The 57671-nt window shown below is 66.5% G+C and carries 51 protein-coding genes (1 of these 51 running past the window's edge); 21 read left to right on the forward strand and 30 right to left on the reverse strand.

Features of this window, described 5'->3' with window-relative positions:
- The 3 genes from istB to CHB77_RS16120 all read left to right on the forward strand — a co-directional run.
- Positions 1 to 552: IS21-like element helper ATPase IstB (gene istB / locus CHB77_RS16110; protein ID WP_089389209.1), on the forward strand; the 552-nt coding region annotated here is incomplete at its 5' end.
- A 213-nt stretch (positions 553 to 765) separates the two neighbouring features.
- Positions 766 to 1386 (forward strand): cation efflux transmembrane domain-containing protein, encoded by a 621-nt coding sequence (locus tag CHB77_RS16115; protein WP_089389210.1) that lies wholly within the window; start codon positions 766 to 768, stop codon positions 1384 to 1386.
- Between the two features lie 11 nt (positions 1387 to 1397).
- Positions 1398 to 2330 (forward strand): cation diffusion facilitator family transporter, encoded by a 933-nt coding sequence (locus CHB77_RS16120; protein WP_089389211.1) that lies wholly within the window; start codon positions 1398 to 1400, stop codon positions 2328 to 2330.
- A 162-nt stretch (positions 2331 to 2492) separates the two neighbouring features.
- Here the strand turns inward: CHB77_RS16120 and CHB77_RS16125 are convergent, their stop codons facing one another.
- On the reverse strand, positions 2493 to 3902 hold the full coding sequence (locus CHB77_RS16125; protein WP_089389212.1) for a class II 3-deoxy-7-phosphoheptulonate synthase: 1410 nt from the start codon (positions 3900 to 3902) through the stop codon (positions 2493 to 2495).
- Between the two features lie 132 nt (positions 3903 to 4034).
- Between CHB77_RS16125 and CHB77_RS16130 the strand changes: the two genes are divergently transcribed.
- Entirely contained in the window at positions 4035 to 5012 is a 978-nt protein-coding gene (locus tag CHB77_RS16130) for a GlxA family transcriptional regulator (protein ID WP_089389213.1), read from the forward strand.
- A gap of 48 nt (positions 5013 to 5060) precedes the next feature.
- On the opposite strand, the gene CHB77_RS16135 is transcribed toward CHB77_RS16130, so the two are convergent.
- The 6 genes from CHB77_RS16135 to CHB77_RS16160 all read right to left on the reverse strand — a co-directional run bounded on the left by CHB77_RS16135 (position 5061) and on the right by CHB77_RS16160 (position 11257).
- The gene (locus tag CHB77_RS16135) at positions 5061 to 5510 is read right to left on the reverse strand and encodes a F0F1 ATP synthase subunit epsilon (RefSeq protein WP_089389214.1); all 450 of its coding nucleotides are present in this window, start codon (positions 5508 to 5510) and stop codon (positions 5061 to 5063) included.
- A gap of 9 nt (positions 5511 to 5519) precedes the next feature.
- Positions 5520 to 6944, reverse strand: coding sequence for a F0F1 ATP synthase subunit beta (atpD, locus tag CHB77_RS16140; protein WP_089389215.1), 1425 nt, complete (start codon positions 6942 to 6944; stop codon positions 5520 to 5522).
- Positions 6945 to 6961: 17 nt separating this feature from the next.
- Positions 6962 to 7840 carry a F0F1 ATP synthase subunit gamma gene (locus CHB77_RS16145; RefSeq protein WP_089389216.1) on the reverse strand — a complete coding sequence of 293 codons (879 nt, stop codon included), beginning with the start codon at positions 7838 to 7840 and terminating at the stop codon, positions 6962 to 6964.
- Positions 7841 to 7852: 12 nt separating this feature from the next.
- Positions 7853 to 9388, reverse strand: a complete 1536-nt coding sequence (atpA, locus tag CHB77_RS16150) for a F0F1 ATP synthase subunit alpha (protein WP_089389217.1) — start codon at positions 9386 to 9388, stop codon at positions 7853 to 7855.
- Positions 9388 to 9948, reverse strand: a complete 561-nt coding sequence (locus CHB77_RS16155) for a F0F1 ATP synthase subunit delta (RefSeq protein ID WP_176430362.1) — start codon at positions 9946 to 9948, stop codon at positions 9388 to 9390. Before CHB77_RS16155 ends, atpA begins: the two co-directional genes overlap by 1 nt.
- Positions 9949 to 10435: 487 nt before the next feature.
- Positions 10436 to 11257: a class I SAM-dependent methyltransferase gene (locus CHB77_RS16160; protein ID WP_089389219.1), complete on the reverse strand. Its 822-nt coding sequence runs from the start codon at positions 11255 to 11257 to the stop codon at positions 10436 to 10438.
- Positions 11258 to 11316: 59 nt separating this feature from the next.
- On the opposite strand from CHB77_RS16160, the gene gloB reads away from it, so the two are divergent.
- On the forward strand, positions 11317 to 12063 hold the full coding sequence (gloB, locus tag CHB77_RS16165; protein WP_089389220.1) for a hydroxyacylglutathione hydrolase: 747 nt from the start codon (positions 11317 to 11319) through the stop codon (positions 12061 to 12063).
- Between the two features lie 206 nt (positions 12064 to 12269).
- Positions 12270 to 14591, forward strand: coding sequence for an ATP-dependent Clp protease ATP-binding subunit ClpA (gene clpA / locus CHB77_RS16170; protein ID WP_089389221.1), 2322 nt, complete (start codon positions 12270 to 12272; stop codon positions 14589 to 14591).
- A gap of 113 nt (positions 14592 to 14704) precedes the next feature.
- On the opposite strand, the gene CHB77_RS16175 is transcribed toward clpA, so the two are convergent.
- The 4 genes from CHB77_RS16175 to CHB77_RS16190 are packed head-to-tail and all read right to left on the reverse strand — an operon-like array spanning position 14705 to position 20500.
- A complete protein-coding gene (locus CHB77_RS16175; protein ID WP_242626684.1) occupies positions 14705 to 15307 on the reverse strand; it encodes an aminotransferase class IV in 603 nt (200 codons plus the stop codon).
- A gap of 2 nt (positions 15308 to 15309) precedes the next feature.
- Positions 15310 to 16434 (reverse strand): aminodeoxychorismate synthase component I, encoded by a 1125-nt coding sequence (locus CHB77_RS16180; protein WP_242626683.1) that lies wholly within the window; start codon positions 16432 to 16434, stop codon positions 15310 to 15312.
- Complete coding sequence (gene mfd, locus CHB77_RS16185; protein WP_089389222.1) at positions 16431 to 19889, reverse strand: transcription-repair coupling factor; 3459 nt, start codon at positions 19887 to 19889, stop codon at positions 16431 to 16433. Before mfd ends, CHB77_RS16180 begins: the two co-directional genes overlap by 4 nt.
- Positions 19890 to 19927: 38 nt before the next feature.
- Entirely contained in the window at positions 19928 to 20500 is a 573-nt protein-coding gene (locus CHB77_RS16190) for a hypothetical protein (protein WP_089389223.1), read from the reverse strand.
- 77 nt (positions 20501 to 20577) lie between these two features.
- Here CHB77_RS16190 and hemB point away from each other — a divergent pair, with 77 nt between their 5' ends.
- Both hemB and CHB77_RS16200 read left to right on the forward strand, forming a co-directional pair.
- Complete coding sequence (gene hemB / locus CHB77_RS16195; RefSeq protein WP_176430363.1) at positions 20578 to 21588, forward strand: porphobilinogen synthase; 1011 nt, start codon at positions 20578 to 20580, stop codon at positions 21586 to 21588.
- A 111-nt stretch (positions 21589 to 21699) separates the two neighbouring features.
- A complete protein-coding gene (locus CHB77_RS16200) occupies positions 21700 to 22338 on the forward strand; it encodes a lipid-binding SYLF domain-containing protein (RefSeq protein WP_089389263.1) in 639 nt (212 codons plus the stop codon).
- On the opposite strand, the gene CHB77_RS16205 is transcribed toward CHB77_RS16200, so the two are convergent.
- Both CHB77_RS16205 and CHB77_RS16210 read right to left on the reverse strand, forming a co-directional pair.
- A complete protein-coding gene (locus CHB77_RS16205) occupies positions 22335 to 22982 on the reverse strand; it encodes a GntR family transcriptional regulator (protein ID WP_089389224.1) in 648 nt (215 codons plus the stop codon). The genes CHB77_RS16200 and CHB77_RS16205 overlap by 4 nt on opposite strands.
- A gap of 30 nt (positions 22983 to 23012) precedes the next feature.
- Positions 23013 to 23723 (reverse strand): M48 family metallopeptidase, encoded by a 711-nt coding sequence (locus tag CHB77_RS16210; protein ID WP_242626682.1) that lies wholly within the window; start codon positions 23721 to 23723, stop codon positions 23013 to 23015.
- 98 nt (positions 23724 to 23821) lie between these two features.
- Between CHB77_RS16210 and CHB77_RS16215 the strand changes: the two genes are divergently transcribed.
- Positions 23822 to 24136, forward strand: a complete 315-nt coding sequence (locus tag CHB77_RS16215) for an FYDLN acid domain-containing protein (RefSeq protein WP_089389225.1) — start codon at positions 23822 to 23824, stop codon at positions 24134 to 24136.
- A 64-nt stretch (positions 24137 to 24200) separates the two neighbouring features.
- On the opposite strand, the gene CHB77_RS16220 is transcribed toward CHB77_RS16215, so the two are convergent.
- Complete coding sequence (locus tag CHB77_RS16220) at positions 24201 to 25490, reverse strand: PQQ-dependent sugar dehydrogenase (RefSeq protein WP_089389265.1); 1290 nt, start codon at positions 25488 to 25490, stop codon at positions 24201 to 24203.
- Positions 25491 to 25634: 144 nt separating this feature from the next.
- On the opposite strand from CHB77_RS16220, the gene ltaE reads away from it, so the two are divergent.
- Positions 25635 to 26675, forward strand: a complete 1041-nt coding sequence (ltaE, locus tag CHB77_RS16225; RefSeq protein ID WP_089389226.1) for a low-specificity L-threonine aldolase — start codon at positions 25635 to 25637, stop codon at positions 26673 to 26675.
- Positions 26676 to 26710: 35 nt separating this feature from the next.
- Here the strand turns inward: ltaE and CHB77_RS16230 are convergent, their stop codons facing one another.
- The gene (locus tag CHB77_RS16230) at positions 26711 to 28780 is read right to left on the reverse strand and encodes a catalase (RefSeq protein ID WP_089389227.1); all 2070 of its coding nucleotides are present in this window, start codon (positions 28778 to 28780) and stop codon (positions 26711 to 26713) included.
- A 273-nt stretch (positions 28781 to 29053) separates the two neighbouring features.
- Here CHB77_RS16230 and CHB77_RS16235 point away from each other — a divergent pair, with 273 nt between their 5' ends.
- The 8 genes from CHB77_RS16235 to CHB77_RS16265 all read left to right on the forward strand — a co-directional run bounded on the left by CHB77_RS16235 (position 29054) and on the right by CHB77_RS16265 (position 36388).
- A complete protein-coding gene (locus CHB77_RS16235) occupies positions 29054 to 30403 on the forward strand; it encodes a PQQ-dependent sugar dehydrogenase (RefSeq protein ID WP_089389228.1) in 1350 nt (449 codons plus the stop codon).
- A gap of 58 nt (positions 30404 to 30461) precedes the next feature.
- Positions 30462 to 30788: a c-type cytochrome gene (locus tag CHB77_RS16240; protein WP_089389229.1), complete on the forward strand. Its 327-nt coding sequence runs from the start codon at positions 30462 to 30464 to the stop codon at positions 30786 to 30788.
- A gap of 346 nt (positions 30789 to 31134) precedes the next feature.
- Complete coding sequence (locus CHB77_RS16245) at positions 31135 to 32271, forward strand: TRAP transporter substrate-binding protein (RefSeq protein ID WP_089389230.1); 1137 nt, start codon at positions 31135 to 31137, stop codon at positions 32269 to 32271.
- Between the two features lie 64 nt (positions 32272 to 32335).
- Positions 32336 to 32920 carry a TRAP transporter small permease subunit gene (locus tag CHB77_RS16250; protein WP_089389231.1) on the forward strand — a complete coding sequence of 195 codons (585 nt, stop codon included), beginning with the start codon at positions 32336 to 32338 and terminating at the stop codon, positions 32918 to 32920.
- A gap of 42 nt (positions 32921 to 32962) precedes the next feature.
- The gene (locus CHB77_RS16255) at positions 32963 to 34387 is read left to right on the forward strand and encodes a TRAP transporter large permease (RefSeq protein WP_089389266.1); all 1425 of its coding nucleotides are present in this window, start codon (positions 32963 to 32965) and stop codon (positions 34385 to 34387) included.
- The gene (locus CHB77_RS16260) at positions 34371 to 35729 is read left to right on the forward strand and encodes an amidase (protein WP_089389232.1); all 1359 of its coding nucleotides are present in this window, start codon (positions 34371 to 34373) and stop codon (positions 35727 to 35729) included. The genes CHB77_RS16255 and CHB77_RS16260 overlap by 17 nt, the downstream gene beginning before the upstream one ends.
- A 4-nt stretch (positions 35730 to 35733) precedes the next feature.
- Positions 35734 to 35901: a hypothetical protein gene (locus CHB77_RS18415; RefSeq protein ID WP_165456307.1), complete on the forward strand. Its 168-nt coding sequence runs from the start codon at positions 35734 to 35736 to the stop codon at positions 35899 to 35901.
- Positions 35902 to 35992: 91 nt separating this feature from the next.
- On the forward strand, positions 35993 to 36388 hold the full coding sequence (locus tag CHB77_RS16265; RefSeq protein WP_089389233.1) for a VOC family protein: 396 nt from the start codon (positions 35993 to 35995) through the stop codon (positions 36386 to 36388).
- Between the two features lie 19 nt (positions 36389 to 36407).
- On the opposite strand, the gene CHB77_RS16270 is transcribed toward CHB77_RS16265, so the two are convergent.
- Positions 36408 to 36974 (reverse strand): Pycsar system effector family protein, encoded by a 567-nt coding sequence (locus tag CHB77_RS16270; RefSeq protein ID WP_207303061.1) that lies wholly within the window; start codon positions 36972 to 36974, stop codon positions 36408 to 36410.
- Between the two features lie 157 nt (positions 36975 to 37131).
- Here CHB77_RS16270 and CHB77_RS16275 point away from each other — a divergent pair, with 157 nt between their 5' ends.
- Positions 37132 to 40803 (forward strand): TonB-dependent receptor domain-containing protein, encoded by a 3672-nt coding sequence (locus tag CHB77_RS16275; protein WP_165456306.1) that lies wholly within the window; start codon positions 37132 to 37134, stop codon positions 40801 to 40803.
- 10 nt (positions 40804 to 40813) lie between these two features.
- A complete protein-coding gene (locus CHB77_RS16280) occupies positions 40814 to 42619 on the forward strand; it encodes a CHASE2 domain-containing protein (RefSeq protein ID WP_089389236.1) in 1806 nt (601 codons plus the stop codon).
- A 54-nt stretch (positions 42620 to 42673) separates the two neighbouring features.
- On the opposite strand, the gene CHB77_RS16285 is transcribed toward CHB77_RS16280, so the two are convergent.
- From CHB77_RS16285 to CHB77_RS16340, 12 genes are all read right to left on the reverse strand, one after another.
- The gene (locus tag CHB77_RS16285; protein ID WP_089389237.1) at positions 42674 to 43366 is read right to left on the reverse strand and encodes an RraA family protein; all 693 of its coding nucleotides are present in this window, start codon (positions 43364 to 43366) and stop codon (positions 42674 to 42676) included.
- A complete protein-coding gene (locus CHB77_RS16290; protein WP_089389238.1) occupies positions 43363 to 44049 on the reverse strand; it encodes an alpha/beta fold hydrolase in 687 nt (228 codons plus the stop codon). The genes CHB77_RS16285 and CHB77_RS16290 overlap by 4 nt, the downstream gene beginning before the upstream one ends.
- Before the next feature lie 13 nt (positions 44050 to 44062).
- On the reverse strand, positions 44063 to 45031 hold the full coding sequence (locus CHB77_RS16295; protein WP_089389239.1) for a cupin domain-containing protein: 969 nt from the start codon (positions 45029 to 45031) through the stop codon (positions 44063 to 44065).
- Between the two features lie 36 nt (positions 45032 to 45067).
- Complete coding sequence (locus CHB77_RS16300) at positions 45068 to 46057, reverse strand: nuclear transport factor 2 family protein (RefSeq protein ID WP_089389240.1); 990 nt, start codon at positions 46055 to 46057, stop codon at positions 45068 to 45070.
- Positions 46054 to 47124 (reverse strand): LacI family DNA-binding transcriptional regulator, encoded by a 1071-nt coding sequence (locus CHB77_RS16305; RefSeq protein WP_089389241.1) that lies wholly within the window; start codon positions 47122 to 47124, stop codon positions 46054 to 46056. Before CHB77_RS16305 ends, CHB77_RS16300 begins: the two co-directional genes overlap by 4 nt.
- 4 nt (positions 47125 to 47128) lie before the next feature.
- Entirely contained in the window at positions 47129 to 47893 is a 765-nt protein-coding gene (locus CHB77_RS16310) for an SDR family NAD(P)-dependent oxidoreductase (RefSeq protein WP_089389242.1), read from the reverse strand.
- Complete coding sequence (hisD, locus tag CHB77_RS16315) at positions 47893 to 49203, reverse strand: histidinol dehydrogenase (protein ID WP_089389243.1); 1311 nt, start codon at positions 49201 to 49203, stop codon at positions 47893 to 47895. The genes CHB77_RS16310 and hisD overlap by 1 nt, the downstream gene beginning before the upstream one ends.
- 33 nt (positions 49204 to 49236) lie before the next feature.
- The gene (locus CHB77_RS16320) at positions 49237 to 49761 is read right to left on the reverse strand and encodes an ester cyclase (protein WP_089389244.1); all 525 of its coding nucleotides are present in this window, start codon (positions 49759 to 49761) and stop codon (positions 49237 to 49239) included.
- Positions 49762 to 49871: 110 nt separating this feature from the next.
- Positions 49872 to 51026, reverse strand: coding sequence for a carbohydrate ABC transporter permease (locus CHB77_RS16325; protein ID WP_089389245.1), 1155 nt, complete (start codon positions 51024 to 51026; stop codon positions 49872 to 49874).
- Entirely contained in the window at positions 51026 to 52048 is a 1023-nt protein-coding gene (locus CHB77_RS16330; protein WP_089389246.1) for a carbohydrate ABC transporter permease, read from the reverse strand. The genes CHB77_RS16325 and CHB77_RS16330 overlap by 1 nt, the downstream gene beginning before the upstream one ends.
- Positions 52049 to 52107: 59 nt before the next feature.
- Positions 52108 to 53328, reverse strand: a complete 1221-nt coding sequence (locus CHB77_RS16335; protein WP_089389247.1) for an ABC transporter substrate-binding protein — start codon at positions 53326 to 53328, stop codon at positions 52108 to 52110.
- 48 nt (positions 53329 to 53376) lie between these two features.
- Positions 53377 to 54423, reverse strand: coding sequence for an ABC transporter ATP-binding protein (locus CHB77_RS16340; protein ID WP_089389248.1), 1047 nt, complete (start codon positions 54421 to 54423; stop codon positions 53377 to 53379).
- Positions 54424 to 54539: 116 nt separating this feature from the next.
- Here CHB77_RS16340 and CHB77_RS16345 point away from each other — a divergent pair, with 116 nt between their 5' ends.
- The gene (locus tag CHB77_RS16345; protein WP_089389249.1) at positions 54540 to 55505 is read left to right on the forward strand and encodes an ester cyclase; all 966 of its coding nucleotides are present in this window, start codon (positions 54540 to 54542) and stop codon (positions 55503 to 55505) included.
- 255 nt (positions 55506 to 55760) lie between these two features.
- On the opposite strand, the gene CHB77_RS16350 is transcribed toward CHB77_RS16345, so the two are convergent.
- Entirely contained in the window at positions 55761 to 57269 is a 1509-nt protein-coding gene (locus CHB77_RS16350) for a tripartite tricarboxylate transporter permease (protein ID WP_089389250.1), read from the reverse strand.
- Positions 57270 to 57297: 28 nt separating this feature from the next.
- Positions 57298 to 57671, reverse strand: the 3' portion of a protein-coding gene (locus CHB77_RS16355; protein WP_089389251.1) for a tripartite tricarboxylate transporter TctB family protein. 88 nt of this gene lie beyond the right edge of the window; 374 of the gene's 462 nt are visible here — the last part of the coding sequence; the start codon falls outside the window, past its right edge; the stop codon is at positions 57298 to 57300.

Raw genomic sequence — 57671 nt, forward strand, 5'->3', positions numbered from 1 at the left:
GCCAGCGAGATCAACGAAGCCACAGTCCGGCAACTCCACCGCTGCGAGTTCATGGACGGGGCCCAGAACATCGTCCTGATCGGCGGCCCGGGCACGGGGAAGACCCACATCGCAACCGCCCTCGGCGTCCAGGCCATCGAGCACCACCGCCGCAAGGTCCGCTTCTTCTCCACCATTGAACTGGTCAACGCCCTCGAACAGGAGAAGGCCAAGGGCAAGGCCGGGCAGATCGCCGAAAGCCTGACCCGCCTCGATCTCGTGATCCTCGATGAGCTGGGATACCTGCCCTTCAGCGCCTCGGGCGGGGCGCTGCTCTTCCATCTGCTGAGCAAGCTCTATGAGCGGACCAGCGTCATCATCACCACCAACCTCAGCTTCAGCGAATGGGCCACAGTGTTCGGCGATGCCAAGATGACCACCGCATTGCTCGACCGGCTCACCCATCGCTGCCACATCCTGGAGACCGGAAACGACAGCTTCCGCTTCAAAGCCAGTTCAGCCGCCGCAGCGCGCCAAAAGAAGGAGAACAATCACGCCTTGACCTCTGAATGACCCAAAAACCATAATCAAAGGTGGGTCAGTTCTCGATGGAAAACCTGGGTCACTTCTGGGTGGAAATTAACAGACTAGAGGAACTAGAACTGCCTCTCGGCCGATTCTTGGGCAGCAAGCTGCCTCTTTTCTGGCGGGGATCGAGTGGCTTGCGCATGCAGGGCAAATGAGGCCGCCTTGATCCGACGGCCAGCACGAACGGAGGCGAACCTGATGACCAAAGAACTGCCAAAGGATCCGGATGAACGTCAGCGCCGTACGCTCTGGACGGTTCTGCTGCTGAATGCGGCCATCGCCATCGGCTTTTTTGCGACAGGTGCATTGGGCGACTCCAGTGCGCTGATCGCCAACGGTCTGGACAACACCTCCGACAGCTTCGTGTACGCCATCAGCCTTTTCGCCCTGTCTCGTTCGGACAAATGGAAGCGTGCGGCCGCTAACGTGTCGGGGGGGCTGCTGCTGATCTTCGCGGCCGGTATCCTGATTGATGCCGTCCGCCGTTTCTACACCGGTTCCGAACCACTCGGCCCGCTCATGATCTCCATGGCGCTCATTGCCGCGGTCGTTAATGGCATCTGCATCTGGCTCCTTGGTCGGCTCGAGGATCCCGACGTGAACGTCCGAGCGGCTAACACATTTAGTCTCAATGACTTCATTTCGAACGGCGGGATTCTCGTCGCAGGCGGTCTGGTCTGGTTGCTGGGCAGCAATTGGCCCGATCTGGTGGTCGGTATCGCGGTCGCCGGCGTCGCCGCCTGGGGCGGTATCGAAATCCTGCGCGACGCGCATGGCGAGCACCACAAGGCGGTCCATCAAGATGACGGCAAGACTTAAGCGAGAACACGATGTCTCACGACCATGGCCACGCACATATCGACCCCAAGTCCGGCGACCGACGGGTTTCCATTGCGATCTGGGCGAACGCGCTTTTGACGGTCGCCCAGATCGTCGGTGGCATCCTGTCCGGCAGCCTCGCCCTGATCGCCGATGCGCTGCACAACTTCTCCGACATGGCGTCCCTCGTGATCGCCTTCGCTGCGCGCAAGATCGCGCGGCGGCCCGCTGACGAGAGGATGACCTTCGGTTACGGCCGCATCGAAATCGTCGCCGCTCTGATCAACTACACCACGCTGATCCTCGTTGGCTTCTATCTCATCTACGAGGGCGGCATGCGGATGATCGACCCGCCCCAGGTCGCTGGCTGGACTGTGGTCATCCTCGGCGGTGTCGCGCTGGTGGTGGACACGCTGACGGCGCTGCTCACCTATTCGATGCAGAAGGGCAGCGTGAACATCCGTGCCCTTTTCCTGCACAACCTGTCGGACGCCCTGGCATCGGTCGCCGTGATCGTGGGTGGCGCGCTGATCATCCTTTACGACATGCGGTGGGTCGATCCGGCGATCACCATCGGCATCGCGCTCTATATCCTCTACTTGGCTTTGACCGAGATCGGTGGGCCGATCCGGACCCTGATGCTCGGCAGCCCGCCGGACATCGACAACGACGCGGTTGTCGCCGCGATGCGTGGCATCGACGGGGTGGCTGACATCCACCACGCCCATTTCTGGCAGATGGAAGAGCATGCTGCTGCGCTCGACACACATGTGGTGGTCGAGGTGAATGCATGGGATCGCCTCGAGGACATCAAGCACGCGATAAAGCGGGCGCTTGAGAGCGAATTTGGCATCACGCACTCGACGCTCGAGTTCGAGCGACAAGATCGGGCCCACCAGAATGCTAGCCTCTATGGACATGGAGGAAAGGAGGATGCGGACTGATGCGAGCTGCAGTGTGGTAACGATCCCAAGATCGCTATAACGGAAACAATGACTTAGGGTGGAGAAGGTTGCATATCAGACCCATCACCTCCGCCACGATCCTGCACAAGCCCAAACCGAAAAGCCGCCGTATTCATCGGCGGCTTTGGCTCTTTGCGATTTCTACCCCGCCAATGCGCTTGCGTGTTTTGGCCTTGCGGCTTCGCGGCGGTTGCGCAGTTCCTCGGCCACCAGGAACGCCAGTTCCAGCGACTGGCTGGCGTTCAGGCGCGGGTCGCAGGCGGTGTGATAGCGGTCCGACAGATCCTCGTCGGTGACGGCGCGGACGCCGCCCGTGCATTCGGTCACGTCCTTGCCGGTCATCTCGAAATGCACGCCGCCGGGGATCGTGCCCTCGGCCTTGTGGACGGCGAAGAATTCGCACACCTCGCGCAGGATCGAATCGAAGGCCCGCGTCTTGTAGCCGGTCGAGGACTTGATGACGTTGCCATGCATCGGATCGCAGGACCAGACGACATTCGCCCCCTCGGCCTGAACGCACCGGATCAGGCGCGGCAGGTGATCGCCGACCTTGCCCGCGCCGAACCGGGCGATCAGGGTTAGCCTGCCCGGTTCATTGTCTGGGTTCAGTTTTTCCATCAGTACCTTGAGGTCGTCCGCCGTGGTGGTCGGGCCGCATTTCAGGCCGATCGGGTTCTGAACGCCGCGGCAGAATTCCACATGCGCGCCGTCGGGCTGGCGCGTGCGGTCGCCGATCCAGATCATGTGACCCGATCCGGCCACCGGCAGGCCGGTCGTACTGTCGATGCGGGCCAAGGCCTCCTCGTATTCCAGCAGCAGTGCCTCGTGGCTGGTGTAGAAATCAACCTTGGACAGCTGGTGCGCGGTGTCGGAATTCACGCCCGCCGCCTGCATGAAGGCCATCGCGTCGCCGATGCGGTTCGCGATGTCGCGATACTTGGCAGCCTCGGGACCGCCCACGAAATCGGCGATCCAGCTTTGCACGCGATGCATGTCCGCAAAGCCGCCGGTGGAAAACGCGCGCAGCAGGTTCAGCGAGGCCGCCGCCTGGGTATAGGCCGCCAGCATCCGCTGCGGATCGGGGATCCGTGCTTCGGGGGTAAAATCGAAGCCGTTGATGATGTCGCCGCGATAGCTGGGCAGTTCGACCCCGTTCATCACCTCGGTCGGGGCGCTGCGGGGCTTGGCGAACTGGCCCGCCATGCGGCCGACCTTGATGACCGGCATCTGCGCGCCCCAGGTCAGCACCACGGCCATCTGCAACAGCACCTTGAAGGTATCGCGGATGTTGTCGGCGCTGAATTCGGCGAAACTCTCGGCGCAGTCTCCGCCTTGCAGCAGGAACGCGCGCCCTTGGGCGGCCTGGGCCAGTTCCGCCCTGAGGCGGCGCGCCTCTCCGGCAAAGACCAGGGGCGGATAGCGGCGCAACTGCTCCTCGGCCGCCTGGAGGGCCGTCGGATCGGTATAGTCCGGCATCTGGACGCGAGGATAGGCGCGCCAGCCGGCCTTGTCCCAGGTTTGGGTGGCGGTCTTGCGGTTCTCCTGCGTCATGGCGCGCTCCTTGGAAGAATGGTCGTGCCGATATAAACGGGAACGGCGCAAAGGGAAAGCGGCCCGCACAGCTTCTTGCGGCAGCGTCCAATCCCTGATGATGTGGCGCGATTACGCGCAGAGACCGCCCTCATGCCATCCGACAAACCGCGCCGTTTCACGTTCCTTCTGTTGGATCGTTTCACCATGCTGCCCTTTACTGCCGCGATCGAGCCGCTGCGCTTGGCCAACCGGGCTGCGGGCAAGGCCCTTTACAGCTGGCGGCTGGTCGGACCGGGCAAGGATCACGCCACCTGTTCGAACGGGACGCGTGTGGTTCTGGACGGTTCGCTGGATGGCGAAGGCCTGCCGGAACGCGATGACGTCATCATCGTCTGCGGCGGCACCGATATCGCGCGTGCGGCGACGCGTCCGGTCCTGAACTGGCTGCGCAAGCAGGCGCGGGGCGGGCCGACGATGGGCGCGGTCTGCACCGGCGCCTGGATCCTGGCCGAGGCCGGGCTGCTGGACGGGCGCAAGTCTACGATTCATTGGGAAAACCACGACGGTTTCGCGGAAGCCTTTCCCGAGGTCGATCTGTATCGGTCGGTCTTTGTCAACGACGGCAACCGGCTGACGGCGGCGGGCGGAACCAGCTCCATCGATCTGATGCTGCACCTGATCGCCGAGGCGCATGGCGACGCCCTGGCGACCGAGGTGGCCGACCAGATGCTGCACACCGCGATCCGCACCGACCAGGACCGCCAGCGGCTGTCGATCCCCACGCGGATCGGCGTGCGCCATCCGCGCCTGGCCGCGGTCATCGCCCGGATGGAAGCCAATCTGGAAGAACCGATCAGCCCTGCCCGCCTGGCGGCTGACGCGGGCATGTCCACCCGCCAGCTGGAACGGCTGTTCCGCCGTTACCTGAACCGCAGCCCGAAACGGTATTACATGGAAACCCGGCTGGCCCGTGCCCGGAACCTGTTGATGCAGACGGAACTGTCGATCATCGAGGTTGCCTTGGCCTCGGGTTTTTCCAGCCCGTCGCATTTTTCCAAATGCTATCGCGCCCAATACGGCAGCACGCCCTATCGGGAACGCGGCACCGGGGCGACCCTTTCGGCATGAAGAACCCGGCGCGGTGGTGCCGCGCCGGGTTTCCTGAATCGCATCCGATCAGCTTGGAACGGTGGACTGGTTCGGATCCAGGCCGATATGGGTGCCCATGGCCTCCATGTCGGCCAGCAGCTTGACGGCGGCGGTCACGACATCCTCGCCCGCCGTGTCGCGGCGGGATTCGGCGGCACGGCGGCCGCGATGCGCCTCGGCCATCATCTCGTTAAAGATGTCCTGCGTCATTTCGGATCGCGCATGACCCCGTTCGGCCAGCAGGCTGACCGACGTTCCGCTGATTTCGGCGAAACCGCCGGTCACGGCGAATTCGGTCGCCGCCCCGTCGGCGCCGATCACCGTGACCAGGCCGGGCCGCAGCGTGACGATGGTGGGCGCGTGGCCGGGCATGGCGGTCAGGTCGCCGTCCGTGCCGGGCAGGCGCACCTCGCGCACCGGGACGGACACAAGGCTCCGTTCCGGGGACACGAGGTCGAACTGCATGGTGTCGGCCATGTTTCCTCCTTACGCGGCTTCGGCCGCAAGACGCTGGGCTTTCGCCTTTACGTCCTCGATGTCGCCGACCATGTAGAAGGCCGATTCCGGCAGGTGGTCGTATTCACCGGCCACGACCGCCTTGAAAGACGCGATGGTCTTTTCCAGCGGCACCTGAACGCCGTCGGACCCGGTGAAGACCTTGGCCACGTCAAAGGGCTGCGACAGGAACCGCTGGATCTTTCGGGCGCGGGCCACGGTCAGCTTGTCCTCCTCGGACAGTTCGTCCATGCCCAGGATGGCGATGATGTCTTGCAACGACTTGTATTTCTGCAAGATGCCCTGCACGTCGCGGGCCACCTGGTAATGTTCCTCGCCGACGACGGCGGGGTCCAGGATGCGCGAGTTCGAATCGAGCGGGTCCACGGCCGGGTAGATGCCCAGTTCCGAAATCGCGCGCGACAGAACGGTGGTGGCGTCCAGGTGGGCAAAGGTCGTGGCGGGCGCCGGGTCGGTCAGGTCGTCGGCCGGAACATAAACGGCCTGGATCGAGGTGATCGAGCCGTTCTTGGTCGAGGTGATGCGTTCCTGCATCGCGCCCATGTCGGTGGCCAGCGTCGGCTGGTATCCCACGGCGGACGGGATGCGGCCCAGCAAGGCCGACACTTCCGAACCGGCCTGCGTAAAGCGGAAGATGTTGTCCACGAAGAACAGAACGTCGGTGCCGGTGGCGTCGCGGAACTGTTCGGCCACGGTCAGGCCGGTCAGGGCCACACGCATCCGCGCCCCCGGAGGCTCGTTCATCTGGCCATAGACTAGGGCCACCTGGCTTTCGGCCAGGTTGTCCGGCTTGATGACGCCCGATTCCACCATCTCGTGATACAGGTCGTTGCCTTCGCGGGTCCGTTCGCCCACGCCCGCGAACACGGAATAACCCGAATGCACCTTGGCGATGTTGTTGATGAGTTCCATAATCAGAACCGTCTTGCCGACGCCCGCGCCGCCGAACAGGCCGATCTTGCCGCCCTTGGAATAGGGCGCCAGCAGGTCGATGACCTTGATGCCCGTCACCAGGATTTCCGAACTGGTCGCCTGCGCCGCGAATTCCGGCGCCGGCTGGTGGATGGCGCGGCGTTCGGTCACGTTGATCGGCGCGCCCTCGTCGACCGGCTCGCCCACCACGTTCAGGATGCGTCCCAGCGTGACGTCGCCCACCGGCACCATGATCGGGCCGCCGGTGTCGGACACCGGCTCGCCACGGACCAGACCTTCGGTCGCGTCCATCGCGATGGTGCGGACCGTGTTTTCGCCAAGATGCTGGGCGACTTCCAGGATCAGCTTCTTGCCGTTGTTGTGGGTTTCCAGCGCGTTCAGGATCGCCGGAAGATGATTGTCGAACTGCACGTCAACGACGGCGCCGATCACCTGCGTGATTTTACCAGTGGCCTCTGCCATGTCTCTACCCCTACGTGTCAGAGCGCCTCGGCGCCCGCAATGATTTCGATCAGCTCGGTGGTGATCGCCGCCTGACGCGAACGGTTGTATTGCGTCGTCAGCCGATCGATCATGTCGCCCGCGTTGCGCGTGGCATTGTCCATGGCCGTCATCCGCGCCCCCTGTTCGGAGGCCGCATTTTCCAGAAGCGCCGCGAAAATCTGCGTCGCGACCGAACGCGGCAGAAGGTCGCCCAGAATGGCGTCCTCGCCGGGCTCATAGTCATACAGCGCCGACGCCCCGCCCGTCGCATCGCCTTCGGGCATTTCGGCCGGAATGATCTGGCGCGCGGTCGGCACCTGGCTGATGACCGATTCAAAACGGTTATAGAACAGCGTCGCCACGTCGAAATCGCCGGATTCGAAGCGGTTCAGCACGTCCTGGGCAATCGCGCGGGCGTTGTCATAGCCCACCCGCTTGACCTCGGACATGTCGACATGGCTGACGAACAGGCTGCCGTATTCACGCTTCAGCTGTTCGCGGCCCTTCTTGCCGACGGTCAGAATGGCGACCTCCTTGCCTTCGCCCCGCAGCCGGTCGGCATGTTGCCGGGCCAGCTTGACGATGGTGCTGTTGAAGCCGCCCGCCAGGCCGCGCTCCGACGTCATCACGACAAGCAGATGCTTGCGATCGGCCCCCGTCCCGGCCAGCAGGCGCGGCGCCGAGGACGAACCGGCCGCGTTCGCGGTCAGCCCGGCCATCACTGCCGCCATCCGGTCGGCATAGGGACGCGCGGCTTCTGCCGCCTCTTGCGCGCGGCGCAGTTTGGCGGCGGCGACCATCTGCATCGCCTTGGTGATCTTCCGCGTGTTCTTGACGCTTCCGATCCGGTTCTTGAGATCCTTGAGACTGGGCATCTACTCCCCCTCTCAGGCGCGGGTCTTGTTGTACGAATCCAGAGCCGCCTTGATCGCCTCCTCCAGATCGCCCCCGACCTTGCGGTCGTTGCGGGTCATGTCATCCAGCAGATCGGATTTCTGGTTGCGCAGGAACTGGATCAGCCCGTCTTCCCAGGCCACGACGTCGCGCACCGGCACGTTGTCGATATATCCCTTGGTGCCGGCATAGATCACGATCACGATTTCCGCGTTCGTCAGCGGGCGATACTGCGGCTGCTTCATCAGTTCGGTCAGGCGCGAACCACGGTTCAGCAGGCGCTGCGTCGCTGCGTCCAGATCGGACCCGAACTGCGCGAAAGCCGCCATCTCGCGGTACTGGGCCAGTTCCAGCTTGACCGGACCGGCGACGGATTTCATCGCCTTGGTCTGGGCGGCCGATCCAACGCGGCTGACCGACAGACCGGTGTTCACGGCGGGGCGGATGCCCTGGAAGAACAGTTCGGTTTCCAGGAAGATCTGGCCGTCGGTGATCGAGATCACGTTCGTCGGGATATAGGCCGACACGTCGCCCGCCTGCGTCTCGATGATCGGCAGCGCGGTCAGCGACCCTGCGCCATTGGCCTCGTTCAGCTTGGCCGAACGCTCCAGCAGGCGCGAATGCAGATAGAACACGTCGCCCGGATAGGCTTCGCGTCCGGGCGGGCGGCGCAGCAGCAGGGACATCTGGCGATAGGCCACGGCCTGCTTGGACAGGTCGTCATAGATGATGAGCGCGTCCATGCCGTTGTCGCGGAAGTATTCGCCGATGGCCGTGCCCGAATAGGGCGCCAGGAACTGCATCGGCGCAGGGTCCGACGCGGTTGCGGCCACCACGGTGGTATAGGCCATGGCGCCGGTTTCTTCCAGCTTCTTGACCAGCTGGGCCACGGTCGAACGCTTCTGCCCCACGGCGACGTAAACGCAATGCAGCGTCTTCATCCCGTCGGCCTCGCGGCCGTTATAGTTCAACTGGTTCAGGATCGTGTCCAGCGCGATGGCGGTCTTGCCGGTCTGGCGGTCGCCGATAATCAGTTCGCGCTGGCCGCGGCCCACGGGAATCATGGCGTCCACGGCCTTGAGACCGGTCGCCATCGGTTCATGCACCGACTTGCGCGGCATGATGCCCGGCGCCTTGACGTCGGCGATGCGGCGTTCGGTCGCTTCGATCGGGCCCTTGCCGTCGATGGGATTGCCCAGGCCGTCCACGACGCGGCCCAGAAGGCCCTTTCCGACCGGCACGTCCACGATGGACCGCGTGCGCTTGACGGTGTCGCCTTCCTTGATGTCGCGGTCGTCGCCAAAGATCACGATCCCGACGTTGTCGGTTTCCAGGTTCAGCACCATGCCCCGGACGCCGCCCGGAAATTCGACCATCTCGCCGGCCTGCACCTTGTCCAGCCCATAGACGCGGGCGATGCCGTCACCGACGGACAGCACCTGGCCAACCTCGGCCACCTCGGCCTCCTGGCCGAAATTCCTGATCTGATCCTTGAGGATGGCCGAAATCTCGGCTGCCTGGATTCCCATTATCCGACCTCTTTCATAGCATTCTGGAGGGAGGCGAGCTTCGAGCGGACCGACGAATCGATCATCTGCGAGCCCAGCTTGACAATCATGCCGCCGATAAGAGAGTCATCGACGCGCGTGTTCAGTTTGACGTTCTTGCCCGATTTCTGCGCCAGCGTGTCGCGCAGCCGCGCCTGCTGCTCGTCGGTCAGCGCGACCGCGCTTGTCACGTCGGCCGTGACCTCGCCGCGCTCGTCGGCGATCAGCGCCTGCAACTGGCGCACCAGTTGCGGCAGCACGAACAGGCGGCGGTTGCGGGCCATCAGTTGCAGCGTGTTGGCCAGCACCGTCGAAAAGCCCATCTTGCGCGCCAGGGCGGCGATGGCACGGGCCTGATCGTCGCGGGTATAAAGGGGCGAACTGATAAGGCTGCGCAGATCGGCGCTGTCCGACAGCGCCGCACCCAGATCGTCGGTCTGGCGGGCCAGGTCGTCCAGACCCCCGTCGTCCCTGACGATATCGAAGACGGCCTGCGCATAGCGTCCGGCGATGCTCTGGGACATGGAAACAGAGTTGGCCACGGTCATCCTTTACGGTTTGCGCAAACCCCGCTGGCGGGCCGGGGTTGAGCCGGTCTGTCGCGGGGTGCGGGTCGCAGTCGAACGGCGTTTGGAGGGCCGTCCGCAAATCTGCGGCGTCTCTAGCAGGTGAGAACGGGTCGGGCAACCGGCTAGAACGCGGAAATGAGACGGATTGCACGGTTCGGATCGCAAGACGGGCGCGCCGGGAATGGAAAGCGCGTCCAATCGTCCGAAACCCCGTGCCAAGCAGCCCGCAGCGGGCTGCCGCCGTCGCGGGAACAGGGTCAAAGACGCAATCTGCGGGCTGCGGAACAACCCGGCGTGAAAGGCCGGTCTTGCGACGGGCACCCCACGCCGGGCGTCACTGGCAACAGGACGGTACGGGCATCCCGCTTCGCGAGGTCGGGCTGGCGAAACGGACGGACTTTTTACAGCAGGCTACCTGTTACAAGCCTTGCTATAGGGGATTTCGCTGCGCTGCGGCAGTTCACCTTATGGACAGGTCGGACCTGATTCTGTCACGACGCGCCCTGTCCTGCGCAACCTGACGGCCCAACGGCGCCCGCGCCGGTCGCGGCCCGACCACGCCGTCCAGAATGTCCAGCGGGCTTGGGACGTGGACCCGGATTTCGGGGCCGAGGGGCGCGCGGACCTGCTTGGACAACTCGATCAGAACGACGCCCGCGATCAGAACCCGGCTGATCCGCGTGCCGGTTCGTTCCCACATCTGCGCGCTGCCCAACCAGAACCGGCGGTCCGAGGGCGGGATATAGACGGCCGAACCGTGCCATTCCGGCACAAAGCCCGCGCGGCGGGCCTGCGTCTCGATCTGGCCGGTGGTATAGCTGCGGCCCAGGCCAAAGGGCGTCCGGTCGGACGCGGCCCACAGGCCCGCGCGGTTCGGCACCATGACCATCACCCGCCCGCCCGGCCCCAGCACGCGCCACACTTCGGCCAGAAGGGCTGCCGGATCGTCGCTGGTCTCAAGCCCGTGCAGGATCACCAGCCGATCCACGCTGCCGGTTTCCAGCGGCCAGCCGGTTTCGTCGCATAACACGCTATGGTTGGCCATCCCGGCGGGCCAGGCCATCACCCCCTGCGGCCCCGGCATCAGCGCCGTCACCCGCCGCGCCGTTTCCAGATAAGGCCGCAGCATCGGCGCCGCAAAGCCGAACCCCGCCACGGTCATGCCCGTGCAGCCCTCCGGCCGCCAGCGCGTCACCAGCCGGTCGCGCAGGATGCGTTGTACCACGCGCCCCAGCGCCCGCTGGTAATAGAACTGGCGAAGGTCGGCGATATCGTGGTGCATTGCGCCCCGGTCCGGCTTTTGTCAAGGTTCGACCACATCACACGCAAGGGGATTTGCCAATGCCGCTGGAACTGGTCACGCTGCGCTGTCTTCAGGACAACTATGCCTATCTGCTGCATGGCGACAAAGGCACCGCGCTGATCGACGCCCCGGAATCCGCACCGGTCCTGCGTGAACTGAAAGACCGCGGCTGGACCCTGTCGTCGATCCTTCTGACCCATCACCACGGCGATCACGTCGATGGCGTGGCCGACATCGTGCGCGCCACCGGCGCCATGGTGATCGGCGCGGCGGCGGACGCCCACCGCCTGCCGCCGCTGGATCTGCGCGTCACCCCCGGCGAACGGGTCGAGGTGCTGGGAGAGCCGGTCGCGATCATCGACGTGTCCGGCCATACCGTCGGCCATGTCGCCTTTCATTTCCCGCGATCCGGTCATGCCTTCACTGCCGACAGCCTGATGGCGCTCGGCTGCGGCCGCCTGTTCGAGGGCACGCCCGCGATGATGTGGGACAGCCTGTCGCGCCTGAATGCGTTGCCCGCCGACACCCTGATCTGCTCGGGCCATGATTACTGCGCGGGAAACGGCGCGTTCGCCTTGTCCGTGGACCCCGACAATGCTGCGCTGAAGGATCGGCTGCGGGCCGTTTCCCAAGGACAGCAGCCTTGCGCACCGGCAACCCTGGCGGTCGAACGCGCGACGAACCCGTTCCTGCGGGTCGCCGATCTGCGGGCATCCCTGGGCATGGAAGATGCCCCGGAAACAGAGGTGTTCGCCCGACTGCGCGGCATGAAGGATCGGTTCTGACGGCCAGGCGAAATCCGACCCGGCAGGCGGCCTGCTTGAAATTCGCACGGCTGCGCATCACATCTGCCTCAACCGTGGGAAATTCGTGGCATCCTCATGAGAAAGCTCTTGATGCCGGTCGAAATCCACCAAATCTTAAATCTATCGTGACAGTCTGGGCAGGTGGGTCCAAGCCCATACCGCCAGCCGACTGACAGGAGACGACCGTGCCAAGTTTCTCGACCTCTCTGGAACAGGCCATTCACCAGGCGCTTGCGCTGGCGAACGAACATCGACACGAGCTTGCGACGCTGGAACACCTGCTGCTGGCCCTGACCGAGGAACCTGATGCGGTCAAGGTCATGCGGGCCTGCAACGTGGATCTGGACGAGTTGCGCAAGCTGCTGGTCGATTTCATCGAGGATGACCTGTCCACCCTGATTACCGATGTGGAGGGATCCGAAGCCGTCCCGACCGCCGCCTTCCAGCGTGTGATCCAGCGCGCCGCGATCCACGTCCAAAGTTCCGGCCGGCAGGAGGTCACGGGCGCCAATGTCCTGGTCGCGATCTTTGCCGAACGCGAATCGAACGCTGCCTTCTTTCTGCAAGAAATGGACATGACCCGGTACGATGCGGTGAATTTCATCGCGCATGGCGTGGCCAAGAATCCGTCCTTCAACGAATCCCGCAAGGTGGTCGGCTCGGACGAGGCCGAACCCAAGCAGGCCGAGGCGGCCCCCGAGGCCAAGGACGAAACCGCACTTGGCAAATATTGCGTCGATCTGAACGCCAAGTCGAAAAAGGGCGACGTCGATCCCCTGATCGGACGCGAGGCCGAGGTCGAGCGCGCGATTCAGGTCCTGTGCCGGCGCCGCAAGAACAACCCGCTGCTGGTGGGCGATCCCGGCGTGGGCAAGACCGCCATCGCCGAGGGTCTGGCGCTCAAGATCACGCGCGGGGAAACCCCGGACGTGCTGGCGGGCGCCACGATCTTTTCGCTGGACATGGGCGCACTGCTGGCGGGCACCCGCTATCGCGGCGATTTCGAGGAACGGCTGAAAGCGGTTGTCAAGGAACTGGAAAACCACCCCGACGCGATCCTGTTCATCGACGAGATCCACACCGTCATCGGCGCGGGCGCGACTTCGGGCGGGGCCATGGACGCCTCGAACCTGCTGAAGCCCGCGCTTGCGGGCGGCAAGCTGCGCTGCATGGGGTCCACCACCTACAAGGAATACCGCCAGCACTTCGAAAAGGACCGCGCCCTGTCGCGCCGGTTCCAGAAGATCGACGTGAACGAGCCGACCGTGGCCGACACGATCAAGATCCTGATGGGGTTGAAACCCAGTTTCGAAAAGCACCACGACCTGCGCTATACCAACGAGGCGATCAAGTCTGCGGTGGAACTGGCCAGCCGGTACATCAACGACCGCAAGCTGCCCGACAGCGCCATCGACGTGATCGACGAGGCGGGGGCAGCGCAGCATCTGGTCAGCGAAAGCAAGCGCCGCAAGACGATTTCCCCCAAGGAGATCGAGGCCGTGGTGGCCAAGATCGCCCGCATCCCGCCCAAGAACGTCAGCAAGGACGATGCCGAGGTTCTGCGGGATCTGGAATCCACGCTGAAACGCGTAGTGTTCGGCCAGGACGCGGCGATCACCGCCCTGTCGTCGGCCATCAAGCTGGCGCGGGCGGGCCTGCGAGAGCCGGAAAAGCCCATCGGCAACTATCTGTTCGCCGGACCCACGGGCGTCGGCAAGACCGAGGTCGCCAAGCAGCTTGCCTCCAGCCTCGGGGTGGAACTGCTGCGTTTCGACATGTCGGAATATATGGAGAAACATGCGGTCAGCCGCCTGATCGGCGCGCCTCCGGGCTATGTGGGCTTTGACCAGGGCGGGATGCTGACCGACGGCGTGGACCAGCACCCGCATTGCGTGCTGCTGCTGGACGAGATCGAGAAGGCGCATCCGGATGTCTACAACATCCTGTTGCAGGTGATGGACCACGGCAAGCTGACCGACCACAACGGTCGCCAGGTCGATTTCCGCAACGTGATCCTTATCATGACCTCGAATGCCGGGGCATCCGACATGCAGAAGGCCGCGATCGGGTTCGGCCGCGACAAGCGCGAGGGCGAGGATACGGCCGCGATCGAGCGGACGTTCACCCCTGAATTCCGCAACCGCCTGGATGCGATCATCAGCTTTGCGGCGCTGTCGCGGGATGTCGTGGTCCATGTGGTCGAGAAGTTCGTGCTGCAACTGGAGGCGCAGCTGATGGACCGCAACGTTCATATCGAACTGACCCCCGAGGCCGCCGACTGGCTGGCCGAAAAGGGCTATGACGACAAGATGGGCGCCCGTCCCCTGGGCCGCGTGATCCAGGAGCACATCAAGAAGCCCTTGGCCGAGGAATTGCTGTTCGGCCGGCTGACCAAGGGCGGCGTGGTCCGCGTGAAGATCGAGGACGACAAGCCCGCCTTCGACATCACCGGTCCCGACGCCCCACGCATCGGCAAGGCCAAGACGCCGCTTTTGACGGCGGACTGATCGGCCGCACATGAACGCAACGGCCCCGCCCCGGATGACCGCGGCGGGGCCGTTTCATGTCGAAGATCAGCGCAGGTCGCCGCCTCGGCGACGCGACCCGAGGTTGCGGTGCGTCATCCGTCGGACACAAGCATCGCCGGGATCAGCCCGCGCAGGGCATTGCCCATGACAATCTGTCCTGTGGTCAGATCGTCGGGCCGCAGCAACGCTTCCTCGGCCTGGCCCGACTCCAGCAGGGACCGCCGCAGCACACCGGGCAGCAGGCCGCATTCCAGGGGAGGAGTGAGCAGGCGGTTCCCCCGGCGCAGGAACAGGCTGGTGATCGTTCCCTCGCACATCTCGCCGCGTTCGTTCAGCAGGATCGCCTCGTCAACGTTCCGGGGCAGGGACGACCGGACCCTGTCATAGACGGGGCGATACGAGGTCTTGATCCTCAGCCACGGATCCCTGCTGTCCAGTCGTTCGGCGGACAGGCAGACCCGCCATGCATCCGGGTTCGGCAGCAACGGCTGATGGGTCATCGCGATGCCCCCGCCGCCGTCGATGGCCAGCCTGACCCGCAGCATCCGTCCGCGCGGCAGACTATCCAACGCCCCCAACGCCTGCGACTCGTCAAGATGAAAGCCAAGCGCCGCGCAACCTGCACGAAGCCGGTCCAGATGCAGCGTCCATAAGGCGATGCGCCCATCCGCCCCGGCGCGCATGGTTTCGAACACCGCTATGTTGGCCGGGACACACCCAGGAAAGCCGCTTTGCATATCGCCTCCTCCCATTCCGATCCGGCGCGGCTGTCATGGGTGATGCCGCCGCCGACATTCAGCCGCAACCGGCAGGGCGCGATCATCACCGGGGTGCGGATCGCCACCGAAAAGCGCATCGGTCCCGCCGGGTCGATCCAGCCGATCGCGCCGCAATAGACGCCGCGCGGGGCCTGTTCCAGTTCGGCGATGATTTCCATAGCGCGGATCTTGGGCGCCCCGGTGATCGAACCGCAGGGGAACAGCGCGCGCAGGATATCGGCGAACCCTGCCCCCGGAGCCAGCTGCCCTTCCACGGTCGAGGTCATCTGATGAACGGTCGCATAATGTTCGACCTGAAACAGATGCGGCACACGAACCGTACCGGGTCGGCATATCCGTGATAGGTCGTTGCGCAGCAGATCGACGATCATCAGGTTCTCGGCGCGATCCTTGGCCGACACTGCCAGTTCCGCCGCCGCCCTTGCATCGCCGTCCGGGGTGGATCCGCGCGAGGCCGTTCCCTTCATCGGCCGCGTGGTGATCCGGCGCGCGTCATCGACCGCAAAGAACAGTTCCGGGCTGCGCGACAGGATCGGGGGTCCGCCCAGATCGACAAAAGCCCCCTCGCCCACCGGCTGACGCACGGCAAGGGCCGCATAAAGCGCAAGAGGGCCGCCCGCGCAGTCGGCCTCGGCCGGGAAGGTAAGGTTGATCTGATAGGTGTCGCCTGCCTCGATATAGCGATGGACCCGCGCAATGGCGCCGTCATACCGGTCCCGCTGCCACAACGGACGGACCGGCCCGATGACAGCCGCTGCCGGATCCGGCAGCGGAGGCGCGGGACTCGGGGCGTCGAACACCCCCATCAGGATCAGCGGCATGTCCCGGTCGTCGAGCGTCAGCCGGTGCAATCTGGACGTCAGGACATAGCCAAGCTCGTAGGAAAGATACCCCGCGACCCAATGACCTGCCGCCTGCGCCGCCGCAATCGCGGCAAGTGCGCCTGGAACCTGGAACGGATCATCGGCCCGGATCAGATCCAGCGGGCTGTCGAACTGCGTTCCGTCTTTGAACGGTCCACGGTCGAAGCGGATTAGCGTCACGTGGCGGCCTTGGCCTTGGCGGCCAGGTCGCGCGCGATGGCGAAGGCGCCCTTAATGCGGTCGGCGTCCGATTTCCAGTCGCGCGCCAGGAAGATCCTGTTGTCGGTGATCCTGGCCTGACCATGCTGTTCCGACAGGAATTCCACCAGCCCGGCGGGATTGGGGAATTTATCCAGGTGAAATTGCACCGTCGCGCCCTTGGGTCCGGCATCCAGGCGCGCGATATTGGCCCGCTTGGCCATCGCCTTGATGCGGATGACCAGCAACAGGGTGTTCACCTCGCGCGGCAGCGGGCCGAAGCGGTCGATCAGTTCGGCGGCAAACCCCTCCAGTTCGACCTTGGTGGTCAGCCCGGACAGGCGGCGGTAAAGACCCAGCCGCACGTCCAGATCGGGGATGAAACTTTCCGGGATCGTGACCGGCACGCCCAGGTTCAATTGCGGTGCCCAGTCATCCTCGGGCGTGCCCTCGATCTCGCCGGATTTCAGCTTGGCGATCGTCTCCTCCAGCATCTGCTGGTACAGTTCGAAGCCGACCTCCTTGATATGGCCCGACTGTTCCTCGCCCAGCAGGTTGCCGGCGCCGCGCAGGTCCAGATCCTGCGAGGCAAGGTTGAAGCCCGCGCCAAGCCCGTCGATGGATCCCAGGAACTTCAGCCGCCGCATGGCCTGCGGGGTCAGCGGCTGGCGCGGCTTGGTGGTCAGATAGCAATAGGCGCGGGTCTTGGACCGGCCCACCCTGCCCCGGATCTGATACAGCTGCGCCAGACCGAACATGTCCGCGCGCCAGACGATCATGGTGTTCGCGGTCGGAATATCCAGTCCCGATTCGACGATGGTCGTCGCCAGAAGCACGTCGTGGCTGCCGTCGTAAAAAGCGTTCATCCGCCCGTCCAGATCGCCCGCCGCCAATTGGCCATGGGCGACAAGATAGTTGATTTCGGGCATGTTCTCCTGCAACCAGTGTTCCACGTCTGGCAGGTCGGACAGGCGAGGGACCACGAAGAAGCTTTGCCCGCCGCGATATTTCTCGCGCAGCAGGGCCTCGCGGATGGTCACGCTGTCGAATTCGCTGACATAGGTGCGGATCGACAGGCGGTCCACGGGCGGCGTGCCGATCACCGACAGGTCGCGCACACCGGTCAGCGACAGTTGCAGCGTGCGGGGAATGGGCGTCGCCGTCAGGGTCAGGACGTGGATGTCGCTGCGCAGATCCTTGAGCCGTTCCTTGTGCGCGACGCCGAAATGCTGTTCCTCGTCGATGATGAGCAGGCCCACGTTCCTGAATCGGACCCCCTTGGCCAGAACGGCGTGGGTTCCCACCACGACATCCACGCTGCCGTCGGACAGGCCGGTCCGCGTCGCCGCCGCGTCCTTGGCGCCAACGAAGCGCGACAACGGGCGAACGACGATGGCCGTGCCGCGAAAGCGTTCGGCGAAGGTCCGAAAATGCTGCCGCGCCAGCAGCGTGGTCGGCGCCACGACCGCGACCTGCATCCCCTGTGACGCGGCGATGAAGGCCGCGCGCATCGCCACCTCGGTCTTGCCAAAGCCCACGTCGCCCACGATCAGCCGGTCCATGGGGCGGCCCGCGGCCAGATCCTCGGCCACGTCGTCGATGGCGGACAACTGGTCCTCGGTTTCGGTATAAGGAAAGCGGGCGGCAAAGGCCTGCCAGTCGTGATCCTCGGGTTCCAGCACGGGGGCGGGGCGCAACAGGCGTTCGGCGGCCACCCGCATCAGCTTGTCGGCGATCAGCTTGATGCGTTCTTTCAGCTTGGCCTTGCGGGCCTGCCAGGCCCCGCCGCCCAGCCGGTCCAGCAAGCCTTCCTCGTGCCCGTAACGCGACAGCAGCTCGATATTCTCGACCGGCAGATACAGGCGGTCGCCGCCCGCATATTCCAGGGCCACGCAATCGTGCGGCACGCCCATGGCCTTGATCGTTTCCAGCCCGGTGTAACGCCCGATGCCGTGTTCCACATGCACGACCAGATCGCCCGGCGTCAGGCTGGTCGTGTCGCGCAGGAAATTGTCGGCCTTGCGGCGTTTCTTTGCCCCCCGGATCAGCCGGTCGCCCAGAACGTCCTGTTCGGAAATCACCGCCAAACGACCCAACGCCTGCCCGTCGGCGACAAAGCCTTCGTCCAGCGGCCAGACCGCCAGACCCACGGCGCCAGCGTTGCCCGGCAGGTCGCGGACATCAGTGATGGGCTTGGCCCCGGCCATCCCTTCGTCGGCCAACAACCCTGCCAGCCGTTCCCGCGCCCCGTCCGAAAAGCTGGCGACGATGACCCGGTGATCCTTGGAAAGCGTCTTTACATGATCGGCCAGGGCCTTGAACAGGTTCACGCTTTCGGCCTGGCGTTCGGGCGCGAAATTGCGGCCCGCGCGCCCGCCCGCGTCCAGCACCCCCGGTCCCGGCGGCTGCGGCAGCACCGACAGGCGCAGAACCCGGTGACGGGCCAGCCAGTCGTTCCATTCCGCATCGGATGGAAACATCGCGTCCGGCGGCACGGGCTTGTAGACCGTATCGCTGCGGCCCTTGGCAGCCATCGCGGCCTTTCGCGCCTCGAACTGTTCGCGGATCATGCCGCGCCGGGCATCCACCACCTGACCGACATGATCGTCCAGAACCACCGAGGCGCGGGGAAGATAGTCGAACAGGCTTTCCATGCGGTCGTGAAACCAGGGCAGCCAATGCTCCATGCCCGCTGTCTTGCGCCCCGCGCTGACGCTTTCGTACAACGGGTCGCTGGTTCCCCCGCCGTATTCGGTGCGATAGTTCTGGCGGAACCGGGTGATCGCGTCGGAATCAAGAATGACCTCGGACATGGGCGCCAATTCGATCCGGGACAGCTTTTCCGTCGACCGCTGCGTTTCCACGTCGAATCGGCGGGCGCCGTCCAGCACGTCCCCGAACAGGTCCAGCCGCACCGGGCCGGATTCGCCAGGCGGAAAGATGTCGATGATACCGCCGCGCACGGCATAGTCGCCAGGTTCGGTCACAGTGGGCGATTGCGCAAATCCCATGCGGGCCAGGAAATCGCGCAAGGCGCCGTCGTCCATGCGGTCGCCCACGCGCGCCACGAAGCTGGCGCCGCGCAACGCATCGCGGCCGGGCACCCGTTGCAGCACCGCGTTCAGGGTCGTCAGCAGGACGAACGGCCCCTTGACCGCCCCCTGCGCCAGACCGGCCAGCGTCGCCATCCGCGCGGCCTGGATATCGGCCGAAGGGGACACCCGGTCATAGGGCGTCGTGTCCCAGGCGGGGAAATCCAGCACCGGAAGATCTGGCGCCAGGAACGCCAGGGCAGCACGCATCGCGGCCATCCGGCGGTCGTCGCGGGCGATGTGGATGACGGGCGCGCCTTGGTTTTCGGGCCGTCCGGCCTCGCGCGCGATCAGCGCGGCGTCATAGCCTTCGGGCGCGCCGGAAAGGATCAGGTGTTCGGCCATGGGGTTCAGGTAAAGCGCCGCGCGGCGGAGTCAAGCCGTCAGAAGCCATAGGGATGCATCGCCGCCCACAAGGCCCCCAGCACCGCCGTCACCGCCACTGCGGCCATCGACAGGGCCGTCACCCACCGGCGATGGACCACCATCCGGCGCACGGCCTCGGCCGCGGCATCGGAAACGGGCCGGGCGCCCTGTTCGGCGGCCTCCAGCAGGGGCATCAGGCGGCGGGCCAGGGCGATCCGCAGCCAGAACAGCAACGCCAGCGGAAACAGCAGCAGGAACGTCGCCAGCGCCAGTTCCAGGCCATAGCCAAGACCCATGATCGCCAACGAGGTGAGAACGAATCCCGTCACGCCCAGGAAAACGGCCCCTTCCTGCCCGCCAAGGCGCCAGCGCGGCAGCATCAGGGACAGCCAGTCCAGCAGGTGCAGCACGACCGGCGCCTCGGACTGGCCTTCCGCCAGGGCCGCGCGGGCGCGGCTGACGATTTCGGCGGGAACGCCGATCACGCTGCGGCCGGTCAGCGACCAGATGCCGATGACCACCAGCCAGTACCAGATCGTGCCGAAGGACCGGCTGTCCAGCAGGCCGATCAGGCTGTCGAATGGGGGCACGCGGGCTTCCTTGTCCTTGGTCGCGCGCGACCTTAGAACGGCTGTTGCCGAAGGAAAAGCCGCCTCGCCACAGGAACATGACCATGCCCGCACCGATCATCGCCCCCTTTCCCGCCTCGCGCCTGCGCCGGTTGCGCCGGACGCCCGCGATCCGCGCGATGGTGTCCGAATGCGACGTGACGCCCGCCAACCTGATCTGGCCGATCTTCGTGACCGAGGTTCCGGGGGCCGAGGGAGAGGTGCCGTCCATGCCCGGCGTCGAACGGCTGACGCTGGACGGGGCGCGGCGTGCGGCGGAACGGGCGGCGCGGCTGAACATCCCGGCCATCTGCATCTTTCCGCATTCCGATGGGGATCTTAAGACGGAAACCTGCGAACGCGCCTGGGATCCCGACAACATCGGCAACCGCGCCATCCGCGCGGTCAAGGAAACCGTGCCTGACCTTGCGGTGATGACCGACATCGCGCTCGATCCCTATAACGCCAACGGCCATGACGGCATCGTCGCGAACGGCGAGATCCTGAACGATGAAACCATCGCGGCCCTGGTCCGCATGGCTCTGGTCCAGGCCGAAGCGGGCGCCGACATCCTGGGGCCGTCGGACATGATGGACGGGCGCATCGGCGCGCTGCGCGGCGCCCTGGAAGGCGCGGGGCACAAGCATGTGGCGATCCTGTCCTATGCCGCGAAATTTGCCAGCGCCTTCTATGGTCCCTTCCGGGATGCGGTTGGTGCGTCTGGGCGGCTGGTGGGCGACAAGAAGACCTATCAGGTCAATCCCGCCAACCGGGGCGAGGCGATCCGCTGCGTGGCCCGCGACCTGGCCGAAGGCGCGGACATGGTGATGGTGAAACCCGGCCTGCCCTATCTAGACATCTGCCGGGCGGTCAAGGACCAGTTCGGCGCGCCCACATTCGCCTATCAGGTCAGCGGCGAATACGCGATGCTGGAAGGCGCGATCCGCAACGGCTGGCTGTCGCGCGATTCGATGTTCGAAAGCCTGCTGTGCTTCCGCCGCGCGGGCTGCGACGGCATCCTGACCTATTTCGCGCCCCTTGTGGCCGAGGCGATCGCCGCGCGGGCGTGATCCCCAGGCGATCGGTCGCCCGCGCGGATGGCGGCGGGTGACAGGGTGGCGGAAATCCCGTAACATCCCGCCAAAATGCCGGCCGTCCGGCGCGATAATGTGGGGCATGTGATGAGCAACGATTTTCAGATCAGACTGGGCCGCCGGGCCGTGCTGAAAGGCGCGGCGGGCACCGCCGCCCTGGCCTTGGCCGGGTGCAGCAATGCGGTCGGCACCAATGCCGGGGCCGAACTGGACGCGCGGGTCGATGCGACGCATCAGTATCTGATCGGAAACTATCCCTCGGCCCAGGCGCTTGTGCAGAATGCGCGCGGCGTCCTGTACATGCCGCTGATGACCGAGGCCGCCCTGGGCGTCGGCGGCGCCTATGGCCAGGGCGCGCTGCGGATCGGCGGGGCGACGGTCGATTACTATTCCGCCACCCGCGCGACCGTGGGATTCCAAGCGGGCGCCCAGCAGTATGCGCATGTGCTGATCTTTCAGACGGACGGCGCGCTGTCGTCGTTCCGCGCCTCGCCCGGCTGGCTGGCGGGGGCCAATGCGTTCTACGCAATCCCGCAGGGCGGCATGGCCCTGGGCGCCGACACGATCACCGCGCAGTTGCCGGTCGTGGCCATGATCTTTGGCCAGGCGGGATTGATGGCCGGAGCCTCGATTGAGGGCACCAAATACACCCGCATCATTCCGTCCGAGATCCCGACCCTGGGCTTTGGCGGACTTGGCCTGCCGCAAATGATGCAGCGCGGCTAGACTTGAGTCAGGTGCCGCAGACCGTGCGTGACATCGGCGCGCACGGCCAGCCGCAGCGCCGGTTCGTCCCCCGCCCGCAGCGCGGCCAGGATCATGCGGTGGTGGCGCGGCGGTTCGTTGCGCTTTACGCGGCCATACAGCGCCCGCATCGTCGGACCCAGTTGCAGCCAGATGGTTTCCAGCATCGCCAGCATGGCAGGCGCCTGGGCGCGCAGATACAGCATTCGGTGAAAATCCAGGTTGCAGCGGATGTACCCGACCGCATCGTGGTTTTCCACCGCGTCGGCGATGCGCGCGTTCATCTGCGACAGCCGGTCGATCAGCGCGAAATGCGCGCGCGGCAGGGCGCGGGCGGCAAGTTCCGGTTCGATCAGGGCGCGCAGGGCGGCCAGTTCCTCGATCCGGTCATCCGACAGCGCGGGGGTGGCGACCCGCCCCGATGCCGACAGCGTCAGCGCACCTTCGGCGACCAGGCGGCGCACGGCCTCGCGCGCGGGGGTCATGGACAGGTGGTATTCGCGCGCCAGACCGCGCAGGGTCAGCGCCTTGCCGGGCGGCAATTCGCCCAGCATGATCCGGCTGCGCAGGTTGCGATACAGCTTTTCATGGGCCGACGGATCGGTCAGGCGTGCGGGCGCGTTCATGCCGCCTTGTGATCACAATTTTCCAGGTCGTCAATCCCCCGCGGGATCGCGGAACCGCCACGCCATCAGATCCGGCCCGTGCTGCCGCAGCCAGGCGCGATGCGCGGCGTGATCGGGCATCAGGCGCCGCACTGTTTCCCAGAAGCGGGGCGAATGATCCATGTGGCGCAGATGCGCGACCTCGTGCGCGGCGACGTAATCCAGCACCGGGGACGGCGCCATGGACAGCCGCCAAGAGAACATCAGCCGCCCGTCGGACGTGCAGCTGCCCCAGCGCGACCGCGTGTCGCGCAGCACGATCGCGCGATAATCCCGTCCGAGCGCGTCGGCATGGCGGTCGCAGGCCTTTCGCAGATCCAGCATCGCGCGGTGCTTCAGAAACGCCTGGACCACCGGGCCGGCCGGGCGTCCGGCCGGGACCAGAAGCGAATCGGCGGCGATCCGGGCCGTGCGAACAGCAGCCGGGGTCAGCGCGACCGGCACGCCCGCCACCGGCAGGACCGCCCCCTGCCGCACGATGCGAAGCGCGGGCTGACGCTCGGTCGCCTGCAACAGCCAGCGGGATTTCGATTCGGCAAAGGCCGCCCCGTCGGACAGCGCGACATGCGCGGGCAGCGTCAGCATCACCGGCCCGCCGTCGCGCGGCACCCGCAGCGTCATGCGCCGCGCCCGCGCGGACCGGCGCCATGCGATCCGCAGCCCGTTGGTGATGGTGAACGCCTCGGCCATCCGCCCGCCCATGCCCTGCCCGTCCGTCGTGGCACAAAAGCCTTTGACACCCCCCGACGCCTGTGGCAGGGGACCACCGATTTCCCTAACCGCGGCAGAAGGAGAATGCCATGCCCAAAGAGGAATGGGGCACGAAACGCCTGTGCCCGCACTGCGCCACGCGTTTTTACGACCTGCGCGCCAATCCCATGACCTGTCCCGCCTGCGGCAACACCTTTTCGCTGGAAAGTCTGACCGACTCTCGCGGCAAGACGCTTGTGACCGAAAAGACCGCGGCGCGCGACGACGACGATCTGGTCGAGGATGACGAAGATCTGGGCGACGACACCGGCGAACTGGACGATGACCTGCTGGAGGAAGACGATGACGACGGCGACGTGTCGCTGGACGACATAGCCGATGTCGCCGAGCCAGACGAGGATTGAACGAAAAGGCCGGTCAAGGGACCGGCCTTTTTTCTTGCAGGGTCATCCGTCCGATCGGCCGATCTCAGGCCCCCGACACGCGCCAGATCACGTCGCCCACATCGTCCGCCATCAGGAGGGACCGCCTGTCCGGGCCGATCGCGACGCCCACGGGCCGGCCATAGGCGATCCGTTCGTCGTCCGACAGGAACCCCGTCAGGATGTCGCGCGGCGGGCCGCTGGGCGCGCCATCGGCAAAAGGCACGAAGATCAGCTTGTAACCGCTCAGCCTGGCCCGGTTCCACGATCCGTGCTGGCCGATGACCATGCCGTCGCCGAAACCGGGCAGGGTTCCCGCAGGCATCCAGCACAGCCCAAGCGAGGCCGTGTGCCCGCCCAAGGCGTAATCGGGGGTGATCGCGCGGGCCACCAGGGCGGGATCCTGGGCAACCCGGTCATCCACGACCTTTCCCCAGTACGAATAGGGCCAGCCATAGAATCCGCCGTCCCGAACCTGCGTCAGGTAATCGGGCGGCGTCTCGTCGCCCAGCCCGTCGCGTTCGTTCACCACGGTCCACAAGGTTCCGCGGACCGGCTCCCACGCCATGCCGACGGCGTTGCGCAGCCCGGATGCGAAGATGCGGGCCTTGCCCGTCGCGATGTCCAGTTCCCAGATCGCCGCGCGGCCTTCCTCGGCCTCCATGCCCTGATCGGCGATGTTGGTCAGCGATCCGACCCCGGCATAGAGCCTGGCCCCGTCCGGGGACGCGATCAGGCTGCGGGTCCAGTGCCCATGGGGCTTGAAGCCGATTAGCCCTTGCCCCTGCCCCGCCAGCGAGGTGGCACCGGCTTCGTAACGGAATGCCACGATGCCGTCGGTGTTTCCCAGAAAGAACCGGTCTCCGATCAGCGCCATGCCGAAGGGCTGGTTCTGGTCCTGCACGAAGACCGTGCGGATTTCGGCCACGCCGTCGCCATCGGCATCCCGCAACAGGGTCACGCGGTTGGCGCTGTCGCCGATGGCCTTGACCCGGCGCATCGTCGCCTGCGCCGCGCGGTCCATCAGCGTCCTGGGCGGTGCCGGCCGTTCCTTGGATTCCGCCACCAGAACATCGCCGTTCGGCAGAACCTCGATCCAGCGGGGATGATCCAGGTCCGCAGCAAAGGCCGCGACGCGCAGGCCGGGCGCGCAGATGGGCAGGCGACCGTCCGTCCAGCCTTGGGCCACGGGCATCTTCAGCGTCATGATGCCTTGCGGCCTGGCCTGGGGGATCTGCGGGTTGGCCCCTATGGCCTGCCGTGCAGGCGTTCCGATGCGTCGAAGACGCGCGACGGCGCCGCCCACCACCCCCGTTGCCCTTGCCAAGAATTCCATATCCGACCTCCGATCCAGTTCACGCGCCACGGTAACGGGGGCGCGGCGCGCGCGACAGGGGTTTTGCGGCCCATGGCGGCGGTCGGATGTCTGGTCCTGCCGGGACAATTCCGTCATGGTGCCCGGAACAGGGAAAGGACACCCATGGACGATTTCCGTTCCGACACCGTGACGCGGCCCGATGCCGCGATGCGTGCCGCCATGGCCGAGGCCCCGGTCGGGGACGCGGTTTACGACGACTGCCCCACCACCCGCAGGCTAGAGGCGATGGCGGCCGAGCGTCTGGGACAGCAAGCGTCGCTGTTCTTTCCGACCGGCACACAGTCGAACCTGGCCGGGCTGATGGCCCATTGCGGACGGGGCGACGAATATCTGGTCGGGCAGATGGCCCATGCCTATCGTTACGAAGGCGGGGGCGCGGCGGTGCTGGGATCGATCCAGCCGCAGCCGCTTGCCAACGAACCGGATGGAACCATCGCCCTTTCGTCCATCGAACAGGCGATCAAGCCCGACGATTTCCACCATGCCCGGACCCGGCTGCTGGCCTTGGAAAACACCTTTGGCGGCCTGGTGCTGGACGAGGCATATGTGGCCGAGGCAACCGGGCTGGCGCGTCGGCACGGTCTGGCCACCCATCTGGACGGAGCGCGGCTGATGAATGCCGCCGTCGCCACGGGCCGGGACGCCGAAACGATTTCGCGGCCCTTCGACACCGTGTCGCTGTGCCTGTCCAAGGGCCTGGGGGCGCCCGTGGGGTCGGTTCTGGCGGGGTCCGCGGATCTGATCGAGGCGGCCCGGCGGATCCGCAAGATGCTGGGCGGGGGGATGCGGCAGACGGGCATTCTGGCCGCGGCGGGCATCCATGCGCTTGAACGCAACGTGGCGCGGCTGGCCGACGATCACGCCCGCGCCGCGCGACTGGCGGATGTCCTGTCGGGCTTTGCGGAACTGGGCGCAGGGCCTGCCCGGACGAACATGGTCTTCATGACGCCCGCGGCCATCGACGTGGATGCCTTCGGCCGCTTCATGGCCGAACGCGGCATTCTGGTGGGCGGTCGTCATGGCACCCTGCGATGGGTCACGCATCTTGATGTCGACGACGGGTCCATCGACCGCGTCAGGGCCGCGTGCGAGGCGTTTTTCGCAAGCGCCCCATCCCGCATCCGTCAACACCGGCTCGGGTGACCGGAACGGGGCGCCTGGACGCCCCATTCCACGGTTCAGGCCGCGTCCTGCCGGTCCCAGAACCGCAGGCCGCGGCAGGCGGCGACAAAGCCCGTTGCGTCCGATGCGGGCAGAAAGCCCTTGTCCAACCCCTTGGGCAGGCCCGCCTTGGCAAACAGGGTCTGCGCCGCGTCGTTATAGGCTGCGAACTTGTAATGCGCCCAGGCGGTCGCCGCAAAGTCGCGGGCGGCGGGCATCATGGCCAGCATCTTGACCCCATCGGCCGAAGGCAGGATCGCGACCGCGTCAAAGACAGCCGACGGGGCGCCGTCCACCTTTTCGTCCAGGTCCAGTTCGGAACCGTCCGACAGTGTGACGCTTCCCACAATGGGACCGACGAACATGACCATCGCGCCCTCCGCCTTGGCGGCATCCACGATGCCCTTGACCTCTCCGGCGTCGGACCCGTCCGTCACCAGGATGCCGATCTTGCGGCCCGCAAAGCTGTCGGGACCGTTCTTCAGGATCGACAGCGCCGGGCTTTCGGGCAGGTCGTTGCGCGGCGGAACCGCGGCCTTCGCCGGCTGCGGCAGGTCGGCTATGCCCAGCCCCTGTGCCACGGCCTGCGCCAGATCGTCGTGGATGTTCAGCAGATGGGACAGCATCCGCAGGCGGATCGCCACCGTCTTGACCTTGGACAGCTCAAAGATCAGGGCGTCGGCCATGTGCTTTCGTTCCACCGGGGTCTGGCTGACATAGAACTGCCGGGCCTGGGAATAATGATCGGCAAAGGTTTCCGACCGGATCCGCGCCTTTTCCCCGCCATAGGACACCGGAACCGCCCGGATGCCGCCCTGCGCGACCTCTCGGGGACCGCCCTGCGCGCCGCCCCATCCGTTCGGTTCGTAATTCGCCCGTCCGCGCGGATTGTGCATGGCCATGTGGCCGTCCTGCTGGAAATGGTGGAACGGACAGCGCGGCGCGTTGATGGGAATGTGGTTGAAATTCGGGCTGCCCAGCCGTTTCAGCTGCGTGTCCAGATAGCTGAAGTTGCGCCCTTGCAGCAGCGGATCCTCGGAAAAGTCGATGCCCGGAACGATGTTGCCGGTCTGAAAGGCCACCTGTTCGGTTTCCAGGAAAAAGTTGTCGGGCATCCGGTTCAGGACCATCCGGCCGATCGGGCGCACGGGCAGGATCTCCTCGGGGATGATCTTGGTGGCGTCCAGGATGTCGAAGTCGAAGGATTCGGCAAAGGCGTCGTCGAACACCTGAACGCCCAGTTCCCATTCCGGGTGATCGCCCGCGTTGATCGCGTCCCACAGGTCGCGGCGGTGGAAATCGGGATCGGCGCCGTTGATGCGCAGCGCCTCGTCCCAGATCACCGATTGCAGGCCCGCCTTGGGCTTCCAATGGAACTTGACGAACCGGGCGTCGCCCTCGGCATTCACAAAGCGGAAGGAATGGACGCCGAACCCTTCCATGAAGCGGAACGACCGGGGAATCGCGCGGTCGGACATCGTCCACATAATCATGTGCATCGATTCCGGCATCAGCGAGATGAAGTCCCAGAAATTGTCATGCGCCGTCTGGGCCTGCGGAAAGCCGCTGTCGGGTTCCGGCTTGGCGGCATGGACCAGGTCGGGAAACTTGATCGCGTCCTGGATGAAGAACACGGGAATGTTGTTGCCGACCAGATCCCAGTTGCCCTCCTTGGTATAGAACTTGACGGCAAAGCCGCGCACGTCGCGGGCCAGATCGAACGAGCCCTTGCTGCCCGCCACGGTCGAAAAGCGCACGAAAACCTCGGTCCTTTCGCCCGCGCGCTGAAAGATGTCGGCGGCGGTGATGTCGGACAGGCTGTCATAGGTTTCGAAAAATCCGTGCGCGCCATAGCCGCGCGCATGGACCACGCGTTCCGGGATGCGTTCGTGATCGAAATGGAAGATCTTCTCGCGGAACGCCTGATCCTCGATCAGGGTCGGGCCGCGGCGTCCCACCCGCAGGCTGTTCTGGTCGTCCGACACGGGGGCGCCGACCTGGGTGGTCAGCGGCGGCACGTCGCCCCCGGCCTGCTGGTGCAGTTCTCCGCCGTTGCCGGTCGGCGAGGCGTGATCGTTGGCTGACATGCTGCGTCCTCACATGAATTGGCTGGGTCATTGTCATGGTCAACGCGCTTCCGGCGGCATCGTTCTTGGCCACGCGGACATTTTTGCGCGGGGCTGACATCATTTGGTCTGATGTGCCAACAAAGCTGTTGAAAAGACGGCGAAAGCATAGATCATCCCGTTTGGGCACAGGCGGGGCGCGTTGCACAGGCCCCACCGACCGGACCGCGCATCCCTTTGGAGGAAGGGTCGCCCGATCCTGCCCGCAACGGACTGCACCAGGGAGGAGAGACAATGAAACGCGTCAGACTCTGCGGATTGCTTCTAACGACGGCGGCCATGGCCATGCCGGCCCTTGCTCAGGAAGACCTGGACGCGCTGCAAGGGATGCAGCGCAGCGATGCCACCTTCACGCGCATCGAACAGACCGGCCCGACCGCCGATGCGCTGAAGTCGATCGTGCCCCACATCAACGTCCCGGACGGATTCGAGGCCACCCTGTACGCCGTGGTCCCCGATGCCCGGTCCATGGCCGTGGCGCCGCAGGGCACCGTGGTCTTCGTGGGCACGCGCAAGGACAAGGTCTGGTCGGTCGTGGACCGGGACCGCAACCGCGTCGCGGACGAGGTGATGGACTTTGCCCCGTCCCTGACCTTCGACGTTCCGAACGGGCCGTGCTTTTCGCCCGACGGGTTCCTGTACATCGCCGAACGCAACCGCGTCCTGACCTTTCCGGCGGCCGAGTTCTTTTTCGAGGGACCGGATCCCGCCGTGGGCACCGTCGTTCCCAAGGGCCAGCTGATCCCGGCCGAAGAAGAAAGCTTCAACCACACCGCGCGGGTCTGCCGCATCGGGCCGGACGGCAAGCTCTATGTCTCTCTGGGCCAGCCCTATAATGTCCAGCCGCGCGAAAAGCTGGAAAAATACGACGAACTGGGCATCGGCGGCATCATCCGCATGAACACCGACGGCACCGAGCGCGAGGTGTTCACGCGTGGCATCCGCAATTCGGTCGGCCACGACTTCAACCCGGCCAACGGGGATCTGTGGTGGACCGACAACCAGGTGGACGGCCTGGGCGACGACACCCCGCCGGGCGAACTGAACCGCCAGACCGAGGCCGGGCAGCATTTCGGATTCCCCTGGACCAATGCCAGCGTCGAGGTGCCCGACTTCAAGGACGTGCCCCGGCCCGAGGGGGTCGAGTTCGTCGAGCCGGAGGTGGAAATGGACGCCCATGCCGCCGATCTGGGGATGCGGTTCTATTCCGGCAATTCCTTTCCCGAGGAATACCGCGGCGGCATCTTCTCGGCCCAACATGGCAGCTGGAACCGGACCACGCCGGTGGGCGCGCGGGTGATGTTCACCCGTCTTGACGCCGACGGCAAGGCCGCCGGGACCGAGGTGTTCGCCGACGGCTGGCTGGACGGTGACACGGGCGAATATCGCGGCCGTCCCGTGGACATCGCTTTCCTGCGCGACGGATCGATGCTGGTGTCGGACGATTACGCCGGGGCGATCTGGCGCATCGCCTATACCGGCGACGCGCAGGCGGGGTCGGGCGCGTCCGATGCGGCAGCGACTCCAGAAGCGCCGGCGGCGTCCGACGCAGCGGAAACCGCCCCCGCCGCGCCCGCGAACTGAACTCTGATCCGGGGCGCGGTCGCCGCCGCCCCGGTCCCCACCAGGAAAGCAGCATATCATGACATCATTTCACGGCCTGGCATTCGCCGCTGCCTTTGGCCTCTGCGCCGCCGCCGCCCATGCGCAGGACGCCGGAACTCCGCCCCCCGCCACCCAGACCTGCCGGGTCTGCCACGGCGTCGATGGCGCGGGCACGAACCCGATGATCCCCAACATCGGCGGACAAAGCGTTGAATACCTGTCCAAGCAGTTGCAGGATTTTCGTGCGGGGCGCCGCGAGGATCCACAGATGTCCATCATCGCCAGGGATTTGAGCGACGACGACATCAAGGCCCTTGCCGCCTGGTATGGCTCGATCACGGCGACCTATACCTTGCCCGAATGACCGGCGCCGTCAGGCCACCCCGTCGGACGGCCCGCAGCCCGCGGGAACAGCGTGCAGGTTGCCGAAAGGCTCCAAGCCGGTGGCGCTTCGGGATCTCCCGTTCTCGGACTCGGCAAAAAGCGGCACAAGGACAGGGGGCGAAGGGTGCAGGCGATCGGAACCTTGTGCCCGCTGACCTCCGTTTCCCCTGCGTCATCCGAGGCCGCAAGGGTCGGGATCCGGACAAGGGTTTTGGATTAATTGCCTGTCTCGGCAAAAAGTCCAGTTGCACAAACTGAAAACGGGCTTTCTAATCGATCGCAACAACATGTCGCGCCAAGCGACTTCACCGTCTGGGAGGACACCGATGACCAATCTTCGTGAATCCGCGCGATTTTCGCGCCGATCGTTTCTGCGCAAGGGCGCCGTCGGCGGAACCGCTGCGGCCGCCGCCGCTTTGGCCGCGCCGCCGGTTCTGGCGCAGGCCCCCATCGTGATGAAGATGCAGACCTCGTGGCCCGCGTCCGACATCTGGATGGACATGGCGCGCGAATACACCACGCGGGTCGAGGAAATGTCGGGCGGCCGCCTGACGGTCGATCTGCTGCCCGCAGGCGCCGTGGTCGGCGCGTTCCAGGTGATGGACGCGGTCCACGACGGCGTGATCGACGCCACCCATACCGTGCCTGTTTACTGGTACGGCAAGTCCAAGGCCGCGTCCTTCTTTGGCACCGGACCGGTGTTCGGCGGGTCGGCCACGACGATGCTGGCCTGGTTCTATCAGGGCGGCGGGGCGGAACTCTATCGCGAACTGACCCAGGACATCCTGGGCCTGAACGTCTATGGCTACATGGGAATGCCCATGCCCGCCCAGCCTTTCGGCTGGTTCAAGAACGAGGTGAACACCGTCGCCGACGTTCAGGGCCTGAAATACCGCACCGTGGGCCTGGCCGCCGATCTGCTGCAAAGCATGGGCATGTCCGTGGCCCAATTGCCGGGCGGAGAGATCGTGCCCGCCATGGAGCGCGGCGTGATCGACGCCTTCGAATTCAACAACCCCTCGTCCGACCGCCGGTTCGGCGCGCAGGACGTGGCCAAGAACTATTACCTCTCGTCCTATCACCAGGCATCCGAGTCCTTTGAATTCATCTTCAACCGCGATTTCATGGACGACTTGCCCGAGGATTTGCAGGCGATCCTGAAATACGGCGTCGAGGCGTCGGCCACGTCGAACCTGGCCTTGGCGATGCGCGAATATTCCAAGGATCTGGCCGAACTGTCGGCGGGGGGGGTCACGGTGCACCGCACGCCAAAGGAAATCCTGGCCGCCCAGCTGGACGCCTGGGACACGCTGATCGCGGATCTGGAAACCGATCCCTTCAACAAGAAGGTCATGGACAGCCAGCGGGCCTGGACCGAACAGGTGGCCTATTACGAACTGATGAACGCGCCCGACCTGGGGCTTGCCTTCGAACACTATTATCCCGGCAAGCTGAAGCTGTGACCATCAAGGGGCGCGGCGCAGTCCGCGCCCCCATCCGCGATACCGGCCCTGGGGACATTCAGCAATGCAGCGATACATTCAGTTCGCCGACAACCTGTCGGCCTGGTTCGGCAAGGCCTTCGGCTGGCTGGTCATCCTGATGACGGTCGGGATGAGCTACGAGGTCATGGTCCGCTATCTGTTCAACAACCCGACGCCCTGGGCGCTCGACATCAGCTTCATCATGTACGGCACGCTGTTCATGATGGGCGGCGCCTATACGCTGTCGCGCGGCGGCCATGTGCGGGGCGATTTCCTGTACCGGCTGTGGTCTGACCGGACCCAGGCGCGGGTGGATCTGGCGCTGTATTTCCTGTTCTTCTTTCCCGGCATCCTGGCGCTGATCTTTGCCGGATGGAAATACGCCGGCCGATCCTGGAGCTATGGCGAGGTGTCGGTCAACAGCCCCGCCGGCATCCCGATCTATCAGTTCAAGACAGTGATCGTCGCGGCCGGGATCCTGCTGTTCATCCAGGGTATCGCCCAGGTCATGCGCTGCATCCTGTGCATCCGCACCGGCACCTGGCCGCCGCTGGACTGGGACGTCGAGGAAACCGAGACGATCCTGATGAAGCAGATCACCGAAGAAACGCCCCACGGCCCGGCCTGACGCCGGTTCATCCCCTGCCATCCGACCTTGGAGTTTCGCGCCGTGACCGATCCGCAGATCGCCTTGTTCATGCTTGGCATCTTCATCTTCTGTGTGTTCCTGGGCTTTCCCATCGCCTTTACGCTGATGGCGATCGGCATCGGGTTCGGCTATTACGCCTATTACGATCCCGGACGCATGTGGCGGTCCTTCAATCGACTGGAGGAGGATGCGGGCCTGTGGGATTCCGTGTCCCTGTGGATCGAGGGGTTGTACAACAACCGCATCTTCGACCTGTTCGTGAACCAGACCTATACGGTCATCTCGAACGAGGTGCTGACCGCGATCCCCTTGTTCCTGTTCATGGGATACATCGTCGAACGCGCCAACATCGTGGACAAGCTGTTCAGCACGCTGGCGGTGGCCACGCGCAACCTGCCCGGCGCGCTTGGGGTGGCGGCGCTCATCACCTGCGCGCTGTTCGCAACCGCCACGGGGATCGTGGGGGCGGTCGTCACGCTGATGGGCCTGCTGGCGCTGCCGCAGATGCTGAAGATGCGCTATAACCACAGCTTCGCGGCGGGTATCATCTGCGCGGGCGGAACCCTGGGCATCCTCATCCCGCCCTCGATCATGCTGATCGTCTATGCCGCCGCATCCGGCGTGTCGATCGTGCGTCTGTACGCGGCGGCGCTGTTGCCGGGCCTGGTTCTGGTCGGCCTGTATTTCGTCTATATCGTGACGCGCGCGATCCTGAACCCGTCGCTGGCCCCCAAGCCTACCGAAGCCGAGGTGCCCAGCGTGCCGTTCGGCAAGCTGATGTGGATGCTGGCCACCAGCTTTCTGCCGCTGGCCATCCTGATCCTGGCGGTGCTGGGATCGATCTTGTTCGGCCTAGCCACCCCGACCGAGGCCGCGTCCATCGGCGCCCTGGGCGGCATCCTGCTGGCCATCGCCTATCGCGCCATGACCTTTGACCGGCTGCGCGAAAGCGTCTATCTGACGGTCCGCACCACGGCCATGGTCTGCTGGCTGTTCGTGGGATCCTATACCTTTTCGGCGGTGTTCAGCTATCTGGGCGGGGAACAGGTCATCGCGGAATTCGTGCAAAGCCTGGATCTGACGCCGATCCAGTTCCTGCTGATCGCACAGCTTATCATCTTCCTGCTGGGCTGGCCGCTGGAATGGTCGGAAATCATCATCATCTTCGTGCCGATCTTCCTGCCGCTGCTGCCGCTGTTCGGGATCGACCCGCTGTTCTTCGGGGTGCTGGTGGCCTTGAACCTGCAAACCAGCTTCCTGACACCTCCCATGGCGATGAGCGCCTATTACCTCAAGGGCATCGCGCCACCCAGCATGAAGCTGACCGAGATCTTCGCGGGCGTGCTGCCCTATTGCGGTCTGGTGCTGATCGCCATGCTGCTGATGTACACCTTTCCGCAGATCGTGTTCAGCCTGCCGGATGCCGTCTATGGCCCGTCGCGCTGACGGTCAGGCCGTGCTGGGGCTGGAGGCGATCGAGATGCGCGACCGCCTGGCCACGGGCGCGCTGAAGGCCGTCGATCTGGTCCGGGCCTGCCTGGACCGGATCGCCGAACTGGAACCCCGGATCGGCGCCTGGGCCTGGATCGACGAAGGCCACGCCCTGGCGCAGGCGCAGCGGCTGGACCAGTGGCGCCAGTCCGGGCGCCCGCTGGGTCCGTTGCACGGCCTGCCGGTCGGTCTGAAGGACATCATCGACACCAAGGGCATCCCGACCGAAAACGGCACCCCCATCGACGCGGGACGCGTCCCCACCGAGGACGCCTGGATCGTCGCCCGGCTGCGCGCGGCGGGCGCGATCATCCTGGGCAAGACGGTCACGACCGAAGGCGCGTTCCTGCATCCGGGCAAGACCCGAAACCCGCACGACCCGGACCATACGCCGGGCGGATCGTCGCAGGGTTCGGCGGCGGCGGTCGCGGCGGGCATGGTGCCGCTGGCGGTGGGCACGCAGACCGGCGGATCGGTGATCCGCCCGGCGGCCTTTTGCGGCATCGTGGGGATGAAACCCAGCTTCGGGGCGATCCCCCGGACGGGCATCCTGATGCAGTCGCCCACGCTGGATACCGTGGGCGTCTTTGCCCGCAGCGTCGCCGACTGCGCCCTGCTGGCCGAGGTTCTGGCCGGCCACGATCCCGCCGATCCCGCGACCCAGCCGCTGCCTCCGCCGCGCCTGCTGGACACGGCCTTGTCGGCCCCGCCCGTCATCCCGGTCTTCGCCTTTCTGAAACCGCCCGGCTGGGACCGGGCCGATTCCCAGACCACCGCTGCCGTGCAGGAACTGTCCACCCTGCTGGGCGATCAGTGCTTCGAGGTGGAGGTTCCCGGCCTGGACGACGCCGCTGCGATCCGCAGGCGGATCAATGTCGCCGAAATGGCCAAATGCTATCACGCCCTGGAACGGCGCGGGCGGGACCGGATGTCGGATGTGCTGCGCACGGCCATGGACGAAGGCAAAGCGGTGCTGGCGCGCGACTACATCGCGGCGCTCGACTGGCGGGCGGTCCTGAACGGGGGGATGGAGCCGGTCTTTGCGCGGTGCGACGCGATCCTGTGCCCGGCGGCGCCGGGGCCTGCGCCGCGCGGGCTGGCGGATACGGGCGATGCGATCTTCAACGGGCTGTGGACGCTGACCGGGATGCCTGCGGTCACGCTGCCGGTGTTCAGGGCCGAAAACGGCCTGCCGATGGGCATCCAGCTGGTCGGGCGGCGCGGCGACGACGCGCGGCTGTTGCGCACGGCCCGCTGGTTGGCGGCCCATCTCGAAACTCTGGAAGCCGAAGGATGACATCATGAACCTGATTATGGCCGTCCTGGCCTTCATTACGCTGGTGGCGTTCCTGGCCATCCTGGTGATCCACGTTCCTCGGGTGGATCTGATCGGCGTCGTCGCCGTCACGGTGGCCCTTGCCGCCTGGGATCTGGTCACGACCTTCCGGCCACGCGGCAAATCCCGCTGACCGGCGCCGTCTGTGCCCCGCGCAAGCCGCTGGCATGGCGCCGGGATCGGGCGTAGGATGATGGCCTGCGCAGGCAGGTGCGGAGTGTGTCATGCAGTTCGATTCCAGCCAGGTTACGGTGATGCTGCCGGTGGTCGATCTTGACCGGGCGCGGGCCTTTTACGAAGGGGCGCTGGCGCTGCCCGCGGGCACCCAACAGCGCGACGGCAAGGTGGTCTATCGCTGCGGCGGAACCAGGATCGCGCTGTTTCCCAAGGATGCGGGAACCAGGGCCGACCACACCGCCCTCAGCTTTCAGGTGGCCGACATCCGTGCCGCCATCGAGGAACTTGAGGCCCGTGGGGTAGTGTTTGCCGATTACGACCTGCCGGGGCTGAAGACGTCCGATCACGTCTGCCTGCTGGGGTCGGAAAAGGCCGCCTGGTTCAGCGACCCGGAGGGCAACATCCTGTGCCTGCACGAAGACCTTTCCGACCCCACCGGATGATTGTTCCGGCGCGGCAAGATCAGCCCGGCGGGCCTGCCGCCAGCAACAGAACATAACAGGCAAGCCAGACCATCAGTCCGCGGAACGCCAGGCCCACCAGGCGGAACTTGCGCCGTGCCAGGGTGGCCAGGTTTTCGACGTTGCGGGCGTATTCGTCGAACAGGAACACCGCATCGCCCGCGTCGCGCGCGGCCAGCAGGCGGCGGCCCTGGTCCGGCCATGCGCCCCAGAACAGCGACGTTCCCTGGGCCAGCTTGCGCGGCAAGACCACGCCCAGCGCCGAAAACAGCGTCAGCAGGACCGCCAGTGCCATGACCCCCGTGATCGCCGCTTGAACGGGCGTGGCATCGCGATAGGCCGCCAGCGAAAAGACGTCGCGCCCTTCCGCCGAGGCCAGCAGAAAGGCGACCATGAAGGTGAACAGATAGGCGGCCTTCTGGTCGGCCGTCTTTATCTGGTCGTAAAAGACGTCGTTGACCTTCTTGAGGTGTTCCCAATAGGGATCGGCGCCCGCGGGGGCCTCGGGCAGGTTGTCCGCCCCCGGCGCATCCGGTCCCGGAGCGTCGGGCATGGGTTCGGATTTCACCGGCGCACCTGCTGAAACTGCAACATTCCGACCAGACCTTACCATGCCCCCGGACGGCGCGGCAACCGTGTCCCATCGTCGAACTGGCGGCTTGACCCATGGCGCGGCCGACCGGATAACAGGACAGGTCGGGTCGTTTTCTTCGGGATCCCTGTTCATGCGTATGCGACTGCCCTGGCATGTGGCCGCGGTCTGTCTGCTGGCCGGTCCGGCCCTCGCGGAACCGATGCTTCGCAGCGCAACCCCTGCGGGATCCGTGATTGCCCGCAAGTCCGGCGAGGAGGTGCGCTTCATCGATCTGGCGGGCTGGACGGCCGTGGAACTGGCCCAGGATCTGCTGGCGGGGGACGTGTTGCGGACCAATGCGACAGGTAATCTTGCGGTGATGTTCGCGGACCGCACGCAGATGCGGCTGGCGCGGAACACCACGATCATCGTCAAGTCCGTGGGCGCGGCGGCCGACAGCGTGTTCGAATTGCAGCGGGGAACCCTGTGGGGCCGGGCCGCGCGTGGCGGGCTGGGCCTGACCGTCGAAACCCCGGCGGCGGCGGCGGCGGTCCGGGGCACCGACTTTGCCCTGACGGTTGATGGCGACCGCACCGTGCTGACCGTTCTGGAGGGGATCGTCGCCCTCGGCAACCCGCAAGGCACGGTCACGGTCCGCCAAGGCGAGGCCGCCGCCGCCCGCATCGGCGAGGCGCCCGCCAGGATCGTCATCACCGACCCGTCGGACCGCGAACAGATGCTGACCTATCTATCGCTGCGTTCGGCCTTTTTCGCGCTGACCCCGTCGCCCTTCCCCCATGCCGTCCTGAGAGCCGAGCGCGACCGCCTTGCGGACCTGCCGCCGGGGGCGCGCAGCCCCGCCGATCACGTCGCCGCGGCCGAGGTAGCCTTTGCGCTTGACGGTGCCGCCGCCGCGCGGACGGCGCTGGCGCTGGCCCGCGCGCGGGTCGCGCGGCTGGATCTGGTCGCGCGGCTGGATCTGGTCGAGGGTCTGATCGCCGCGAACGACCGCCGCTATGGCGACGCGCAGCGGCTGTTGGCGGCGGCGGTGCCGGGACTGGACGCCGACCGCCGGGCCGTGGCCGATCACGCGGCCTATTTCGCCCGCGCCCTGGCCGACCCCACCCGTGTCGAAACGCCCCCGGCCGTTTCCGGAACGCCGTCGGGCGCGCTTGGCCGCGCCTATTTGCAGGCGGTGCTGCTGGACATTCCCGCCGCGCTGGACGACCTGGCGACGGCCGAGGCGCGCTTTCCCGACCAGGCGATCCTGCCTGCCGCCCGCGCGCGGCTGGCCATGCTGGTCGATGACCGCCCCCAGGCGCGGGCGGCCATCGCGCGGGCGCTGGCCATCGATCCGAACGATCCGACCGCCCTGGAGGCCCAGGCTGTCTATCTGTCGGATTTCGAAGGCCGTCACGCCGAGGCCCTGTCCGCTCTGCGTCGGGCGGTCGCCAACGCTCCGGGCGTGGCGTCGCTGTGGAACCAGATCGGGCTGGTGCAGGCCACACGGGGCGCCAACCGCGAGGCCGAGGCGGCGCTGCGGCGCGCGATCGCGTTGCAGCCGATGGACCCGGTGGCCCATGCCAATCTTGCCTTTCTTTACCTGGATCAGGACCGCCCGGCCGAGGCCAAGCCGCTGATCGACCGTGCCCTGGCCCTGGATCCCGCCTTTGACGTGGCGCTGTTCGCGCGGGGCCGCTGGAACCTTCAACGGGGCGATGTCGCCGCCGCGCAGGACGACCTGCTGGCGGGTTCGACGGCCAACCCCGCCTATTCCCAGGGTCTTCTGCTGTTGGCCGCCGCCCATATCGCCGCCGGAGAACGCGACCTGGCGCAACAGGCGCTTGACAACGCCGACCGGCTGGACCCGGACGACCCGGTGGCGGCGCAGGCCGCGGCCTCGCTGGCCATCGACGACTATCGGGCCGACCAGGCCATCGCGGCCGCGCAATCGGCCATGCGCCGCGCACGGGCGCGGGGCGGCGATTTTGCCGGGGCCGAGGCGAACCGCACCGAAGGGTCGCTGCTGAACCAGGCGTTCCGGCTGCAAGGGCTGGAGGCCTGGGGACGATCCTATGGCGAGTCGGTGTTCGACCCCTTCGACGGCGCAAGCCTGATCGACCAGGCGGTGTCGGGCAGCGTGCTTCCGGTCGCCTCGGATCTGAGCCATGGCGGGAACGTCGCCGAGCCGCTCCCCGACCCGTCGGGCTTTTCCGGCCTGTTCCAGGGGCTGCTGCTGTCGCCCGGCATCCTGGCGGGCCGCGAACGCGGCAACGACGTGGTGCGCCGTCCCTTCGTGGAAGCCACGCTGGGATTTGGAACGGTCGTCACCGATGCCGAGGCCCGCAGCACCCGCAGCCTGGAATTGCAGGGATTCGGCAATCGTCCCGTTCCGGCCAGCGGCTATCTGCTGGTTGAACAGGACGGGCTGGCGGACAGCCGCAGTTGGCGCGAACCCGGATCGGCGATCCCGCTGTCGCGATTCGATCTGGACGACCGCGTCAGGTCGGGGTTGGCCTATGCGACGGCCAGCGTCACCCCCGACGACCGCGTCGTCTTCTACGCCCAGACGGCCCGCGACACATCCCGGATCGGCAATGGCCTGATCCTTGTGGACCAGCCGCTGCTGCCCTTTGACGCGATCCTGTTCGACCGCAGCCGCAACACCCGCCTGGATCGCGCAGGCCTGGGCTGGAGCCACAGCTTCGGCTGGCAGAACGTGGTCGAGGCGGCGGTTTTCGGGACGCGGGCCGAACAGCGGACGGGGGAAACCGGCCTTCTCGCCTCTCTGGCGGCGGGGGGAATCCTGGGCCTGCGCGACATCACCGCCGACACGCGGCAAAGCACACGCATGGCGGCCCTTGGCTGGCGCCTGGGCCGCGGGCCATGGGTGCTGCGCGCCGGGGCCGAAGCGGGCCGCGTCACGGCATCGCGGTCCCGCAAGGACATCACCATCGTCGGCCCCCTCTCCAGCGTCACCCGCGACGGCCGCAGCCAGTCCTTTGATGCGGCGCGGGCCTGGGCCAACGTGAACGTGGATCTTCGTCCCGGCCTGTCGGCCGAGATGGGCGCGATTGCCCTGCGCCTTGACGGCGACCTGAACGTGTCCCGGCTGGATCCGCGCATCGGCGTTTCGTGGCGCCCGGCGGACGGGCACTGGCTGCGCGCGGCCTGGATCGCCGAAACCGCCGGCACCGGCGACACGACGCTGGCCCCGATCGGCATTCTGGCCATGCAGCCTGCCCGGATGCCCCTGGATCCCGGCGGGCACGCCGAAACCGCGATCCTGCGATGGGATGCGGAATGGACCGACCGTCTGTTCACGACGGTGGATGTGCAGCGCCAGCGGTTTACCGGCATTTCGGTCCCGATCCCGACCGGCCTTGACTGGATCGACGTGGCCGAAGGGCGGTTTGACCGGATCGCGGCCACCCTGAACTACAAGCTGCCGCAGGGGATCGGCCTTTTCGCGACGATCGCCCGGAACGAAAGCCGCAACGACGATCCCGCCAGTCCGACCTTTGGCAAGGCCCTGCCCTTCGTTCCCGACAGCGCAGCCCGTCTGGGCCTGACCTGGGTGCATCCGGCCAACATCCGCGCCACACTGTCGGCCATCTGGATCGGGCCGCGGATCGGGGACGAGACCGGCGGGCGCGTGGACGGCGTGTGGACGGCCGATCTGGGGGCGGTCTGGGAATCCTCCGATCAGCGTTTCCTGGCCGAGCTGAACCTGTGGAACCTGCTGGACGAACCCTTCGAGGTCGCCCCCGGCATCCGAGGAGCGGGGCGGACCATCGAAGCCTCGCTTCGCATCCGGTTCTGACGGTACCGGCATGGCGGCCTCTGCCCGGCCCTGGTGGACGGATCCGCGCGGCGCGGGGCCGGCGGCCGCACGCGGGCGACGCGCGGGGCTTGCCGCGCTTGCGGTCTGTGCGGCCGTGGCGGGCAGCCTCCTGTCACGATTGCCCGCTTGGCAGCTTCTGGAACTGCGGGTCTTCGACCACCTTTCGATGATCGCCCCGCCGCCCCGGCCCGCCGACGCCCCGCTGGTCGTCGCCATCGACGAGCCGTCGTTTTCCGAGATCGGGCAGCAATGGCCCTGGCCGCGCGACATCCATGCGCGGCTGGTGACGGCCCTGCGCGATGCCGGGGCGCGGACCATCGCCCTGGATCTGGTGTTCGCCGATCCGTCGGAACCGGAGGCCGACGCCGCGCTGGCCGCCGCGCTTGGGCCGGACACGGTGCTGGCCGCCGACGAACGCGTTCTGGAAACCCCGCAGGCCATCCAGCTTTTGCGGATCGACCCGCGTGCCGGGCTGCTGGCCGGGGGCGCGGTCGCGGGCGTGTCCACCATTCCTCTGGACCGCGACGGCACGGCGCGCCGCCTTCCCCCGCAGGCCGACACGCTGGCCCGCGCCGTGCTGGCGGCGCGGCAGGGTCCGGCGGCACCGGCCACCCCGCCGGGGGCCATGATTCAGTTCTATGGCCCGGCGCGCAGCATGCCGACGGTATCCTATTACCAGGCGCTCGATCCCGTGGCCTTTCTGCCGCCGGGCCTTTTCCAAGGTCGCGACGTGATCGTGGGATTCAGCCTTCAGGCGGCGCCGGCGGCGGATCAAGGCGGCGGCGACGCCTTCGCGACCCCGGCGACGGTGCGGTCCGGGGCCTTGGTCGCGGGGGCCGAAATTCACGCCACCCTGGTCGCAAATCTGGCCGCCGGGGACTGGATCCGGCCCGCAGGCCCCAGGTCGCGGGCGGGCGCGATCGGCGGGGCGGCGCTGCTGGCGCTGACGCTGCTGTGGCCAGGGGGGCGGCGATGGCAGATCCTGTCGCTGTTCCTGGGCCTTGCCGCCGTGCCGCTGGCCTGCTGGCTGGCCTTGCGGCTGGGGCGCCTGTGGCTGCCGCCGCTGGCGCCGATGGCGGTCCTTGTCGGGACGGCGGCGGGACAGACCCTGCGCGACGTGGTGGCCGAACGGCGCCTGCGCGCCGGGCTGATCCGCGCCTTTGCCCATTACCTGGCACCCGCGCTTGTCGAACGGCTGGCGGCCGATCCGGGCGCCTTGCGGCTGGGCGGCGAAAGCCGGGAAATCACGGTGCTGTTCTGCGACATCCGCGGCTTTACCACCCTGGCCGAACAGTTGCAGCCCCAGCCCGAGCGGCTGACCATGATCCTGCACCGCCTGATGGAGCCGTTGTCCCAGGCCGTCTTGGCCGAAAACGGCACGATCGACAAATATATCGGCGACTGCCTGATGGCTTTCTGGAACGCGCCGCTGGATGTTCCCGACCATGCCGCGCGCGCCGTCGCCGCCGGACGGCGCATGATCGACGCCGTTGCCGCCTTGAACGTCGAATTCGCGCGCGAAGGCATGGCCCCCCTGTCGGTGGGCATCGGCATCAACACCGGAACCTGCATCGTGGGCAACATGGGTTCAGGCGCCCGCTTTGACTATTCGGCGATCGGCGACGCCGTGAATCTGGCTGCCCGGCTGGAGGGGCTGACCAAGGATCTGGGGGTGCCGCTTATCATGGGGCAGGCGACGGCGGTCGCGCTGGGGCCGACGGCGGCGGTTCGCCCGCTGGACGCCGTAAGCGTCCGGGGCCGCTCGACGCCGACCCGAATCTTTGCCCTTGCATAAGGATCGCGCGGCTTTCCGTCCCGTCACGACCCTTGGGCAGCAGGGCGCGGGCGGTCAGGTGCGCGCGGCCTCGAATGCGGCCCATGCCCTTTCGAAGGCCTGAAGATCAAAGCCCTCGGCCCGCGCCGGTTCCAGCACCAGTTTTTCCGTTGCCAGCAATCTGGCCACCGACGCGGCCAGCACGGGCACGATGTCCGGCGGCACGACGACCGCGCCGTGGCGGTCGGCATGGACCAGATCGCCCTGATGCACCGTCAGCCCCATGACCCGGACCGGCTGGCCCAGGCTGCGGACATGCACATGCCCGTGGCTGGGACCGATGCTGCCCGCGATCACCGGGAAATCCGGTGGCAGGTCGTCCAGATCCCGCACCACGCCGTTGGTCAGCGCCCCCGACAGGCCGAAACCCTTGTGGACGGTGGTGTTGATCTCGCCCCAGAAGGCGCCGATGCAGTTCGGGTAATCCAGATCCTCGATCACCGCGACCGAGGGGTTCGGCGCCCCGGCCATGCCGCGGTAATAGTCCATGCGCCGGGCACGGATCGTATCAGACGCCTCGGTCGGCGGGGCTAGGGCCGCGATCTGGGCGGTCACGGCGTGGCCCACGACGCGGCGGCCCGGTTCGGTGCAGACCATCGTGCCGCGGGTGAAGTCCGCAAAACCGCGGCGGCCCTGGGCGACCTCGATCGCGTTGCAGACGGTGGGGGTATCGACCCGGCGCAGCAGGTCCAGAAGGTCGGGGGTCATGCATCCTCCAGCCAGCGGCGCAGGGCCGCCAGGGTTTCAACGGGGCGTTCCAGGGGCGGCAGGTGGCCCGCCCCGTCGATCACCACCAGCCGCGACTGCGGCATCAGCGCGTGCATCAGGTCGTGCCAGTCCATCGGGCACAGCCGGTCGTCCGCCCCCGTCAGGACCAGGGCGGGACCGTCGAACCCGGCCAGGGCCGCCTGCCGGTCGGCGCGGTCGCGCAGGGCCAGCGACTGCCGTTCGAACACATCCGGCCCCAGCGACAGCGCCATGTCCACGCACAGGTCGGCAAGGGCGTCGCTGTCCTGCGCCAAATAATGCGGTATCAGTTCGTCGCGCATCACCCGTTCCAGCCCCTGCGCGCGGGCACGGGCGATCTGGGGGGCGCGGCGGGTCTGAACCTCGGGCAACTCGGCGCGCGGGTTGGTGTCCAGCAGGGCCAGCCGGTCGATCCGGCCGGGTTGGCGGGCCAGCATCTCCATCGCGACGATGCCGCCCATGGACAGCCCGGCCAGGGCAAAGTGCGGCGGGGCGGCGGCCAGGATCGCATCGGCGATCCCGGCCATGCTGTCCGCCCCCACGGGCAGGGCGTGATGGATGGGACGCGGATCCAGGGCGTCGGGGATGGCGCCCCACATCCGCGCGTCGCACATCATGCCGGGGATCAGCACCAGGGCCAGCATCAGGCCAACCGTGTCACAGCAGCCGCCCGGTCGCGCCCGCCGGATCCTGGGTGTTCATCACCCGGTACAGCGACGCCTCGCCCGTCATGGACGGCGCCAGCGCATGTTCCAGGCCCGGCGGGATGGCGGCGGTGTCGCCGGGGTTCAGCGTGGTCGTGCCGCCCGCCCAGGTCAGCCGCCAATGCCCGCGCATCGGCATCAGCACCTCGTGCCGGTCCAGGGCATAGGGGGTGTCGGGGATCGAGTTGCGCGACAGGAACTCGACATCGAATCCGGGCCGGTCGCGCAGGATCCCCTCGGCGCCGATGACCTTGGCGGGCTGGCGGTCCGACAGCGCCATCAGATCCCAATACCGGGCAACGCAGTTCGGAATGACCTCGGCGGTTGTGGGTTCGGGAAAGGACTGAAGCTGGTCGTCGTCCAGCAGCGGCATGGGCTGCATGCCTTCGGGCAGGGACTGGCCCTTCTTGCTGTCGTACAGGCGGCCGTTTTCGCCCAGGACCAGGCCGTAGTCCTTGGCGTCGGTGATGACCTGCGGCGCCCAGACCACGCCGCCCCCGGCGTCGTCGCCGCCCAGGATCGCCATAATCATGCCGTAATCGGTGCCGACGTTTTCAAAGGCGCGGAAGATGCCGGTGGGGATGTTGAAGATGTCGCCTTCCTCGGCGATGAATTCGCCCGCCGTGCCCCAGCGGCCCCAGAAGAACCGCCACCGGCCCTTCAGGACGAAGAACACCTCGGCGCTGTGGTGCGAATGCAGGCTGTTGCGGCAGTTCGGCGGCTGGCCCGCCGCGCCGATGTTGAAGCCCGGCGTTTCGCGCAGGTGGACATGCTGGTCGGGGGATTCGCTGACGCCCCCGCCGATGATGGTGAAGTTCTCCTTGCGGTCGGAACCGGGGGTATGGGCGTCGATGAAGGCGGTCTTGCAGGGTTGCAGATCGCCATAGCGGACGATCCGCTGTTCCATCTGTTCGGGGGTCATCGCATATTCTCCTTGAGGGATTTCCGCAGGGGGTCGTCAGACCGCCCCGGTCGCCAGCAGGATCTGTTTCCAGACGGCGGTTTCGTCATACAGCGTCCATTCCCGGCGCAGGCTGACGCCGTTCGTGCCGAAGGGGCCGAATTCGGCATGGGTCATGCCCAGCACATAAACCTCGGCCCCCGTGGGCGTGCCGAAGGCGCCCCAGCCGCTGTGGCGTCCGTGCAGGCTCCACCGGATGGCGGCGCGGGGCGGCATCATCGGGTCGTCGCGGCCGATCACGTGGTGGATGGCGAAGGCCGCATCCGGGAAGGCCGCGCGCAGCCCCAGCCAGAAGCGGTCGGCATCCGGCCAGCCGTGGCCGGTGACGCCGCCGGGATATTCCAGTTGCGCGGCGCGGTCGTATTGGGTGCCGATCACGGTGAAGTCGGCGTTCATGATGCGCGTCACGACGTCGGCCAGACGCGCGCCCCATTCGTTGTCGTTGCCGCGCCCCGTATAGGGGCCCTGGATGTCATTGGCGGGGGTCAGCGGCTTGACGCATCTGTCCGGCCCGCCTTCGCGCGCGATCTGGTCGCGGGCGAAGTCCACCGGGTCCCAGCCCATCTGGCGCACGATGGCGCCCTGGTCGCGGATCAGCCATTCGTCGTTGATCTGGTTGTCGATAGCATGGCAGTCGGCGATGATGCGATAGGACAGCTTGCGCCCGGTGGCCTTGCCATAGGCGCCGTCTCCGCTATGGGTCGCCGTGGACAGCAGCCGATGCGAGGACAGCATCCCCTCCTCGGGGGTGCCGCACCAGATCACGTCCTCGCCCAGCAGGGTGCGGTCGGGAAACTCGGACAGCGTCGCCATGGTCGCGCCAATGACGCCGGCGTTGCCCCGGACGACCGAAGCGGGGGACCGCACCAGGATGTCGGGGGCATAGTAATGGTGCAGCGTGGCGATGCCGCGGTCTTCCCAGATCTCCTTCGTGATGCCGATGATGTAATCGGGAAAGTCGCGGAATTTCGGGTCGAAGCCTTTCATCTGTCCTTGTCCTTGTGGTTGTTCCTGTCGCGAACCGAGCCGCGTTGGATCAGCGTGCCGTCGATGCGGATCGTGTGGGGGTCGTGATCGCCCTCGATCTGGCCCAGAATCAGGTCGACCGTGGCATCGACCATGCGCCGCACCGGCTGGCGGATGGTGGTCAGGTCATAAGCGGGCCAGGATGCCAACGGCACGTCGTCATAGCCCACCACCGACACCTCGCCCGGCACGTCCAGCCCCAGTTCAAAGCGCAGCACGTCCATGACCGCGAAGGCCATGTGGTCGTTGCCGACGAAGACCGCATCGGGCCGGTCGCCAGAATCGAAGGGGGCGCCGAACAGGTCGCGCGTGGCCTGGGCCGCCGTGTCGCGCGAAAACATGCCGTCGATCATCGCCACGGGCGCCAGCCCCGCGTCCGCCAGGGCATTGCTGAATCCTTGCGCGCGATCGCGCCCGGTGGACGCGCCCTGCCAGCCCATCACATGCGCGATGCGGCGGTGGCCGGTGGCAATCAGATGACAGGCGGCGGCATGGCCCCCCGCGATGTTGTCGCTGGTGACTTCGGACAGGCGCGGATCGGCCTGGCCGCGGTTGAACATCACCACCGGAATGCCCGCGGCGTCGCAGCGCGTGGTCAGGTCGTTGGTCATTGCCACGGATGCGGTGATGATGCCGTCGACCTGGTAATCCAGCAGTTCGGCCATCACTTCGCTGACACCCTCGGTCGCATTCGAGGCCATGAAGACCAGGACGTGATAGCCCTTGGCCTGAAGCGCGCGCGACAGCAGCTCCAGGGCGACGGGATAGAACTGGTTTTCCAGATAGGCGACCACCAGCCCGATGATCCGGGTGCGGCCGGTAATCAGGCTGCGGGCCAGCACGTTGGGGCGATAGCCCAGTTGCTCGGCGGCGGCGCGGACCTTGGCCGTGGTCGCCTTGCTGGCCGAGGCGCCGGGCGTGAAGACCCGGCTGACCGCCGACTGGCTGACGCCCGCGAGCCGCGCCACGTCCTGCGCGGTCACGCGGTCGGGGGCCTTGGCGTCGGGGCTGTGGGTCGCATCGGTCATCGCCTCACTCCGCCGTCCAGCCGCCGTCGACCATCAGCGCCGCGCCCGTCACCAGGGCGGATGCGTCCGAGGCCAGGAACACCACCGGTCCCATCACATCCTCGATCTCGCCGACCCGGCCCAGGGCGATCTTGGACAGGATCCAGGCGCGGCGGTCGGGGTCGCGCAGGGTCTGTTCGGCCAGGGGCGTGCGGATGAAGGTCGGGCACAGCGTGTTGACGCGGATGCCGTGCGGGCCCCATTCGATCGCCATGGATTTCGTCATGCCTTCCAGGGCGTGTTTCGATGCGGCATAGACCGCCCGGTCCGGTCCGCCGACATGGCCCATCTGGGACGACACGTTGATGAGGCTGCCAGGCCGCCCGGCGGCGATCAGGCCGCGCGCGACCTCCCTTGTCAGGAAATAGGCCGCGCGCAGGTTCAGGCCCAGGACGGCGTCGTAATCGGCAGGGGTGGTGTCAAGCGCGGGCGCATGGCGCGCCAACCCGGCGGAATTGACCAGGATGTCGAAAGGGCCGTTAGCTGTCACGACATCCCGCGCCGCGTCCAGATCCGCGATGTCCAGCCCCAATGCCGTGGCCCGCCCGCCCGCCGCCCCCACCGCATCCGCCGCCCTTTGCAGATCGGCCAGGCCGCGCGCCACCATCGTCACCCGCGCGCCCGCCCCCGCCAGGGCCGCCGCCGCCGCAAGCCCAATGCCGCTCGAGGCCCCCGTCACAAGCGCGTGGCGGCCGTCAAGGCGAAAGGACGGGGTGCGCGGCAGGTCCATCATTCCGCCGCCGTGCCGTAGGCGACGTTCCGTCCTCCATAACGGCGCACGCGGATGTTGCACTGTTCCGCATGGCCGACGAACCCTTCCAACATGCACAGCCGCGAACCATAGGCGCCGACCAGGGCGGCCGCGTCATCGGTGGTGATCCGCTGATAGCTGTGCGTCTTGAGGAACTTGCCCACCCACAGCCCGCCGGTATAGCGCCCGGCCTTTTTCGTGGGCAGCGTATGGTTGGTGCCGATCACCTTGTCGCCGTTGGCCACGTTGGTGCGCGGTCCCAGGAACAGCGCGCCATAGCTGTGCATGTGTTCCAGGAACCAGTCGTCGCGGTCGGTCATCACCTGCACATGTTCGGACGCGATGGCATTCGCCTGCTCCAGCATCTCGTCGTATGTGTCGCAGACGATCACCTCGCCATAGTCGCGCCAGCTGGCGGCGGCGGTATCGCGCGTGGGCAGGATTTGCAGCAACCGGTCGATCTCGGCCAAAGTGCCTTCCGCCAGCTTGCGGCTGTTGGTCAGCAGGACAGCAGGGGAATTGTAGCCGTGTTCGGCCTGGCCCAGCAGGTCGGTCGCGCACAGTTCCGCATCCACGGTGTCGTCGGCGATCACCATGGTTTCGGTCGGGCCGGCGAACAGGTCGATGCCAACGCGGCCGTAAAGCTGGCGCTTGGCCTCGGCCACGAAGGCGTTGCCGGGGCCGACCAGCATGTCCACGGGGGCGATGGTCTGCGTGCCGATGGCCATGGCGCCCACGGCCTGCATGCCCCCCAGCACCAGGATCTCGTGCGCGCCGCCCAGATGCATAGCGGCGACAATGGCCGGATGCGGCGCGCCCTGAACCGGCGGGGCCGAGGCAACGATGCGCGGCACCCCCGCCACCGAGGCCGTCAGCACCGACATGTGGGCCGACGCCACCATCGGGAACTTGCCGCCCGGCACATAGCAGCCGACCGACTGCACCGGGATGTTGCGGTGGCCCAGGGTCACGCCCGGCAAGGTCTCGACCTCGATATCCGTCATGCTGGCCCGCTGAGCCTGGGCGAAGCGGCGGATCTGGTCCTGGGCAAAACGGATGTCGTCCATGTCGCGGGGGCTGACCTGCTGCATCGCGGCCTGGATTTCGGAATCGGTCAGGCGGAAGGACGGCGGGTCGTATGTGTCGAACTTCACCGACAGGTCGCGCACGGCGGCATCGCCGCGCGTTTCGATGTCCTTCAGCACGGTTTCGACCGTGGCGCGGACGCGGGCGTCATCCTCGGCCCGCTGGTCCTCGGGCTTGCCGCGCTTGAGATGGGTGATCGTCATGGGAAAACTCCGTCCTTCCTGTGGCCGCTTGCGTCAGGGCTGCGGCGGCGTCTTTTCGCCCCGGTCAAAGGTTTCCCAGCCGTGGCCGCCAAAGCAGTCCACGCCCAGCTGCGCCATCACATGCGGGAAATCGACCATCACCCAGTTGTCGACGATCCGGCCGTCCTGGACCTTCCAGAAATCCATATAGCGGATCTCGACCCGCTTGCCGGTCGCGGGGATGCCCATGAATTCGCCGGCATGGGTGGCCTCCTGCCGGCCAAAAGCCGCGGCCCATTCGCCCATGTACAGCCGCGCCTCGTCGATGCAGGTCTTGTCCTTGAAGGCGGCCTGGAAGGGTTTCTGCCAGTTGTCCTGGAATTCGCGCAGGCCATGCTTGGTGCCGCAGCCCTGGTTGCCCAGCCAGCGGAAATTCTCGGCAAAGAATTCGCCGATGTCGGTGATGCGGTGGTCGTTCAACCCGTCCACCATGCCTTCGATCACGGCGCGGGTTTCGGCGGTCTTGGTCATGTCCGTGTCGCGGGTCAGCACGGCCTGTTCGGGGCGAGAGCCTTTCATGGCTTTGTCCTTTCGAAATCGGGATCACATATCGGGGCGTCGGGGACGCAGGCCACGGATATGGTCGCGCGGCAGGCGGCAGAAGGCCGGGTGCGGGATCGGATAGCGGATCATCCCTTGACCGCCCCCTGGGTCAAGCCGCTGACGATCTGGCGCTGGAACACCATCACCAGCAGGAACAGGGGCGCGGTGATCGACACGGCGGCGGCGACGGCCTGCACCTGGTCGGTGGTGGTCGTCTCGCGGTTGAAGAAGCTGGCGATGGCCGGAACCATGGTCATGTTCGACTGGTCCAAGAGCAGCGAGGTCACAAGGAAGTCGTTGTAGCCCAGAAGGAAGCTGAACAGCCCGGTGGTGATGATACCCGGCCACATCACCGGCATGATCACCCAGCGGAAGGCCTGGAAATGGGTGCAGCCGTCGACGCGCGCGGCCTCGTCCAGGTCCGCCGGGATGTTCAGAAAGAACGACCGCAGCATCCAGATCGTGAAGGGCTGGTTGATCGCCACCAGTACCGCGATCACCGCCAGCGGCTGGCCGTACAGCGTGGGGGCGTTGTCGCCCAGGATCGGGCGCAGGATCTCGGCCGAGTTGATGAAGACCGGCAGATAGCCCGTCACCAGCACCGAATGCGGCAGGGCGCGAAAGATCAGCGCCAGGATCAGCAGCCAGAAGGCGATGTTGGACCCCGACCGCGCCAGGGCATAGCCCGCCAGTGTCCCGCAGGTCAGCGAGATTACCGTGACCCCCAGCGTCACCTGCATGGAATTGAGGAAGTTCTGCCAGAAATCCCGCCCGATCCAGACGGACCGGTAATGTTCGGCGGTGAACCCGATCAGCGGGTCCAGCCCCAGGGCGCCGTTCAATGCGCCCAGCAGGGCGGGCAGCACGAAGACCCCCCCGATCCAGACCCCCAGGACCACCGCCATGAGGCCGATCAGCCAGCCCAGGACGCGCACCCCGAACAGCGACAGCGACGGCACCGCACGGGGCAGCCAGCGCATCGCCGCCCGGCCCGCCGCCAGCAGGAACAGCCCGTATCCCAGCAGGTCCAGGATCGTCAGCCCCTTGCCCGCCGCCAGCGTGCGCGGGCCGAAGATCACCTCCAGCGGGCCGTCGGCAAAGGCGTCCAGCGGCACCTTGACGCTCATCATGGTGATCCAGAAGATCGGGAAGGCCGCGACCAGCAGCCACAGCGACAATGCCGAAGCCGAGGTCAGGCGCAGCCACAGCGGCTGACGCAGGGCGCGGATCGTGGCGGCCATCAGCGGGTTTCCCTGTGCTGGCGCCAGGTGTGGCGCAAAAGCGGGATCAGCAGGATCACGATGCCGATCATCGTCAGCATCGACGAGGCGGATGCCCGGTTGATCGCCCGGTTCCCGGTGTTGTCCGGCATCAACAGGTCATAGGTAAGGTATTGCAGCGAGATCACATAAGCCTCGGACCTAAAGCCGATCACCTCCTCGAACACGCGATAGGCGTCCATCAGATGGATCAGCGCGACAAAGACGATCAGCGGCATCAGGTGCGGGATCACGATATAGCGCAGCCGTTGCAGGCGCGACGCGCCGTCGATCAGCGCGGCCTCGACCGCGTCCTTGTTCACGCCCTGAAGCCCGGCATAGAAGATGACAAAGGCGAAGGGCGCGACATGCCAGACGCGATAGAACATCATCAAAAGCTCGATCGTCCAGGCCTGCGCGAACATGAAGATATCGCGCCCCGACCAGTGTTCCAGCAGCCGCGTCAGGATGCCGTCGCCCACGAACAGCCAGCGGATCGCCAGGGCGCCGATGACGGGCGTGATGATAAAGGGCAGCAGCGTCACGAAAATCACCGGGCCGCGCACCGCGCGGGTGACGTTGTTGACCGCCAGCGCCAGCCCCAGCCCCACGACCAGGATCAGCGGCAGGGTGATGAGGGTGAAATACAGCGTGAAGCGCAGCGCCCTCCAGAAATCGATGGCCAGAAGCCCATCCAGGTTCAGGCTGCCCAGGGACGCCAGCGCCCGGCCCGGTTCCACCAGCGTGGCATAGTTGTCCAGACCAACAAAGCGGGTCTGGGTGACGATGGCGCCGTTTTCGTCCAGCACCGGCTGGCGGCGGGTTTCCTGGATGCAGTTCTGGCCCACAAAGCTGGGGGTGCAGGTTTCGACCGTGACGGATTCGATCACCGGCTGGGTCAGGGTAAAGCTCTGCACCAGCACCGAGACCAGCGGAAAGGCGATGAAGACCAGCATCATCGCCACCGACGGGGCGACGAACCAGGCGAATGTCCGTGTGCGCATGATGCTGGCCCTTGTGCGGTGGCGGGTCGGGGGCGGCGGACCGCCCCCATGGCGGGGGGTCAGTTGACGATCCCGGCCTCGGCGGCGGCGGTCGCGTATTCGGCCTCGATGGCGGCCAAGGTGTCCTCGGCCGATTTGTCGCCGGTGAAGAAGGCCGCGGCCTGGCTGCCGATGGCGCCGTGCATCAGCCCCTGAGCGGTGGTCGAGGGATAGGAGACCGGCGGCGGATTGGTGCTGGCCGTGGCGATCGCGGCCTGCGCCATCGCGCCCGGTTGATAGCCTTGGATCAGCCATACGGCGTCGTCGTTGTTGGCCGCGACCATCTCGCTGTCCAGACCTTCCATCGCCACGCGGAAGGCCGCGTCCGCTTCCTCGTCCGAGATGTTCCTGGCGATCACGATGCCGTCCCACCACAGCGTCGTGGCAGGCGCGCCGCCATCAACGATGCTGGGCGTGGGCGCGCCCGCGACCTTGCCCACGACCTGGCTTTCGGCCGGATCGTCCATGGCGCTGCCCCGGCTGGCCCAGAAATTCGCCATGGCGATGCGGCCCTGCTGGAACTGCTGCTGGACCACGGTGGAATCGGCGCCCAGGAATTCGGGGTCCATGTAGGCCGACAGGGCCTTCATCATCTCCAGCGTCGTGACGCCGGTCTCGTTGTTGACGTTGGCGGTTCCGTCATCGTTGACCAGCGGCTGGCCCGATCCCATGAACATGTTCACAAAATCCTGCGCCAGGTTCCATCCCGCCTTGTAGGTGCCGCCCAGCGGATATTCGACCTTGCCGCTAGCCTTGATCTGTTCGGCGGCGGCCAGCAGTTCGTCATAGGTCGTGGGAACGGCGATGCCCAGTTCGTCCAGGATGTCCTTGCGGTACATCAGGTGCTGGGTGTTCACCATCATGGCGATGGCCATGGTCTGCCCGTCGATCTTGATAAGCTGGCCCGGTTGCAGGTTCTGCCCGTACTTGGCGACCAGATCGTCCAGCGGGCGGATGGTGCCCGCGTTGACCAGCGGCACGATGGTTTCGTTGGCGACCCCGCCAATCTGATACAGCGACGGGCGCGCGGCAAAGGCCTCGGGCTGCTTGGTCTTGAATTCCTGATCCAGTTCGGCGGAAAAATTGCCGCATTCGGCCATGGCGTCGGTGACGGCCTTCCAGGCCTCGAACCCGGCGGACAGCGATTTCACCGGCACCTCGTTCTGAAAGGCGCAGGCGGCCATCGCGGTCGAACCCATCAGCGCGAAGGCGCCGGCAAGGGCGATCTTGCGGAAAAACATCGTGAAACTCCCTGTTGTGGTGCGGGTCGTTGCCCGCGTTCCCATGGGTCAGGCTTCAAGCCGTTCCCCGGTTTTCGTGTTGAACAGATGGCAGGCCGCCTGGGGAACGGCGATTTCCACCCGTTCGTCGATGGCGATGCGGAAATCCTTGGGGGCCTTGACGGCGACCAGGGCGCCGCCTGCGCGCACCGTGACCATGGTGGCGTCACCCAGCAGTTCCATCGTATAAACCGGCGCCGCGATCTGGCCCGAAGGCGCGACCGCCGCATCCTCGGCCCTGAAACCCAGCGTCACCGGGCCGTCGGGCGCGGCCAGGCCGGGAATGCGCACCTTGTCGGCCGCGAACACGCCGCCGGTGACATGGCCCTCCATCAGGTTCATGGCCGGATTGCCGATGAAGCTGGCGACAAAGGTGTTGGCGGGACGGTCATAGATCTCGGTCGGCGTGCCGACCTGCTGGATCAGCCCGCGCTTCATCACCACCACGCGGTCGGCCAGGGTCATCGCCTCGATCTGGTCATGGGTCACATAGATCGTCGTGACCTTCAGTTCGTGCGACAGGTTCTTGATCTGCGCGCGGGTCGAAACCCGCAGTTTGGCGTCCAGGTTCGACAGCGGCTCGTCCATCAGAAAGACGGCGGGCTGGCGGACGATGGCGCGGGCCAGGGCCACGCGCTGCCGCTGGCCGCCCGACAGTTCGGAGGGGCGGCGGTCCAGGAATTCGGTCAGTTCCACCATCGTGGCGGCGCGGCGGACGCGGGCGTCGTGTTCGGCGGCCGGAACCTTGCGGATCTTCAGGGGAAAGCGGATGTTTTCGTAAACGGTCATGTTCGGGTACAGCGCATAGGACTGGAACACCATGGCGATGTCGCGGTCCTTGGGGTCCAGATCGTTGACCCGGCGCCCGCCGATGACGATGTCGCCCTCGGTCGCCTCCTCGAGTCCGGCGATCATCCGCATGGTGGTGGTCTTGCCGCAGCCCGACGGTCCCAGCAGCACCAGGAATTCCTGTTCGCGGATCGACAGGCTGAACCGGTCCACGCCGGTGAACCGGCCCCATCGCTTGCTGACATTGCGCAGTTCGATTCCGGCCATGAAAGCATCCCGTGACGTTGCGTGTAACAGTCTTGCATTCGATTGCAATTAACATTTGCAGCACCTTCCGATTCGTGCAAGCCTTTTTTGCATTCGAATGCAAAAAGGAATCGGCAATGACTGGCGAGCGCGAAAACGTGCAGCATTTCTTGGCCTCCATGCTGAAAGACGATCCCGCTTTGGGGCCGATCAGCATTGCCGATGACTGCCTATGGGAAGTGTCGGCCCCCCTGCCCCCGATGACCGGGCCGGCCGAAATCGAGGCCGGTTTCCTCGACCCCCTGCGCCGGGCGTTTTCCGGGCTGCACCGCCGGGACGAGATCTTTATCGGCGCCCGGAACCGCCGTCACGAAAACGGCTTCTGGTGCGCGGCCGTCGCCCATTACGTCGGCAATTTCACCGCGCCCCTGTGGGGGATCGCGCCGTCCGACCGGCTGGCCTTTCTGCGAGCGGGCGAATTCTACCATGTTCGGGATGGCCGCATCGTCCAGACGCGGATCATCCTGGACCTGCCCGACCTGATGCGCCAGGCGGGGCGGCATCCGTTTCCCTTTTCCTATGGTCTGGAAACGCTGTTTCCCGGCCCCGCCACCCATGACGGGGTGTGTCCGCGGACCGGCGACGGCGAAGGGTCGCTGGACATCGTGGAAGGAATGCTGGGCGACCTGCACCGGTTCGACCCGCAGTCCTTCGGATCGGCAGGGCAGACCGGAACCGACGGCTATTGGGCCGACGACATGCTGTGGTACGGCCCCGCCGGGATCGGGTCGAACTTTCGGTGGGAAGGGTTCGTCAAGGATCACCGGGCGCCCTTCCTGCACGCCTTTCCCGACCGCAAGGGCGGCAACCATTATTGCCGGATCGGCGACGGCAATTATGCCGCCGTATCGGGATGGCCGTCGATGACCATGACGTTTCAGGGTGATTACCTGGGTGTCAGGGCGGATGGGCGGGCGCTGACGCTGCGGGTCATGGATTTCTATCGCTGCCACGACGGCCGGATCGCGGAAAACTGGGTGTTTCTGGATTACGTCGATCTGTTCGCGCAGATGGGGGTCGATCTGCTGGCTGCGACGGGCTAACCCCCTGCCCGACCTGTGACCGCGCAAGGCGGGCGGTCCCGGCCCGGTAACGATCATGCGCGGGACGGCCGCGTTTCGTCCGGCTTTTCGCGCGGCTGTCCAGGGGCGATGTCCAAGATTGCCGGGGCGCCGTTCGACCTGCGGCCGCCCATGGGCAGCGGCCGCCCCTGCGCCTGCTCGGCCCGCACAAAGTCCAGCTTGCGTCCCGGCATCGCCTTGGCCGGGATATCGTCCGCCCCGGCCGTCTCGTGCTCGTCAGGCTTCCTCTTCCTGGAACGCCTCTTGCCGGGTGCGGCGGAACGACGGCAGGATCATCAGGCCAAGCAGGATGACCGTGGCCACCAGCATGGTCAGGCTGATCGGCCGCTCGATGAAGATCGACGGATCGCCCTGTTCGATCAGCAGCGTCCGGCGCAGGTTCGATTCCAGCAGCGGTCCCAGCACGAAACCCAGCAGCAGCGGCCCCGGCTCGCATCTGGCCTTGCGGAAGGCATAGCCCAGCAGGCCGAAGCCCGCGGCCAGGATCACGTCGAAGATCCGGTTGTTCATCGAATAGACGCCGATGCAGCAGAACAGCAGGATCGCCGGATACAGCAGCCGGTAAGGTACCGTCAGCAGCTTTACCCACAGCCCGATCATGGGCAGGTTGATGACCACCAGCAGCAGGTTGCCGATCCACATGCTGGCGACCAGGCCCCAGAAGATCTCGGGCTGGGTGGTCAGCACCGTGGGACCGGGGGTGATGCCGTGGATCATGAAGGCCGACAGCATCATGGCCATCATGTTGTTCGACGGAATCCCCAGCGTCAGCAGCGGGATAAAGGACGACTGCGCGGCCGCGTTGTTGGCGGCTTCGGGCGATGCCACGCCCTCCACCACGCCGGTGCCGAATTTCTCGGGGTGTTTCGAAACCTTCTTTTCCAGCGAATAGGCGCTGAACGAGGCCAGCGTGGCGCCTCCGCCCGGCAGCAGACCCAGCAGCGTGCCGATCGCCGTGCCGCGCAACACGGCCCCCCAGCTGTTGCGGAAATCATCGCGCGTGGGCCACAGGCGCGACAAGGGCGCCAATTTCACGCCCTCGGACCCGCTGCGTTCCAGGTTTGCGATGATTTCCGAAAAGCCGAAGATGCCGATGGCGATGACGATGAAGTCGATGCCGTCGAACAGTTCGATCGCGCCAAAGGTCAGCCGTTCCGCGCCCGTGGCCTGATCGGTGCCGACCATGCCCAGCAGCAGGCCGATCAGGATCATGCCGATGGCCTTCAGCACCGGCCCGCTGGCCAGGATCGTCGCGGCCAGCAGCCCGAACACCATCAGCGAGACGTATTCGGCAGGTCCGAAGGACAGTGCGAAACCGGACAGCATCGGCCCGGCCACGGCGATGGCAAAGGTCGCCACCGTGCCTGCGAAGAACGACCCCAGCGCCGCGACGGCAAGCGCGGCCCCGGCCCGTCCCTGCCGGGCCATCTGATACCCGTCCAGCGTCGTCACCACCGCCGACGCCTCGCCCGGCAGGTTGACCAGGATGGCTGTCGTCGAACCGCCGTATTGCGCGCCATAGTAGATGCCGGCCAGCATGATGATCCCGGCCAGCGGCGGCAGGAAGAAGGTGATGGGCAGCAGCACGGCGATGGTCGCGGTCGGGCCGATGCCGGGCAGCACGCCGATCAGCGTTCCCAGCAGCGCGCCCAGCAGGCAGAAGGCCAGGTTCGCGGGCGTGATCGCCTCGGAAAAGCCAAGCATCAGCAGGTCGATGAATGTCATGCGGTCCTCCCCAGGGCGATGACGGTTGTCAGAACGGCCACAGGGGGACTTGGACGCCCAACCCATAGACGAAGACCAGGGCGCCGAACAGCGTCAGCCCGGCGGCCAGCAGCAGGATGTGGCGCCAATTGCCGCCCGGATCGGCCAGCGATCCCGCGACGATCAGCCACAGCGACGCCAGAACGAAGCCCAGATGCGTGGCCGCATAGGCAAAGCCCACGATCGCCACGGTGATGACCAGAAGCGGCCGCAGGCGGATCGCGTCGATCGCCTGGACGGGGCGGCGCAGGGCCGGGATGCCCACGGCCAGACCCACCGCGATCAGCAGCACGCAGACGACACGGGGCAGAAAGCCCGGTCCCATCTGCGCCAGCGTGCCGGTATCCAGCCCCCGCGCCATGA

It is taken from the genome of Paracoccus sediminis, assembly GCF_900188295.1.
In the GTDB taxonomy this organism is placed as follows: Bacteria; Pseudomonadota; Alphaproteobacteria; order Rhodobacterales; family Rhodobacteraceae; genus Paracoccus; species Paracoccus sediminis.

Coding starts and splice junctions, on each gene's coding strand:
- CHB77_RS16250 (WP_089389231.1), top strand. CDS start 32,336: ATGCAGCGATACATTCAGTTCGCCGACAACCTGTCGGCCTGGTTCGGC.
- CHB77_RS16240 (WP_089389229.1), top strand. CDS start 30,462: ATGACATCATTTCACGGCCTGGCATTCGCCGCTGCCTTTGGCCTCTGC.
- hemB (WP_176430363.1), top strand. CDS start 20,578: ATGACCATGCCCGCACCGATCATCGCCCCCTTTCCCGCCTCGCGCCTG.
- CHB77_RS16335 (WP_089389247.1), bottom strand. CDS start 53,328: ATGTTTTTCCGCAAGATCGCCCTTGCCGGCGCCTTCGCGCTGATGGGT.
- CHB77_RS16135 (WP_089389214.1), bottom strand. CDS start 5,510: ATGGCCGACACCATGCAGTTCGACCTCGTGTCCCCGGAACGGAGCCTT.
- CHB77_RS16205 (WP_089389224.1), bottom strand. CDS start 22,982: ATGAACGCGCCCGCACGCCTGACCGATCCGTCGGCCCATGAAAAGCTG.
- CHB77_RS16305 (WP_089389241.1), bottom strand. CDS start 47,124: ATGACCGATGCGACCCACAGCCCCGACGCCAAGGCCCCCGACCGCGTG.
- CHB77_RS16230 (WP_089389227.1), bottom strand. CDS start 28,780: ATGTCAGCCAACGATCACGCCTCGCCGACCGGCAACGGCGGAGAACTG.
- mfd (WP_089389222.1), bottom strand. CDS start 19,889: ATGGCCGAACACCTGATCCTTTCCGGCGCGCCCGAAGGCTATGACGCC.
- CHB77_RS16115 (WP_089389210.1), top strand. CDS start 766: ATGACCAAAGAACTGCCAAAGGATCCGGATGAACGTCAGCGCCGTACG.
- CHB77_RS16215 (WP_089389225.1), top strand. CDS start 23,822: ATGCCCAAAGAGGAATGGGGCACGAAACGCCTGTGCCCGCACTGCGCC.
- CHB77_RS16200 (WP_089389263.1), top strand. CDS start 21,700: ATGAGCAACGATTTTCAGATCAGACTGGGCCGCCGGGCCGTGCTGAAA.
- CHB77_RS16325 (WP_089389245.1), bottom strand. CDS start 51,026: ATGGCCGCCACGATCCGCGCCCTGCGTCAGCCGCTGTGGCTGCGCCTG.
- CHB77_RS16340 (WP_089389248.1), bottom strand. CDS start 54,423: ATGGCCGGAATCGAACTGCGCAATGTCAGCAAGCGATGGGGCCGGTTC.
- CHB77_RS16320 (WP_089389244.1), bottom strand. CDS start 49,761: ATGAAAGGCTCTCGCCCCGAACAGGCCGTGCTGACCCGCGACACGGAC.
- CHB77_RS18415 (WP_165456307.1), top strand. CDS start 35,734: ATGAACCTGATTATGGCCGTCCTGGCCTTCATTACGCTGGTGGCGTTC.
- CHB77_RS16300 (WP_089389240.1), bottom strand. CDS start 46,057: ATGAAAGGCTTCGACCCGAAATTCCGCGACTTTCCCGATTACATCATC.
- CHB77_RS16220 (WP_089389265.1), bottom strand. CDS start 25,490: ATGGAATTCTTGGCAAGGGCAACGGGGGTGGTGGGCGGCGCCGTCGCG.
- gloB (WP_089389220.1), top strand. CDS start 11,317: ATGCCGCTGGAACTGGTCACGCTGCGCTGTCTTCAGGACAACTATGCC.
- CHB77_RS16260 (WP_089389232.1), top strand. CDS start 34,371: ATGGCCCGTCGCGCTGACGGTCAGGCCGTGCTGGGGCTGGAGGCGATC.
- CHB77_RS16310 (WP_089389242.1), bottom strand. CDS start 47,893: ATGGACCTGCCGCGCACCCCGTCCTTTCGCCTTGACGGCCGCCACGCG.
- CHB77_RS16245 (WP_089389230.1), top strand. CDS start 31,135: ATGACCAATCTTCGTGAATCCGCGCGATTTTCGCGCCGATCGTTTCTG.
- ltaE (WP_089389226.1), top strand. CDS start 25,635: ATGGACGATTTCCGTTCCGACACCGTGACGCGGCCCGATGCCGCGATG.
- CHB77_RS16125 (WP_089389212.1), bottom strand. CDS start 3,902: ATGACGCAGGAGAACCGCAAGACCGCCACCCAAACCTGGGACAAGGCC.
- CHB77_RS16275 (WP_165456306.1), top strand. CDS start 37,132: ATGCGTATGCGACTGCCCTGGCATGTGGCCGCGGTCTGTCTGCTGGCC.
- hisD (WP_089389243.1), bottom strand. CDS start 49,203: ATGACGATCACCCATCTCAAGCGCGGCAAGCCCGAGGACCAGCGGGCC.
- CHB77_RS16345 (WP_089389249.1), top strand. CDS start 54,540: ATGACTGGCGAGCGCGAAAACGTGCAGCATTTCTTGGCCTCCATGCTG.
- CHB77_RS16330 (WP_089389246.1), bottom strand. CDS start 52,048: ATGCGCACACGGACATTCGCCTGGTTCGTCGCCCCGTCGGTGGCGATG.
- CHB77_RS16120 (WP_089389211.1), top strand. CDS start 1,398: ATGTCTCACGACCATGGCCACGCACATATCGACCCCAAGTCCGGCGAC.
- CHB77_RS16210 (WP_242626682.1), bottom strand. CDS start 23,723: ATGGGCGGGCGGATGGCCGAGGCGTTCACCATCACCAACGGGCTGCGG.
- CHB77_RS16160 (WP_089389219.1), bottom strand. CDS start 11,257: ATGCACCACGATATCGCCGACCTTCGCCAGTTCTATTACCAGCGGGCG.
- atpD (WP_089389215.1), bottom strand. CDS start 6,944: ATGGCAGAGGCCACTGGTAAAATCACGCAGGTGATCGGCGCCGTCGTT.
- CHB77_RS16130 (WP_089389213.1), top strand. CDS start 4,035: ATGCCATCCGACAAACCGCGCCGTTTCACGTTCCTTCTGTTGGATCGT.
- CHB77_RS16235 (WP_089389228.1), top strand. CDS start 29,054: ATGAAACGCGTCAGACTCTGCGGATTGCTTCTAACGACGGCGGCCATG.
- CHB77_RS16290 (WP_089389238.1), bottom strand. CDS start 44,049: ATGCTGGCCCTGGTGCTGATCCCCGGCATGATGTGCGACGCGCGGATG.
- CHB77_RS16295 (WP_089389239.1), bottom strand. CDS start 45,031: ATGACCCCCGAACAGATGGAACAGCGGATCGTCCGCTATGGCGATCTG.
- CHB77_RS16285 (WP_089389237.1), bottom strand. CDS start 43,366: ATGACCCCCGACCTTCTGGACCTGCTGCGCCGGGTCGATACCCCCACC.
- atpA (WP_089389217.1), bottom strand. CDS start 9,388: ATGGGAATCCAGGCAGCCGAGATTTCGGCCATCCTCAAGGATCAGATC.
- CHB77_RS16280 (WP_089389236.1), top strand. CDS start 40,814: ATGGCGGCCTCTGCCCGGCCCTGGTGGACGGATCCGCGCGGCGCGGGG.
- CHB77_RS16265 (WP_089389233.1), top strand. CDS start 35,993: ATGCAGTTCGATTCCAGCCAGGTTACGGTGATGCTGCCGGTGGTCGAT.
- CHB77_RS16145 (WP_089389216.1), bottom strand. CDS start 7,840: ATGCCCAGTCTCAAGGATCTCAAGAACCGGATCGGAAGCGTCAAGAAC.
- CHB77_RS16350 (WP_089389250.1), bottom strand. CDS start 57,269: ATGACATTCATCGACCTGCTGATGCTTGGCTTTTCCGAGGCGATCACG.